The organism is Bifidobacterium sp. LH_449, assembly GCF_056356755.1.
This window is the reverse complement of sequence record NZ_JBKEUV010000009.1, coordinates 1-57,671: the sequence shown is the minus strand read 5'-3', so window position 1 is coordinate 57,671 and position 57,671 is coordinate 1. Positions and strand designations below refer to the sequence as shown.

Annotated in this window: 43 protein-coding genes, 1 tRNA gene and 1 rRNA gene (1 of these 45 running past the window's edge); 19 read left to right on the top strand and 26 right to left on the bottom strand. The window is 60.8% G+C overall.

Translation table 11 applies throughout. From position 1 onward, the window contains the following. The 5 genes from AC1AX7_RS07580 to AC1AX7_RS07560 all read right to left on the bottom strand — a co-directional run. Nucleotides 1-1,318, bottom strand: partial view of an alpha-L-fucosidase gene (locus AC1AX7_RS07580; RefSeq protein ID WP_476509481.1) — the 5' portion only. It extends 8 nt beyond the left edge of the window; the window shows 1,318 of its 1,326 coding nt (coding positions 1-1,318); the start codon lies at nt 1,316-1,318; its stop codon lies off the left edge, out of view. Between the two features lie 132 nt (nt 1,319-1,450). Beyond that, nucleotides 1,451-2,128 (bottom strand): SGNH/GDSL hydrolase family protein, encoded by a 678-nt coding sequence (locus tag AC1AX7_RS07575; protein WP_476509480.1) that lies wholly within the window; start codon nt 2,126-2,128, stop codon nt 1,451-1,453. A gap of 194 nt (nt 2,129-2,322) precedes the next feature. Then, complete coding sequence (locus AC1AX7_RS07570) at nt 2,323-4,101, bottom strand: ABC transporter substrate-binding protein (RefSeq protein WP_476509479.1); 1,779 nt, start codon at nt 4,099-4,101, stop codon at nt 2,323-2,325. Between the two features lie 112 nt (nt 4,102-4,213). Then, the gene (locus AC1AX7_RS07565) at nt 4,214-5,146 is read right to left on the bottom strand and encodes a carbohydrate ABC transporter permease (RefSeq protein ID WP_476509478.1); all 933 of its coding nucleotides are present in this window, start codon (nt 5,144-5,146) and stop codon (nt 4,214-4,216) included. 22 nt (nt 5,147-5,168) lie between these two features. Further along, a complete protein-coding gene (locus tag AC1AX7_RS07560) occupies nt 5,169-6,182 on the bottom strand; it encodes an ABC transporter permease (RefSeq protein WP_476509477.1) in 1,014 nt (337 codons plus the stop codon). A gap of 198 nt (nt 6,183-6,380) precedes the next feature. On the opposite strand from AC1AX7_RS07560, the gene AC1AX7_RS07555 reads away from it, so the two are divergent. Next, complete coding sequence (locus tag AC1AX7_RS07555; RefSeq protein ID WP_476509476.1) at nt 6,381-7,043, top strand: YesL family protein; 663 nt, start codon at nt 6,381-6,383, stop codon at nt 7,041-7,043. 118 nt (nt 7,044-7,161) lie between these two features. Here AC1AX7_RS07555 and AC1AX7_RS07550 read toward each other — a convergent pair whose 3' ends face one another. Beyond that, the gene (locus tag AC1AX7_RS07550) at nt 7,162-10,482 is read right to left on the bottom strand and encodes a glycoside hydrolase family 3 protein (RefSeq protein ID WP_476509475.1); all 3,321 of its coding nucleotides are present in this window, start codon (nt 10,480-10,482) and stop codon (nt 7,162-7,164) included. Nucleotides 10,483-11,403: 921 nt separating this feature from the next. On the opposite strand from AC1AX7_RS07550, the gene AC1AX7_RS07545 reads away from it, so the two are divergent. Continuing rightward, on the top strand, nt 11,404-11,592 hold the full coding sequence (locus tag AC1AX7_RS07545) for a hypothetical protein (protein ID WP_476509474.1): 189 nt from the start codon (nt 11,404-11,406) through the stop codon (nt 11,590-11,592). 100 nt (nt 11,593-11,692) lie between these two features. On the opposite strand, the gene AC1AX7_RS07540 is transcribed toward AC1AX7_RS07545, so the two are convergent. The 4 genes from AC1AX7_RS07540 to AC1AX7_RS07525 all read right to left on the bottom strand — a co-directional run bounded on the left by AC1AX7_RS07540 (nt 11,693) and on the right by AC1AX7_RS07525 (nt 17,272). Beyond that, nucleotides 11,693-13,726, bottom strand: a complete 2,034-nt coding sequence (locus AC1AX7_RS07540) for a glycogen debranching N-terminal domain-containing protein (RefSeq protein ID WP_476509473.1) — start codon at nt 13,724-13,726, stop codon at nt 11,693-11,695. Nucleotides 13,727-13,793: 67 nt separating this feature from the next. Further along, on the bottom strand, nt 13,794-14,672 hold the full coding sequence (locus AC1AX7_RS07535) for a carbohydrate ABC transporter permease (RefSeq protein WP_476509472.1): 879 nt from the start codon (nt 14,670-14,672) through the stop codon (nt 13,794-13,796). After that, a complete protein-coding gene (locus AC1AX7_RS07530; RefSeq protein WP_476509471.1) occupies nt 14,669-15,868 on the bottom strand; it encodes a carbohydrate ABC transporter permease in 1,200 nt (399 codons plus the stop codon). The genes AC1AX7_RS07535 and AC1AX7_RS07530 overlap by 4 nt, the downstream gene beginning before the upstream one ends. Nucleotides 15,869-16,021: 153 nt before the next feature. Next, nucleotides 16,022-17,272: a sugar ABC transporter substrate-binding protein gene (locus AC1AX7_RS07525; protein WP_476509470.1), complete on the bottom strand. Its 1,251-nt coding sequence runs from the start codon at nt 17,270-17,272 to the stop codon at nt 16,022-16,024. A gap of 252 nt (nt 17,273-17,524) precedes the next feature. Here AC1AX7_RS07525 and AC1AX7_RS07520 point away from each other — a divergent pair, with 252 nt between their 5' ends. Next, nucleotides 17,525-18,568: a LacI family DNA-binding transcriptional regulator gene (locus AC1AX7_RS07520; protein WP_476509469.1), complete on the top strand. Its 1,044-nt coding sequence runs from the start codon at nt 17,525-17,527 to the stop codon at nt 18,566-18,568. Here AC1AX7_RS07520 and AC1AX7_RS07515 read toward each other — a convergent pair. Next, the gene (locus AC1AX7_RS07515; protein ID WP_476509468.1) at nt 18,518-18,796 is read right to left on the bottom strand and encodes a DMT family transporter; all 279 of its coding nucleotides are present in this window, start codon (nt 18,794-18,796) and stop codon (nt 18,518-18,520) included. The two genes, AC1AX7_RS07520 and AC1AX7_RS07515, sit on opposite strands and share 51 nt — an antisense overlap. A 174-nt stretch (nt 18,797-18,970) precedes the next feature. Here AC1AX7_RS07515 and AC1AX7_RS07510 point away from each other — a divergent pair, with 174 nt between their 5' ends. The 5 genes from AC1AX7_RS07510 (at nt 18,971) to AC1AX7_RS07490 (ending at nt 24,002) form a co-directional block, all read left to right on the top strand. Continuing rightward, complete coding sequence (locus AC1AX7_RS07510) at nt 18,971-19,864, top strand: LysR family transcriptional regulator (protein WP_476509467.1); 894 nt, start codon at nt 18,971-18,973, stop codon at nt 19,862-19,864. A 111-nt stretch (nt 19,865-19,975) separates the two neighbouring features. Further along, nucleotides 19,976-20,605, top strand: coding sequence for a sugar O-acetyltransferase (locus tag AC1AX7_RS07505; RefSeq protein ID WP_476509466.1), 630 nt, complete (start codon nt 19,976-19,978; stop codon nt 20,603-20,605). A 296-nt stretch (nt 20,606-20,901) separates the two neighbouring features. Then, a complete protein-coding gene (locus tag AC1AX7_RS07500) occupies nt 20,902-22,479 on the top strand; it encodes a dicarboxylate/amino acid:cation symporter (RefSeq protein WP_476509465.1) in 1,578 nt (525 codons plus the stop codon). Between the two features lie 719 nt (nt 22,480-23,198). Beyond that, nucleotides 23,199-23,271 (top strand) — tRNA-Ala (locus AC1AX7_RS07495). 428 nt (nt 23,272-23,699) lie between these two features. Continuing rightward, complete coding sequence (locus AC1AX7_RS07490) at nt 23,700-24,002, top strand: DUF6199 family natural product biosynthesis protein (protein WP_476509519.1); 303 nt, start codon at nt 23,700-23,702, stop codon at nt 24,000-24,002. Nucleotides 24,003-24,225: 223 nt separating this feature from the next. Here the strand turns inward: AC1AX7_RS07490 and AC1AX7_RS07485 are convergent, their stop codons facing one another. The 5 genes from AC1AX7_RS07485 to dnaK all read right to left on the bottom strand — a co-directional run bounded on the left by AC1AX7_RS07485 (nt 24,226) and on the right by dnaK (nt 29,224). After that, nucleotides 24,226-24,897: an HAD family hydrolase gene (locus AC1AX7_RS07485; RefSeq protein WP_476509464.1), complete on the bottom strand. Its 672-nt coding sequence runs from the start codon at nt 24,895-24,897 to the stop codon at nt 24,226-24,228. Between the two features lie 99 nt (nt 24,898-24,996). Next, complete coding sequence (locus tag AC1AX7_RS07480; RefSeq protein ID WP_476509463.1) at nt 24,997-25,551, bottom strand: heat shock protein transcriptional repressor HspR; 555 nt, start codon at nt 25,549-25,551, stop codon at nt 24,997-24,999. 5 nt (nt 25,552-25,556) lie between these two features. Continuing rightward, nucleotides 25,557-26,564: a DnaJ C-terminal domain-containing protein gene (locus AC1AX7_RS07475; protein ID WP_476509462.1), complete on the bottom strand. Its 1,008-nt coding sequence runs from the start codon at nt 26,562-26,564 to the stop codon at nt 25,557-25,559. A 135-nt stretch (nt 26,565-26,699) separates the two neighbouring features. Further along, complete coding sequence (gene grpE, locus AC1AX7_RS07470) at nt 26,700-27,362, bottom strand: nucleotide exchange factor GrpE (RefSeq protein ID WP_476509461.1); 663 nt, start codon at nt 27,360-27,362, stop codon at nt 26,700-26,702. Nucleotides 27,363-27,364: 2 nt separating this feature from the next. Continuing rightward, entirely contained in the window at nt 27,365-29,224 is a 1,860-nt protein-coding gene (gene dnaK, locus AC1AX7_RS07465; RefSeq protein ID WP_476509460.1) for a molecular chaperone DnaK, read from the bottom strand. Nucleotides 29,225-29,561: 337 nt separating this feature from the next. Here dnaK and phoA point away from each other — a divergent pair, with 337 nt between their 5' ends. Next, entirely contained in the window at nt 29,562-31,628 is a 2,067-nt protein-coding gene (gene phoA, locus AC1AX7_RS07460) for an alkaline phosphatase (protein ID WP_476509459.1), read from the top strand. 153 nt (nt 31,629-31,781) lie between these two features. Here the strand turns inward: phoA and AC1AX7_RS07455 are convergent, their stop codons facing one another. From AC1AX7_RS07455 to AC1AX7_RS07435, 5 genes are all read right to left on the bottom strand, one after another. Further along, nucleotides 31,782-32,579 carry an AIM24 family protein gene (locus AC1AX7_RS07455; RefSeq protein WP_476509458.1) on the bottom strand — a complete coding sequence of 266 codons (798 nt, stop codon included), beginning with the start codon at nt 32,577-32,579 and terminating at the stop codon, nt 31,782-31,784. Between the two features lie 120 nt (nt 32,580-32,699). Further along, the gene (locus tag AC1AX7_RS07450) at nt 32,700-35,195 is read right to left on the bottom strand and encodes a glycoside hydrolase family 31 protein (protein ID WP_476509457.1); all 2,496 of its coding nucleotides are present in this window, start codon (nt 35,193-35,195) and stop codon (nt 32,700-32,702) included. A 149-nt stretch (nt 35,196-35,344) separates the two neighbouring features. Beyond that, nucleotides 35,345-36,169, bottom strand: a complete 825-nt coding sequence (locus AC1AX7_RS07445) for a carbohydrate ABC transporter permease (protein WP_476509456.1) — start codon at nt 36,167-36,169, stop codon at nt 35,345-35,347. Continuing rightward, nucleotides 36,169-37,050, bottom strand: coding sequence for a carbohydrate ABC transporter permease (locus AC1AX7_RS07440; RefSeq protein ID WP_476509455.1), 882 nt, complete (start codon nt 37,048-37,050; stop codon nt 36,169-36,171). The genes AC1AX7_RS07445 and AC1AX7_RS07440 overlap by 1 nt, the downstream gene beginning before the upstream one ends. 82 nt (nt 37,051-37,132) lie before the next feature. After that, a complete protein-coding gene (locus AC1AX7_RS07435) occupies nt 37,133-38,521 on the bottom strand; it encodes an extracellular solute-binding protein (protein WP_476509454.1) in 1,389 nt (462 codons plus the stop codon). Nucleotides 38,522-38,822: 301 nt separating this feature from the next. On the opposite strand from AC1AX7_RS07435, the gene AC1AX7_RS07430 reads away from it, so the two are divergent. Then, nucleotides 38,823-39,857 carry a LacI family DNA-binding transcriptional regulator gene (locus AC1AX7_RS07430; protein ID WP_476509453.1) on the top strand — a complete coding sequence of 345 codons (1,035 nt, stop codon included), beginning with the start codon at nt 38,823-38,825 and terminating at the stop codon, nt 39,855-39,857. 188 nt (nt 39,858-40,045) lie between these two features. Next, nucleotides 40,046-41,077, top strand: a complete 1,032-nt coding sequence (locus AC1AX7_RS07425; protein WP_476509452.1) for a LacI family DNA-binding transcriptional regulator — start codon at nt 40,046-40,048, stop codon at nt 41,075-41,077. A 76-nt stretch (nt 41,078-41,153) separates the two neighbouring features. Here AC1AX7_RS07425 and AC1AX7_RS07420 read toward each other — a convergent pair whose 3' ends face one another. Together AC1AX7_RS07420 and AC1AX7_RS07415 are read right to left on the bottom strand one after the other, a co-directional pair. Continuing rightward, the gene (locus tag AC1AX7_RS07420; RefSeq protein ID WP_476509451.1) at nt 41,154-41,915 is read right to left on the bottom strand and encodes an HAD family hydrolase; all 762 of its coding nucleotides are present in this window, start codon (nt 41,913-41,915) and stop codon (nt 41,154-41,156) included. Further along, nucleotides 41,908-43,554: an alpha-amylase family glycosyl hydrolase gene (locus AC1AX7_RS07415; RefSeq protein ID WP_476509450.1), complete on the bottom strand. Its 1,647-nt coding sequence runs from the start codon at nt 43,552-43,554 to the stop codon at nt 41,908-41,910. Before AC1AX7_RS07415 ends, AC1AX7_RS07420 begins: the two co-directional genes overlap by 8 nt. A gap of 324 nt (nt 43,555-43,878) precedes the next feature. Between AC1AX7_RS07415 and AC1AX7_RS07410 the strand changes: the two genes are divergently transcribed. From AC1AX7_RS07410 to AC1AX7_RS07380, 7 genes are all read left to right on the top strand, one after another. Further along, nucleotides 43,879-45,123: an extracellular solute-binding protein gene (locus AC1AX7_RS07410; protein WP_476509449.1), complete on the top strand. Its 1,245-nt coding sequence runs from the start codon at nt 43,879-43,881 to the stop codon at nt 45,121-45,123. A 19-nt stretch (nt 45,124-45,142) separates the two neighbouring features. Beyond that, nucleotides 45,143-46,540: a carbohydrate ABC transporter permease gene (locus tag AC1AX7_RS07405; RefSeq protein WP_476509448.1), complete on the top strand. Its 1,398-nt coding sequence runs from the start codon at nt 45,143-45,145 to the stop codon at nt 46,538-46,540. Further along, on the top strand, nt 46,537-47,436 hold the full coding sequence (locus AC1AX7_RS07400) for a sugar ABC transporter permease (RefSeq protein ID WP_476509447.1): 900 nt from the start codon (nt 46,537-46,539) through the stop codon (nt 47,434-47,436). Before AC1AX7_RS07405 ends, AC1AX7_RS07400 begins: the two co-directional genes overlap by 4 nt. A gap of 149 nt (nt 47,437-47,585) precedes the next feature. Next, a complete protein-coding gene (pulA, locus tag AC1AX7_RS07395; protein ID WP_476509446.1) occupies nt 47,586-49,592 on the top strand; it encodes a type I pullulanase in 2,007 nt (668 codons plus the stop codon). A gap of 99 nt (nt 49,593-49,691) precedes the next feature. Continuing rightward, nucleotides 49,692-50,438 carry a TraX family protein gene (locus tag AC1AX7_RS07390; RefSeq protein ID WP_476509445.1) on the top strand — a complete coding sequence of 249 codons (747 nt, stop codon included), beginning with the start codon at nt 49,692-49,694 and terminating at the stop codon, nt 50,436-50,438. A gap of 197 nt (nt 50,439-50,635) precedes the next feature. Then, nucleotides 50,636-52,855, top strand: a complete 2,220-nt coding sequence (gene malQ / locus AC1AX7_RS07385) for a 4-alpha-glucanotransferase (RefSeq protein WP_476509444.1) — start codon at nt 50,636-50,638, stop codon at nt 52,853-52,855. Between the two features lie 91 nt (nt 52,856-52,946). Beyond that, nucleotides 52,947-54,695, top strand: a complete 1,749-nt coding sequence (locus AC1AX7_RS07380) for a glycoside hydrolase family 13 protein (RefSeq protein WP_476509443.1) — start codon at nt 52,947-52,949, stop codon at nt 54,693-54,695. Between the two features lie 229 nt (nt 54,696-54,924). Here the strand turns inward: AC1AX7_RS07380 and AC1AX7_RS07375 are convergent, their stop codons facing one another. Beyond that, a complete protein-coding gene (locus AC1AX7_RS07375) occupies nt 54,925-55,635 on the bottom strand; it encodes a histidine phosphatase family protein (RefSeq protein ID WP_476509442.1) in 711 nt (236 codons plus the stop codon). A gap of 368 nt (nt 55,636-56,003) precedes the next feature. On the opposite strand from AC1AX7_RS07375, the gene AC1AX7_RS07370 reads away from it, so the two are divergent. Next, the gene (locus AC1AX7_RS07370) at nt 56,004-56,387 is read left to right on the top strand and encodes a DUF4235 domain-containing protein (protein WP_476509518.1); all 384 of its coding nucleotides are present in this window, start codon (nt 56,004-56,006) and stop codon (nt 56,385-56,387) included. A gap of 277 nt (nt 56,388-56,664) precedes the next feature. On the opposite strand, the gene AC1AX7_RS07365 is transcribed toward AC1AX7_RS07370, so the two are convergent. Continuing rightward, nucleotides 56,665-56,916 carry a hypothetical protein gene (locus AC1AX7_RS07365; protein WP_476509441.1) on the bottom strand — a complete coding sequence of 84 codons (252 nt, stop codon included), beginning with the start codon at nt 56,914-56,916 and terminating at the stop codon, nt 56,665-56,667. Nucleotides 56,917-57,491: 575 nt separating this feature from the next. Beyond that, nucleotides 57,492-57,608, bottom strand: a 5S ribosomal RNA gene (gene rrf, locus AC1AX7_RS07360). Between the last annotated feature and the right edge of the window lie 63 nt (nt 57,609-57,671).

The following is a 57,671-nucleotide window of genomic DNA, read 5'->3' as shown; positions in this document are numbered from 1 at the left end:
TGGTGATCTTGAAGCCCAACGGCAGGCTTTGGTCGCCGCCGCGTTCGGCGGTCGTGACCACCAGGGCATCGTTGGTCCGTTCGTATTGCACGGGGCCTGCGCCCATCTGCTCCACATTCCTGATGATGCCGTGGAACGGTGCGTGCTTGCCGTCGTGATAGGCGAAGAAGCTGGTCAGGGACAACGTCGAAGCGCCTTGCGGATTCAGACAGAATGCGTAGATTGCGCCGTTCTTGGCGGTGAAGCGGAAATCCGCCGACGTCCACTGCGTTTCCTGCTGGTCGGAGAATGCGCCTTCCGCGGCATGCGTCGGGCCTTCTTCCGCGAGTTTCCACGGACGGGTGCCGTAGATGCCTTCGCCGTTGGCTTCCAGCCATGCGCCGATGCCTTCAAGCAGTTCGCGGTCGTGTTCGGCGATGGAACCGTCCGCCTTCGGGCCGACGTTGAGCAGCAGGTTGCCGTTCTTGCTTACCGTGTCGACCAAGGTGATGATCAGTTCGGCGAGGCTCTTGTATTCGAGGCCGTTCGTGTAGCACCACGAATTGCGCGCGATCGCCGTATCGGTCTGCCAGACGAACGGCTTGGCCTGCGCGAAGCCGCCGCGTTCGACGTCCTTCAGGCCGGCGCCCCACGCCATGCCGTCATCCTTATAGCAGATGATGACCGGCATCGACCATTCGGCGCCGCGGTTGTAGTAGTAGGCGGCCAGCTTCTTGATGTACGGCTTGAACGCCTCGTGCTGGATCCACCAGTCGAAGTACAGCATCTCCGGACGGTAGTCGTCGATGAGCTCGCACACGCGCAGCAGCCAGTCGTCGAGGTATTCCTCGGTCGGACGCGGCACGCTGAACAGGTCGTAGTTGTCCGGTTCGGGCTGGGCCGGCCAGTAGAAGTCGCCGCGCCGCATCGGCTCGCGCACATCGGAATCGAAGTCGCGGCCGTGTCCCATGAACCACCAGTGTTCGGCGCGATGGTTCGATGTGGCGAAATGCAGGCCGTGCTTCAGCGTGGCTTCACGCAGCTCGCCCAGGATGTCGCGGTGCGGGCCCATGTCGACGGTGTTCCATTTCGACAGTTCGCTGGCGTACATCTGGAAGCCGTCATGATGCTCGGAAACGGGGAAATAGTATTTCGCGCCGGCCTTGCGGAACAGTTCGAGCCATTCGTCGGCGTCGAACTTTTCGGCCGTGAACATCGGGATGAAGTCCTTGTAGCCGAATTCGTTCTGCGGGCCATACGTGGCACGATGATGCTCGTATTCCGGATAACCTTCGATATACATGTTGCGCGAATACCACTCGTTGCGGAATTCCGGCACGGTATACAGACCCCAATGGGTGAAGATGCCGAATTCGCTTCGGGGAACCAGTCGGGCACCTGCACCTTCGCCAGGGATTCCCAGGTATCCGTGTATGGGCCGGCTGCGATGACGGCCTCGATGTCCTTCATATCAATCATCGAATGTGCTCCTGTTCCAGTCGAAGCCCACGGCCTGGCACCACGCCCGCGCAATGATCATAGCGCCCCGCTCGTAGGGGTGCACGCGGTCCGGGCTGGCCAGGCAGCCGTGAAGCTGTGTCATCCAATGGTCCACTGCGGCCTGCGTATCGACGTAGATCGCGTTGTGACGCTGGGCCACACGGTGTGCGGCCGCGGCGAATTCCTCGACCTTGGCGCGCATCTGGTCCTCGGGATTCGGTTCGAACATGAACGGACGCATGATGATGAAGCCTTTGAGCGTCGGAACGTCGCGCAGCGTCCGCTCGATCAGGCCGTCGTAGATGGCCTCATATTCTTCGGCGGTGTGCAGATCCGCCTGCCATAGCGGACCGTCATAGTATCGCCAAGCGTCGTTGACTCCGATCATCACGGACACGTAGTCCGGCCTGAGTTCAATGACGTCACGCTGCCAGCGGTCGGCCATCTGGACGATGTCATCTCCATTGATGCCCGAATTGATGGTGCACAGGGCCCGATCCGGGTACACGGCGGTCAGCAGGTTGTGCAGCGTGTTGACGTAGCCGTGTCCGTAGCCCCACCCTCCCGGAGTGGCTGTCCGGTCACGGTCGGCGTCGGTGACGGAGTCTCCGACGAATACGATGCGGGAATGCTTGGCAAAAGGCAACATTACGATTCCTCCGAGGAATGGACGTATGGGGCTCGGCCGTCGGCTCGACGAGGCCGTGCGCCCGCACATATGAGACGAGGGGCGCCGGATTCCGGTCCGCGCATCCGGCGCCCCTCGTTCGAGGTATTTATTCAGTTATGCATGTTCGGTTATGTCGGGTCGCCGCCGGCGGGCTGACGGCGACCATCCTTGAATCACTCAGCGGCTTCCTCATCGCCTGCGGTGGCCTCGTAATCCTTGACGATCTGCTTACGGGCGGCGTCCTGATCCTTGGCGTTCTGCATGTCGACGTCGATGACCTGCTGTGCGCCAAGGCCTTCGACTGTTTCGCGCATATCCTTGAGGATCTTGTCGCATTCGGATTCGGAGGAAGCGAATACGGCTTTCCAAGAGGAGTTCACGATTTCGGTCTTGACGGAGCCACGCAGAGTGGAGACCTGGGAATCCTCATCAGGCTGCACGTAGGTAGCGCCCGGAGCAACGGTGATCATATCGTTGGCTTCCAGATACTCCATCGTGGTGCTATAGCCGCCCATATGCGCGGACCAATCCTGGCTCAGCGGGTTGTTGTTGGCCTTCTCCAGCTCGCTCGGCCACATCATAGCGTTGTAGGAGTAGCCGGTTTCCTCGTCGATGTCGTTGACGTTGACGGTCCCGAAATTCAGGGCGGAGATGCCGTCTGAGTAGGAGCCACCGCCCCATTCCTCAGGAACGTTAGCTGAGCCGCCGTTGAGCACTGTGCTGCCAAATTCAGTCAGCACCGGCTCGCCGTCCTGGATCTCCCAGTTCAGACCCTGCGGGCCGGCAGCGCCACCGGTCTGAGCGCCAGAGTCATACACGCCTTCTGGAGAGTACAGCCAGTCGATGAACTCCACCAGACGCTGCTTGTTCTTGGCCTTGGAACCGACACCAATCATCGTGGTGCCGCCATAGGTGGAAGCACCGTAGGAGAAGATCTTCTGATCCTTGAGCGGCGCGATCATGAAGCCCTTGCCGGCTTCCTTGTTCTCAACGGTGTTGTAGGCAGCCTGTCCCAGCCAAGGCCAGAAGGAGAACAGGACTTTGCCTTCCTTGTACTTGGAGTTCATCGTGTCGTAGTTCTGCGTGGTGGATTCCGGATCCACGATGCCGGCACGGTACGCCGCGTTGAAGAACTTGATGACACGCTCGTAGATGCCGCCTTCATCGGTAACGGACTCGTAGTCGGAACCGTCAGCCTGAGCCAGCACGAAGCCCATTTCATCATAACCATAGAAGCAGGTCGGCTGCTTGGCGTTGTTCATCATGTTGCCGTCCCAATCCTTGAACAGCGACATGGCGTAGATGTCGTCACGACCTTCGGTTTCACGGGCCTTGTCCTGCATCTGCTTCAGAACCGGAACCAGATCCTCGAGGGTGTCGATCTCCGGATAGCCGACGGCTTTGTAGTAATCCCAACGCAGGTATGGGCCGAAGGTCGGTTCCAAACCTTCGCTGGCTTCGGTCGGAGCCTTGGAGGACACGCTGCCCGGGATGCCCCAGATGCCGGATTCCTGGCCGATGGTGGCGGTGAGGTTGTCGATGGCGTCCTGATACTTCTTCAAGTTATCCATGCCATCCATATACGGGGTCAGATCGGCGATCAGGTCGGCCTTCACCATCTTCTCGCCACGGCCGGAACCGTAACCGACGATGACGATATCGCCAAGGTTGCCGGAAGCGGAACGGGTGTCGAACAGGGTGCTGCCGCCGCCAGCGACGTTCGGAGCGACAATGTTCAGTTCGATGTTGAACTTGTCCTTGACCAGTTTGGCGAACCAACCCTTTTGTTCACCTTGGTAGTTGGCCAACTCATCGAACACCTCAACGGTCATCAGTGAGCCGTCGTCCTTTTCCGAAGCGGTGGTGTCACCACTGCCGCCGCACGCAGAGAGCGACAGCATTGCGGCCAGCGACACTGCCACCGCGGTGATTGCCTTCTTGTTGATGGACATATCTGCCCTTTCCTTTCTTGTGTATTTCTTTTGTTAAGAAAAACTTCGAAAAATCTTGGTTGTTATCCCGCCGCGCCGAACCGCTCAGGATCCGGCGCGGCGTGGGCAGGGATCAGCCCTTGACAGCGCCGAGCATCATGCCCTTGACGAAGAAGCGCTGGAAGAACGGATACACGAACAGAATCGGGAGCACGACGATGACGGAAACCGTCATGCGGATCGAGGTCGGGGTCTGCTGGGTGGCCAGTGCCGCGACGTTCATCGCGGTGCCGGCACTTGCCTTCACCGATGCAGCCAGGGCGTTGGCCTGATTGATGTAGGTGTACAGCAGGTACTGCAAAGACCACAGTTTTGAATCGGTCATGTACATAAGGGTGTCCTGGAAGGAGTTCCACTGGCCGACGGCGGAGAAGATGCCGACGGTCGCCAGAATCGGGGCCATCATCGGCAGCACGATCTTCCAGAAGACCGTCAGGGTGCCGGCGCCGTCCATTTCTGCGGCCTCCTGCAGCGAGGCCGGAATCGACTCGACGAAGGTCTTGACCAGGATGATGTTGAACGGCTGCACGATGAGCGGCAGGATATACGCCCAGAAGTTGTTGGTAAGCCCATAGTTCTGCATCGTGATGAACATCGGGATAAGACCCGCGTTGAAGTACATCGTGATGATGATGAAACGGTACCAGAACTTGCGCTTCCACATCTTGGCCTGGGTGAACATGAAGCCGAGGAACGCGCTGGCGCCCACGGTGAGCACCGTGCCGACCACGGTACGGGCGACCGAGATGAAGGCCGCGCTGCTCAGGCCGTCAAGCGCGAGCACCTGCTTGTAGTTTTCCAGGTGGAAGCCCTGCAGCCACCAATTCACTTCGCCTGCCGCAGAAGCATCATTGTTGGACAGGGAGTTGATGATCAGATAGTAGAACGGATAGACGCAGATGAATGCGAACAGGGTGAAGAAAATAATGTTGCAGACGTTGAACACCTTTTCGCCCTTGGTGCGGCGCATTGCCGGCGAGACGCTTTCCTTGACCTTTTTTGCCATGATTGTTTGCTCCCTTTTCTTGTCAGACGATCGCCACGCCACGGGTGCGTTTGGACAGCGCGTTCACTGCAATCAGTAGCGCCACGCTCACCAGGGACTTCAACATCGAGATCGCGGTTGCGAGGGACAGCGAGTTCTGCCCCATACCGATGTTGTACACGTACAGATCCAGCACCTGGATGTGTTCGGAATTGAATGCGTTCTGGAATACGTAGTACTGGTCCATACCGTTGTTCAGGAAGTTGGAGATCGAGAGCATCAGCAGCACGAAGTAGGTCGGCAGCAGCTGCGGGATGGTCACGTGGATGATCTGCTGGAAGCGGTTGGCGCCATCGACCTGGGCGGCTTCATACAGTTCCGGATCGATGCCGGCGATGCCCGCGAGGTACATGATGGAGCCCCAGCCGAGGCCCTTCCACAGATTCCAGAGCAGCATCTTGAGCCAGGTGTGCGAATCGGAATCAAGGAACTTGATCGGCTCGCTGATCAGGTGCAGGTCTTGCAGCAGCTCGTTGATCATACCGGTGGAAGAGAACATGGCAAAGGCCACTGCGTAGACCAGAACCCAAGAGATGAAGTTCGGCAGCGTGGTCAGCGTCTGGATCAGGTTGCGGAACCACTTGGCGCGGATTTCGTTCAGACCGATGGCGATGAGCAGCGGGAAGAATGAGGTGAGGATATTCAAACCGCTCATTGCGAAGGTGTTGATCAGAACCTGACCAATGGCCTTGAGCTGAGCCGGATTCTGCACCATCATCTCGAACCACTGCAGACCAACGAATTCGCTTTCCGACAGCGGGATCGGCGGCTCGTAATCGAAGAAGGCGTAAATCCAGCCGAACAACGGGACGTAGCTGAACATCACCGACAAGATCAGGAAAGGCGCAATCATCAGCCACAGCTTGAAGCCATGACGCTTGTTATCGTCAGACTTCTTGCCTGCCTTGCGAGATGCTCGCCCCGCCTTCACACTCGGAAGCGCCGCAGTGCTGCCCGCGCTCACCGCACTTCTGCCTCTCTCCGACGTCTGCATCATTCCTCCTTTGGCTCATCTGATGCATACAACCCGCTTTTGTCTGTTACATACTTCCTTGTGCTGCTTGCAGCAGGCAAAAGCTTATTGATTAAGTTATAGATAAGGATAGTGCACCCATTTTATTTTCTTGTCAATAAACCTATAAATAAGCGTTGCGCGCGGTATATACTGAGGAGACAAGAACATGGAGGTCCTCTTATGCGATTCAACCTTGACAGCCCGTTGTGGCAGTTCGCCAACTTGCTCCTGCGTTACGTTCTGCTCAATATCCTTTTTGTGATCACATGCGTTCCCGTAATCACCATAGGGCCTGCGCGCGCAGCGCTGTACAGCACGGCATTCGCATTCGACGAACACGATGACATCAACCTGTGCCGCGAATATCTGAAACGCTTCAAGAGGGAATTCCTCCAAGCCCTCGGATCATCGCTGATTTTCGTCGCGCTCTTCGCATCCGTGCTCTTCACGCTGGTGTTCTGGGGTTCCCTTGACACCGACCTCGCCTATGTGGTGCTGCCGATCATCATCCTCGTCGGCGCGATAACAGGACTGACTTTCGAATACTATTATCCGCTTCAGGCCCGCTACCACAACACGTTCATGGGCACCCTGGTCAATGCCATGCGCGTCCCATGGGCGGTGTTCGGCCATACGCTCGGACTGCTGGCGATCGACATCGCCGCGGTCGCACTGTTCGTCTTCGGCGGCTGGTTCCGAATCCTCTTCCTCATCTTCGGGTTCGCATGGCTGGCCTACGCCAAATCACTGATTTTCCTGCGTGCCTTCAAACGCGTCAGCGGCGACCCCGACAAGCCGCACGAGCAGCCGGACTTCACCATGCCGTCCGCGTCGATCCAGTGAACACGACCATCCATACACAGTTGCATATATCATATATAAAGAATCGGCGGGCATTCCAAGCGAATGCCCGCCGATTCTTTATTGGATCCCACATGACGGCGACGCCACGTCCGCCTCGTCATCGCTCATAGCAGAGGCCACGTACGGCGGAACCGTCAGGAATCATCAATGTGATTTCATGCATCGATAACGGCAACGCAAACACCGCCTCCGTATCGGCGCCCTGACGCATCGCAATGTCTCCGCCATCCGCCTGCGCCCGCACATGATCGCATCCGGTGCCGGCGATCCGCAGCAGTCCGGCAGCGGCATCATCAGCGGGGAAACCGGCGAATCGAACAATCGCAAGGTTTGCGGCATCCGCAGGGACGGCGGCGCATGCCTCACTGCGACGCTGCCCCGGCACAGCGGCCGCGGCGATCAATGTCGTGTTCTCGCAGGAATCCCAATGATCAACGGGAATCCAATGATTCAGAGGACGCCCGGCAGGGCCGTCGCCCGGCACTGCGACCGGCGCGCCCACGCGAACGTCGCCGCTCGAAGCGCCGACCTCAACCGTATAATCACCGCCGGGCACACGGAAATCACCAAGACGAACATCGAAAATGCGCAGGTCCTCAACCAGAATGCGCATGCGCAGCGTGCGAGTCTCCCCCGGAACGACGGCCTTTTCACGACGGAACGCCACCAAGCGGCGCTTCGGCATCGGCACGTCGAAGGCGGCCTGCGGGTGGCGGATATACACCTGCGCCACTTCATCGGACGGCATCGTGCCCTCATTGGTTACGTTCACTTCGACCAGCAGGCAGGGCCGGCCGGTTTTGTCGCAATGGCCATCGGTCGCAGCGGACTTGCCGGCGTTTGCCGCATCGGCGGGAGCGGCGGCAGGCTCATAAGAAACGCGCAGACCGTCATAGCGGAACGGCGCATAGGTCAGGCCGTGACCGAACGGATACAGCACATCGCCGTCATGCCACTGGTAGGTGCGGCCACCGGCGATGATGTCGTAATCATTCTTATCGGGCAAAACCGTGTTCTCGCCGTACCAGGTCATCGGCAGACGCCCGGCCGGAGACGCCAGACCGAACAGCACGCGCGCAATCGCCTCGCCCATCGATTGGTCGCCCGAAGCGGATTGTACGATGGCGGGCACATGGTCGCGTTCCCAATCAATATCGTACGGATAGTTGGAAATCAGCACCATCGCAGTACGCGGATTGGCCGCACACAAGGCCTGCATCAAAGCGCGCTGCGCCGGCGGGAACGCCGTCGAGGGACGGTCCGCGTCCTCCTTGCCGTTGATCACCGGGCAGCATCCGACCACGGCGATCACCGTATGGGCGGCGCCTGCGAGCGCAGAGGCCCGTTCGACGCCGGATTCGACGGTTTCGAAGGCGAAGCCTGCGGCGGCGTTGATGATTGCAGTCGCGCTTGCTGAAGCTGCGCCGGACTCGGACGATTCGGAAACCGCAAGGTCTTCCTGCGTCACCGTATCGAATGCTTCCGTTTGCGGTACGCCGATGCGCTGGGAGCTCAGGTCGGTCTGCGCCACTGCGCGAATCGGCAAAACCGTTGCGACGTGGCGGTTTTCGTCAACTTGGCCGTCGCCGTTCCGTTCCTCTGCGTCTCGTCCGTCTTCATCACGGCTTTCGGCATTGTCGGCAGGATGCTGCGCGACGCACACCGGCACACCATTCCATGTGTACAGACCGCCGTCATCGCCAAGGCGGAACACTTCCTTGACGAACCAGCCGAATGGGATGCGTTTTGAGGCGCGAATCACGCCATCATCTTCCGCCGTCAGATACAGGCCGTTCTGCGCGCGCAGCGTCAGTGACCCGTCGCCCCAATCCTGCAGACGGAATCGTTCCGCGCGATCCTTGCTCGAGGTCGCAATCAGCGCATCGTCGGCGTCCAATGCGGCGTAATACCGGCCGAATCGCAGCAGCACGACATCCAATCCGTCATCATGCCGCATTGATTCGGAGCCGACGACGCCTCGTACGCCGTCAAGCACCGTCGAGCGGAAGGGCGGCTCACCGCCGTACCAATCCTGGAACCATTGGTCGGCGAGCGGGCCGATAACGGCAACGTTCACATTCTGCGCCTTGCCAAAGGCCGGCGCATTACCGTCGGCCGATGCCGCGCTGCCGGACGGCGCATCGGCATCCGTCGCTTCATCGGCTATGGCGTCGACTGCGGCATCGCCGACTGCCGTGCCACCGGCTGCTGCACCACCGGCTGCTGCACCACCGGCTGCCGGAATTTCAAGCGGCAGCAATCCGTCATTGTCCAGCAATACCACCGATTCCTCAGCCACCTGCAATGCGATGGCGCGGTGTTCCTTGGAATCGATATCGTCATCGTTCACATCGTCGAAAGGACCGGCCCAAGTGCCGTCGGCGTTCCTGTCGTACAGGCCAAGCCGCAATTTGGTCGTGAACGACCTTCGCAATGCGCGGTTCACGTCCTCTTCGTCGATCCAGCCGCGATTCCAGGCTTCGATGGCGGCCTCATGCACCATTTCGGCGTCATCGGTCATGCAGGAAACACCGGCTTTCAGCGAGCGCGCCACCGTTTGCGTATGGGAGATGGTGTCGTGACGGGCGTCATGCACCAACGACACCGCGCCGCCGTCGCTGACGATATGGCCGTACAGTCCGTATTCGCCGTGCAGCAGCTCTTCGGCGCGGGCGTCAAGCATTTCGACGGTGCCGTTGACCGCATTGTACGCGGTCATGACGGAGCTGGCTCCAGCGTCTTCGATGCAGCGGCGGAACGGCTCGTAATAGTATTCACGCCGATTGCGCGCATCGATGGTGGACGAGGTGATGCAACGTCCTTCTTCGACATTGTTGGCGAAGAAATGCTTCAACGCCGACGAAATACGCAGATGTTCGCGGGTTTCCTCAGCGGTGCCGCCTTGCAGGCCTTGAATGTACGCGCCTGCCGTTTCGCCGGTGAGCAGCGGGTCTTCGCCGTAGCTTTCCTCGTTACGGCCCCAACGCGGATCGCGCTCCATGTCGACTGTCGGGGCCCAACGGCATAGTCCGCCGACGGGATCGCGGTGGAAAAGGGCGCGCGCCTCCACGCCTACCGCTTCGCCCGCTTGTTCGAGCAATGCGGGATCCCATGTGGCGCTCATGCCGATCGGCTGCGGCAACGAGGTCGTAATGTCGGGATTTCGGGGATTATCGCCTTGATCATGGCGCGCTTCGACGCCATGCGCCGCTTCACTGCCGATAAAGAAGCGGGTGATGCCGAGACGCGGCAGATCCGGTGTGCTGGTGGCGAGAAACGACAGCTTTTCCTCGATGGTCATCTCCCCCAGCAGCCATTCGACGCGGTCGGCGATCGGCAAGGAACGATCCCAGAGCGGGTTGTCGTGCGCGGGCGCATCCTGCGATTCCATATTCGGCATAAGGTGTGCGTTCTGCATATTTTGTGCATTCTGCATATTCTGCGTACTCTGCATATCTTGTGCGGACTGCATATTCTGCATGCGCTGCATATTCTTCATATTCGGCATATTCTGCGCAGCCTGTGCGGACTGCCCATTCTGTATAGACGTATCGCGCATTCATAACTCCCTTGTCGCATACAGCACGCGCTTCAGCGTCATCGTCCCGCTTCTTCGCAGCGGACAGCGATTTCGTTCAGCAACATAGTAAAAAGTCCGCCCGACTTATTTATAAGTCTATAAATTAATTGCAGCACACATTATGCGCCTTCAAACACCAATCACAGGCAAAAGGACATCCCATGTTGACTGGCCTCCGTAAAAGGACGTCCAAGCTGACAGGCCTTCACAAAACGGCACAGCAAATCAACCGGCCTCCACAAAAGGACATCCCATCATTGACGCTTTTGACCGCAACACGCCGGCGACAGCAGTCAAAAGCGTCAACACACGGCTGCAATCAAAGGAAGACACCTCACCCCTTGACACTTTTGACCGGGACACGCCGCAGACAGCGACCAAAAGCGTCAGAACACATCATCCACCCATGAAGAGGCCGCATCATGATTGACGCTTTTGACCGCCAACCTCGGCGTGTTGCAACCAAAAGCGTCAGCAAAGACCGCCGTCAAAGGAAACGGCATCTTCCTGCTGACACTTTTGACCGGGACACGCCGACGACAGCAGTCAAAAGCGTCAACACACGGCTGCAATCAAAGGAAGACACCTCACCCCTTGACACTTTTGACCGCAACACGCCGCAGACAGCGACCAAAAGCGTCAGAACACATCACCCTCCCATGAAGAGGCCACTTGTAATTGACAGTTTTGACCGCAACACGCCGACAACAGCAGTCAAAAATGTCAGCAGGAGGGAGCCATCCACAGTAAGGCCGCCTTATGATTGACGCTTTTGACCGGGACATGCCGCGGATGGCGACCAAAAGCGTCAAGATGAAAACCCGGATAAGGATGGACGGGCCCGACAACGACAAAATTGGACGCCAGAAAAGTTGGATGCCAGCAGAGGCAGACGTCGGCAAAGACGAGGGATCAACAGATAAATGGGACTGGCACGCGCAAGGATAACGTCCGTACTCGCCTATGACAGAAGAAGCCTGCCGCCTCCCCGCGATTTTGCGATCGGGGAAGCAGCAGGCTTCTGCAGGCGCCGTATGTCGTCGCGGGCTTACGAACGGCGCTCGATATGCAGATCGCGCGCCAGCGGGCAATCAGCCGGAGCGGCAACGCCGTCGGGCCGCAATCCCAGAAGCACCGCCAAAACAGCCACCGACGAGGCGGCCGACCACGCCTGCGGATGGCAGGCCGCCGGATAAGCCACCGGCACGCCCGCCGCGGAATCGATGCTGTCGCCGGAATACAATTCCGGGATCTGGAAATCGAATGCGGCGGCGGCGTTCACCAATCCTTCGGCAATACGCAGCGCCTCATCCACATATCCTTCCTCATACAGGCCCAGCATCACGATTGCGCTGTCATGCGCCCACACGGAACCGCAATGATAGCTTTGCGGCCAATAGCCGCCGGCCTTGCCGCTCATCGTGCGCACGCCGTAACCGCTCAGCATGTCGTCGCCCATAAGACGGGCGACCACATCGCGGACGCCATCGTGATCGAGAATGCCGGTGCCCAGCAGATGTCCGATGTTGCTCGTCAGAGAATCGACAGGCTTCTTATCGGCGTCCAAGGCGATGGCAGGGTAACGGCCGTTACCGTCATCCACCCAGAACGCCTCGTTGAAGCGAGACTTCAGCGACGCGGCCCATTCGCGCCACGTGTCGGCTCCGGGGCGCCCGAAATGCTCCAACAGGTCGGCGCCGGCGACGGCGGCCTGATATGCGTATCCCTGCACCTCGCACAACGCGATCGGCCCCTGCGCGATCTCACCGTTATTCCAACGCACGGAATCGCCGGAATCCTTCCAGCCCTGGTTGCTCAGACCGCGACCGGTGCGGTCGATATATTCCAGGAATCCGTCGCCGTCGCAATCGCCGTAGTCGCGAAGCCAGGCCAAGGCCGCTTCCAGATTCGGCAGCAGCGCTTCGACTTCGGTCTCGTCGGCGCCCCAGCGCAACGCCTCCGCAAGCAGGATGATCCACAGCGGGGTGGCGTCGATCGTGCCGTAGTACAACGGCGGCAACGCCATGTGGTCCTCGGCGAAGGCGCCGGTGGAGACAAGCGGTTCGGCACGCAGTTCGTGCATGATCTTGCCGGGATCAGCGTTGGTTTCCGGATCGCTTTCAGTGGCCTGGAAATGCGCCAATGTTCGCAACGTGCCCATGGCGGTACGCGTGGTCAGCGGCAGCATGAATCGCGCGGCCCACAACGAATCGCGGCCGAACAACGTGAAGAACCACGGCGCGCCGGCGGCGAGGAACTCATCGTCCGGCAGAGCGGGAACGGCCATGCGCAAACCATCAAGATCGCGCAGAGACGCATTCGCCCACGTTTTGACACGATAATCGGCGGCCTGCACGGACACGTCATTCCAGGCGCTTCGCGCAGAGGCGGCCTGCACCGCCATACGCGGCGTTGCGACGGTTATGCGCATACCCGTTTCGACGCTGCCTCGGACCGGCACCTGCAAGCGCCAGATCAGCGTGGCCTCCGCACCGTCGATCCGCAGCTCCGCCGCCGGCGCATCGCCTGCCGATGCGTCAACCTGCACTTGGATGTCGTTATAGGAAACGCTGACTCCGTTCTCGCAAGCAGCCAGCATAATCGCATTGCCCTGCACCGCCGCCGATTCGGCGCCGCCTTTCACCTCCTGCATGGTGGCCATGTCGAATCGCAGCGTTGCAGCCAGTTCAACGTCACAGGAATCCGTCAGCGCGCTGGTCACGACGAATCGTTCCGACAATCCGTCAACGCTCAGTTCGCGACGCTCCTCAAGCCGTACCTGCGGATCGACCACGGGGCCTTCGATATTGCGAATGCTCAGCGCCGTGACGCTGACGCCTTTGTCCGGCGTGCACCACGATAGCGCAGTCGGCGTCTCGCCGTTGACCGTCACGGTCAAAGCGGACAGAATGCGGGTGTCCCCGACGTAAAAGCCGCCGATGGAAGGCGCGCCCGCGTGCGGCGCGGTGCCGTCCACAGTGCCGTCGGCGTTGCACCATAGCTGAGCCGGCGCCAGGACCAACGCCTTCATGTCGTGCATCCACGGCTGACGGTTACGCCAGAAAGTTGTATTGGTGGTCATAACTATTACTCCATTAGATCAGTAGGTCATGCGCATATCACGTATGCCGCGTCGGACAGTGCCGCCGTCACTCTTTGACGGAGCCTTCGGAACTGTTCATGATTCGCTTTTGGAAGATGAAGAACAACACCGCGACCGGTATGGTCATCACCACTGCCGCAGCAAGCTTGACCGGGTATTGGTTGCCCTGCGACAGCTGGCCCGACGCCAGTGACGCGACGCCCTTGGTCAGTGTGGTCAGTTCCGTGGATTGGGTGGAGACGATGAAGTGGCTCAGTTCGTTCCAGGAGCCTTGGAACGACAGGATGGAAATCGTCACGATCGCGGGACGGGCCATCGGCAGCACGATGGACCAGAAGATACGGAACGTACCCGCACGGTCGATCATCGCCTGCTCTTCCACGGAACGCGGGATGGATTCGAAGAAGTTCTTCATGATGAACACGCCGGATGCGTCGATGAGCAGCGGCAGGATCATGCCCGCGTAGCTATCGTAGATGCCCAGGGTCTTGATGATGAGGAACTTGGGAATCAGCAATACGACGCCCGGCACGCTCATCACCGCGACCAGCATGGCGAACACGAAATTGCGTCCGCGGAAATTCAGACGGGACAACGCGTAACCGGCCAACGAATCGAAGAACACTCGTCCGACCGTGACGACGACGGTGACGATAACGGAATTCTTGAACCAGACGGGGAAGTCCGAATTCAGGAACAGCTTCTCGTACGCGGCCGTGGTCCATGTTTCCGGAATCAACGAAACCGGGTTGGACGTCGCGTCGGCATCCGTCTTGAACGATGTCGCGATCTGAATGACGAACGGCATGATATAGATCATCGCCAGAGCGATCAGCAGAATGTAGAAAATGATGCCGCTATGGATGAGACGCTGATACCACGGCTCACTGCTGCGGCGGATACGCATTCCCGTTGTCGCGCTCATGCGATCGCCTCCTTTGAAGTCGCGTCGCCGTTCTTCGCGCGACGGCTGCCCAGCGACATGATTTCATCGTGCGTCATCGCTCGAGCCTCCGCCTTCATGGCGTCATATTCGGCCCGACGGCGACGGGACATCTTCTTGTCCGCCATGATGCGACGCTGCGCCCACGTCATGACGATGATGATGAAGAACAGTACGAATGAGATGGCTGCGCCACGTCCCCACTCCTGGCTGTTGAACGCCGAGCTGTACGACAGGTAGGCCGGAGTAAGCGTTGTTTTTGCAGGAGCGCCCTGTGTGCCGGTATAGATCTGGTCGAAGACCTGCCATGTGCCGATGATGCCCAATGTGATGACGGTGAAAATCGTCGGCTTGAGCTGCGGCACGGTGACCTTCCACAGACGCTGCCAGGATGAAGCGCCGTCCATGATCGCGGCTTCTTCCGTGGCCTCGCCGATGCTTTGCAGCGCGGCGATGAACATCAGCATATACGTGCCGGATGTGGTGAACACGACCATCAGAATGATCGCGAACATGGCGACGGACGGACCGGAAAGCCAATCCCACCAGCTTACGCCGAGGAAACCGTTGTCGGTCAGTGCGGCAGGACCGTTCTCGCTGCCGAACTGCGCGAGCAGAAGATGAACCAAGCCGCGCGGATCGTTAAACCAGTTGGGCCCGTTGATGCCGAACCAGCCGAGCACTGCATTGATGGTGCCGGATGCATTGAACAGGAACAGCCACAGCACGGTGATGGCTACGGAGCTGGTGACGGAGGGGAAGTAGAAGGCCGTGCGGAAGAATCCGCGGGCCTTGAGGATCCTGCGATTCAGCAACACCGCCAGCAGAAGGCTGATGATGGTCTGCAGCGGAATCACCAGAATCGTGTACCAAGCGTTATTGCGCAGCGCGGTGCCGAAATCGCTTTGGGCAAGTCCTGGGGTGGTCAGGACTTCCTGATAATTCTGCAATCCTATGAAGTTCACGCCGCTGCCGAACGGAGTGCCGCGGCCGCTCCAATCCGAAAAGCTCACCCACAGGGCCATTACGACGGGAATGAACAGGAATACGCCAAGGATGACGATCATCGGCAGGCAGAACAGCCAGCCGGAGACTTCTTCACCGCGGCGATTGATGTGCTGCGCCGCGTGATCCCGCTTCGCTTTATCCTTTTTCTTGTCAGAGGATATATGCTTCATTGCTTTGTATCCGTTCCTCGAATAATTCAATATGGCGATATGCCGCGCTTATATGCAAGGCCTGCGTTGCAGAGGAATCGGGCATATCGTCAGGGGTGCCCGAATATTTCACGGAGGAATCCTGCGGGCACCCGTTCGATATCATTCGGCTATTTACAAAATAGCTTCCAGATTGGTCTGGGTCTTGTCGAGGATCGACTTCGCGTCGGAGCTCTTCAGGCTTTCAAGCTGTGCGTTGAAGTCGGAGATGACGTCGGCGGCGCCCTTGGCCGTCGGCACGGTTACGGAGTATTCCAAGCCGTCCATGAAAGCGCCCAATTCCGGGAATTCGCCCTTCCAGGCGTCCGCAAGGGTCGTCGTTGCAGGCATGATGCCGAAGGCTCGGGCGAAGTCCATCACCACATCGTCGCTGGTCAGGTATTCGACCAGGTCGACTGCGCCCTGCTGATTCGGGCTATCGGCCGCGATGCCCCAGCCATTCGTGAAGTGCATCGTGCCCTTGCCCGCCGGGCCTTCCGGCAGTTCGACGACCTTATAGTTGATATCCGGGTAGTCGGCGGCCAGACCGCCGGTGATCCAGTTGCCTTCGACGGCCATCGCGGCCTTGCCGGATCCGAAGGCTTCGCCGCCCCAGCCGGTGCCGAGATCGGCGGCATACGCCACGTTGCCCGTTTCCAGCAGAGTCTTGACCTCTTCGAGGCCGGTCACCGACGCCTCGTCGTTGGCGATCGCCTTGGCGCCGTCGTCGCTGACCAGACCGCCGCCAGCCTGCTTCAGGAACACGCCGATACGCGCGTATTCACCGCTGAACGCCAGGCCGACATGGTCGTCGGTCGTCAGTTTTGCCGCGACATCGGCCAGTTCGTCCCAAGTGGTCGGATAGTCGGCATCGGTCAGGCCGGCCGCCGTCCACATGTCGGTATTGATGATGAGCTGCAGAGTGGATACGTCCTTCGGCGCGGCGTACAGCTTGCCGTCATAGGTGAAGGTCTGCAGCAGGTTGTCATAAAAATCGTCCTTGTTTTCCAGCTCATCGCCGTATGCCAGCAGCGAGCCGTTCGAAGCGAAGCCTGCCAGCAATTCCGGCGCAAGGTAGAACACGTCCGCCGGGTCGCCGCCGGCGAAGCCCTGGGACAGCTGCTGGGTCAGATCGCTGGCGACCTGCACGGTGGCCTTCTGTCCGGACTGTTCGCACCAATCGGCCACGGCTTTCTTGACCGCTTCCGTTTCCGTATCGCCGGAGGAACCGATCAGAACGGTGAGTTCCTGGGAGCTGTCGTTGGTCAGCCCGCCTTCAGCGGAGGCACTGGCGTCATCATCGAATCCGCTTCCACCGCCGCATCCCGCCAAAGCGGTCAGCACCGCCACGGACGCCGCTGCTCCCGCAAACAACTTATTCCTCATCGTCGAGTCCTTTCCTGATATATGTCTCCACCTTTTTGAACGTTCTAATTCCTTGGCGCAAAAAGAGCCCTATTGCTCTTCCCTGTTGCAGAGAAGCGGTTATTTTTTAATAAAAACCGACTTCTATTGTCGCATCTAAGAAATTGTTACGTTCTAAAAGTGGTTATATAATAAAGCAAAACACGTATTCATGTCAAACGCAACATCGTCTATCGTTGCAACTGCAAAGAACACGCCGAGACGGGGGAAAATATGGTCAGTATCAAAGACGTCGCCAAGGACGCGAAAGTCTCGCCCCAAACCGTCTCGAACTGCATCAACAATCCCGGCATCGTCAAACCCGGAACCCGCGCCATCGTCGCCGAATCGATACGACGTCTTGGATATACGCCGAACGCATCCGCCAGGCGCCTGCGCACACAGCGCAGCGACATCATCGCGATCGGCATCGCCCCGGTCACGACCTCCATGGTGTACGACAGGCTGCTGCACGCACTGGCTTCCGAAGCCGACGTGCAAGGCATGCGGGTCATGCTGTATAAGACCAACACATATGAAGATGAGATCCGCCAATTCGCGGCGCTTTCAGACAGCGGCGACGTCGACGCCTTCGTGCTCACCGACACCGCGCACGACGACCCCCGACTCGAATGGCTCACCGAACACCACCAGTCATTCGTGCTCTTCGGACGCCCATGGGGTCTTCCAGACATGTACGCCCCCGAAATCCCCTGGGTCGACGTGGACGGCCGACAAGGCATTGTCGACATGACACAATTCCTCATCCTGCAGGGCAACAAGCGCATCGGATTCATCGGATGGCCCGGCATCTCCGGCACAGGCAACGACCGCTACGAAGGCTGGCGCGAAGTCATGCTCAACGCGAAAATGGCCACTGAATCCGAACTGCCGTATCTATGTGCCCAATCCGAAGAGACATTCGGCGGAGGCCAGCAGGCGTGCCTCGAACTCATGCATCGCGTTCCCGACCTCGACGCAATCGTCTGCGTCAGCGACACCATCGCCGTCGGCGCGCAATTCGCGCTTACCGCCGACACCGGCATCACCATAACGGGCTTCGACAATTCCGCAGCCGCACAATCCATGGGATTAATCACCGTCGAACAGCCACTGGCGGCATCGGCACGCGAAATCATCCGCATCATCCAGGAGCGGCTCTCCGCCAGAGACACACACGGGAGCACGTATGAGGCCGACTGCAATGCACGTCGTGGCGCGATCGCATCAAACGATCACGACCACGTACTGCTCGCACCGACTCTGGTATTGGAATGATCCGAAACGTGCCGGGACGAAACGCCCCGCGCCGACGCCGACCCACACCGCATACGACGTGCCAATGGAAATATGCTTCATCGAACATACCAAGCCACCTATGCTGGACAGCAGTCCGACGACGAACACGACCGAAGACACCAGTCTGGTAAAGCCCGCGGAGCGATCGAGCGCGATCGCCCGGACGGATTCGAAAACGCCAGAGACAATGAGAGCCGACCACGGCATGACTACCGATCCGTCCTTAAAGGTTGCGATGCGGCAAGTCTTGTCGATACCGGGTACGTGACCATCATCCGGAAGCCGGACGCCCCTGGCTCCGAACCTAGCGCATGATGCTGGCAGACGAACGGTCCCGACGCCGCCGAAGACGCGGCATAATGGGAACACAAGGAGGATGCGGTGGAGCTTCGCACATTACGATATTTCCTGGCCGTCGCCGAAGAAAGCAACATCACATGGGCGGCACAGCTGCTGCGCATATCGCAGCCCACGCTGTCACGCCAGCTCAAGCAGCTGGAGGATGAGCTGGGCGTCACACTGTTCGAACGCGGCAGCCGCACAATCACACTCACGCCCGAAGGACGGTTGCTGCGCGAACGGGCCCAGACCATCCTGTCACTGACCAGCAAAACCGAGGCGGAGCTTCACCGATCATCCGGCGGATTAAGCGGCCTGATCACACTCGGATGCGGTGAATTGCGCGGAATGACGCCGTTATCGCAACGTATGGCGGAATTCCGACGGCTGTATCCAAAGGTGCAGTTCCGGGTGCTGAGCATGACCGCGGATTCCATCCGGGACCGCGTCGAACAAGGGCTGGTCGATTTCGCGCTGTTCTCCGAACCTGTGGACATCGACCAATATTCATATATCCGCCAGCCGTGCACGGAACAGTGGGCCGCCATGGTATCGACCGCGCATCCGCTGTCCCGGCGCGAATGGGTGGGGCCACGCGACCTGCGCGATCAGCCATTGCTGCTGCCCACACGGCAGACCGTCGTCAACGCGCTCCTCAACTGGCTCGGACGGGACGCCGACGCGCTTGACATCGCCGGATACTGCATGCTGCCGAACAACGGCATGAACATGGTGGCCAACGGCATGGGCATCTTCCTGTCGCTCGATTTGGACATCCGACACCCTGATGTGGTTCCGGTGCCGATGAGGCCAACGCCGATGTCTCCCGGTTCCGTGATCGCCTGGAAAAAACAAGGCGCCACATCCTTGGCCTCAGCGGAGTTCGCCCGGTTCCTCCTCGACCATGCGACACCGGAACGTTCATGCGATGCATGACGCCCTGATGCCGTGCCATGCCGCAGACGCATGGCACGGCATCGCACCACGCTATTGGACATTTCCCGACTCCGGCCCTGTAATGATGATGACAGACACAGGGGGATCCACATGAACGACAACACATACGACACGGACGCGCCGACGGAACAGCAGACGGACACCGCGGCACGGCACACGGACGCAGCCGACATCCTGCAACGCGACCGTTCCGGGCGGCCCGTATCGCCATCGGACCCGGAATACGCCGTCATCGACGACATCATCCAAGCGACGAAGCGGGCCTGTGCCGAGCTCAATGCGGGGCCTCACGACCCCGAACGCATCCATACGCTGTTCGAACACATCGTCGGCCGCCCCGTCGACCCGTCATTCCGGCTGAATCCGCCGTTCTATACGGATTTCGGACACAACATCGACATAGGGCACAACGTTTTCATCAATTGGGGCTGCTCGCTCATGGACCGCGGCGGCATCACCATCGGAGACGGCAGCTTCCTCGGCCCGAATGTCAGTCTCATCACCATCAACCATGTACGCGACCCATACCAACGCGCCACCACAATATCCCGGCCAATCACCATCGGGCGGCGCGTATGGATCGGAGCGGGCGCCATCGTCCTGCAAGGCGTCACCGTAGGCGACAACGCCATCATCGGCGCAGGCTCCGTAGTCACGCACGACGTTCCCGCAGACACCGTCGTAGCCGGCAGCCCGGCACGCGTCATCGGACGGGTCTGAACGGATTCCACCCTGTGTGAACACGTCCCCGGCAGGTCACATTTTCTGCTACGCTGACCCCATGCTTGATATGTTCTGTTGTCGCCGCTGAAACGCCGCACCCATACGGGTGTCCGGCCGCGCCCTCGGACGCACTCGGCGAACACCGGCAGAACATGACTTCCCTGTTTCCCATTGCCCCATACGCACCCAATGCGTCCGCAGCCCGGCGGATTCCCTCTTCCCACGGCATATGAGCCGTTCCATCCCACTTCATCTGTTCGAAGCCCAATCGTCGCCAGCCAGCAAGGAAAACAATGGATCCCCAAATCTTCGACTGGGCGGCCCTTGCCGCCGCATTGCTCATCTTCGCCGCCCTATGGCAGCTCAAACGCACACGCCGCGCCGGATTCGGCGTGCGTGTCATCATCGCCACCATCCTCGGCATCATGCTCGGTGCCATCGCACAAGGACATACCATATACGTCGCACTGGTCGGCACGGTCTGGTCCCAAGCCATCTCGGCCATCGTCGTGCCGCTCCTGCTCTTCAGCGTCATCGCAAGCGTCACCAATCTCGGCGAATCCGTTCGACTGCGCGGCATCGCCGCAAAAACAGTCGCCCTACTGCTGCTCAATACACTGACCGCGGCATTGGTCGCATTAGCCTTGGCCACAGCCTTCCAGGTCGGACATGGATTCCAATACGAGCTGCCCGACGATTACGCAAAGGCTGAAACGCCCGGCATCATCGACACAATCACCAGCCTGTTCCCCTCAAATCTCATCGGCAACTGGGCGTCGAACCAGGTCGTACCGGTCGTGCTGTTCGCACTGCTCATCGCAATCGCATACAACTCCATCGCCGCAGGCAAAACCGGACAGGACGCCATCAGACCGTTCAAGGCGTTCATCGACGCCGGCAACGCCGTACTGTCAAAAGCCACGCAGATCATCGTCGGATTCACGCCATACGCCGTCGTCTCTCTGATCGCCGCAGCCGTATCCGCCAGCGACGTCACCGCCCTGCTGCCGCTGCTGCTCGTGCTCGTCGTCGCCTATATCGCGATGTCGCTGCAGCTGTTCGTCGTACAGCCCCTGCTCCTCGCCGCCCTGACACGACTGAATCCGATCCCGTTCTTCAAAGCATATTGGCCCGCCGGCGTGGTCGCCTTCACTTCGGAAAGCAGCATCGGCACGATTCCCGTCACCGTCAGGCAGCTGCGCAATGCCGGCGTTAAGGAAGACGTCGCATCCTTTGTCGCCAGCCTTGGCGCCAACCTGGGCATGCCCGGCTGCGCCGGCGTCTGGCCGATGCTGCTCGCCGTCTTCGCGATCAACGCGCAAGGTCTGAACTATACGCCATGGCAGTATGCGTTTCTGGTCGCGTTGACGCTGCTGGTCTCCATCGGCACTGTGGGCGTTCCCGGCACCGCCACCATCACCGCGACTTCGCTGTTCGCGGCCACCGGACTGCCGATTCCGTTCATCGCACTGACGCAGCCGATCTCGCAGATCGTCGACATGGGGCGTACCGCATTGAACGTGGCTGGCGCCGCCAATACCGCGGTTATCGTCGCCGCCACCGAAAAGCAGCTTGATATGGATATGTACCAAGCGGCCCATGCGGTCACGGAAGAGGAGGAAGGTCCCGGCTCGGCCGCCGAGTCCCCCACCATGACAGCGCCGACCGGCATTCCGATTCCCCTGACGCCCGCCGCAGTGAATCCGGATACGTCTTCGCGTGCATCGGGGAACGAAACAGCCTCTTCGACATCCATGTCCGTCTTCGCCGCTCCTTCCGAAACCGGGTCTTCTTCCACAAGCGCAATCAATCTATTGGGATTCGCTCCCGCAACGGCGTTGGCCGATGATGACACCTGCGGAATGAAGTAGCCGTATCTGCGCACATTCCCGGCCATGACGCCGGAATCATGCTCCATGGCCGGAACCACCCGGGAAGGGAACGGACAGACAACAATCACCGGCTTCGCGAATCGCATGTTCCAACAGGGTCCCGACCCAAGTGAAGGTGCGTTTCGCATGTTTGAAAAGCCATCTGACGATAGCGTGTGCCCACCCAGCGTATCGCGCACTTCATGGATACCGATTTCCTTGAAATTCCAACAACCGACGGTCTGATTGCGGCAACCCATGTACACGCAATCGTAAAACCTCTTCAGAATATCGCCGTTGCCCAAACCTCCATTGCTCTCAATGCCCTAGCGACACCAAACCACATGAACGTCCTACGCCGAAAAGACGAACGAAAGTTATCGCCACACGACGCCATGGCTATAGACGATTCCGACACGGGAGCTAGGGCACCTATCATCGAATAGCGACACCATACATGGACAGTGTACGTGAATATGGGTTTATCGAACCCGGCAGGGTCAAGGCATCGGCCCGAACGCCTCGCCAAACCGAAACGATGATTGGTAACGAGGCCACTGGCCATGTTTCTTGGATGGTTCTTCCATTCATCCGCATGTTCACGAACCATCATCCCGAATACGAAGGTGACGGCACACGCGAACCACGCCGATTTGCGTTTGGGCACGGGTCGCACTATAGTGACCGATGTTGTCCTGCGAAGCAAGACAACATCCCAAGGGGCTGTAGCTCAGTTGGTAGAGCGCTTCGTTCGCATCGAAGAGGTCGTGGTTTCGATTACCATCAGCTCCACTGAAGGCCTCCCGCTCACATTCCACCGCGGGAGGCCTTCTTCTATTGTCCGCCACCAACGCAGTCAGGCCGTCGGCCTCCATTCTCCTCCATTCTCGGCCTCACACATCCAAATTCAGGTTTCGAGCGACCAAAAGTGCGATATTTGACGAAGCAATACCGCAAAAAAGGACGTTCAGGACGTCTGAAACGTCCAATCTTGCGCAGTGGCTTCGTTGAATATTGCATATTTGGACGAAATTGGATCACACGACGGCCAAGCATCGGCCTTGACCGGGCTTCTATTGATCTGATCTTCTGAAAGGCGGCGACCAGCATTGCCTGCGAAGCCGTCTTCCGCGATCCCCGCCGACACCCGAACCCGTCGATCCGCGTAAGATCAACCCGCCTTGACTTGTCAAACCATAAAAGCAGCACCAGTGTTGAGCATGCCGGTATGTGGGAGCATCGATTCGAAGATATCATTGAAACGGCACTCGATGATGAGACCGCTCCGACCATCCGATAGGGAGGTTCATGATGGTCGAGATGATATTGCTCGTGCTTGCGTCGCTCGCGTTGGGGATCTGCATGCTGTTTTCCCCGAGATACTGTGGAAAATCGAGAATTTCCTACGGGTGAAGAATGGGGAGCCCAGTGATTTGTATGTGGGGATAACACGCGTTATCGGGGTGTTGCTGATCATAGCCGGTTTTATCGGCGCATTGGCATGGCTTATCAATGCGGTGTGACGCAAGGAGGCCGCATGGCCGGACCCGAAAGCGGCGACCGTTTCAGGTGTTGCCGACAAACATCACGAATCTGAAAACATCATGAATCCGACGGAAGCGGCAGCTTACATGACAGATGGCAGCCTGCGCGAAAGCGTGCGGCATGTACATCGCAGGCCGACCGATTGCGCACCTGATTACGCCCCGATTACGTCCCGATTACGTCCCGATTGCACGCCCCAGCTCACGCGCCGACGCGCTGGCGTACGAAATCCTCCAGGACGGCGGCGGTGATGCCGTCGTAGCCGTGGATCGACGCGAACTGCGGTCCGCCGGAATTGTCGGTCTGGATGTACGCGGTTTGCGCAAGCGTGGTCGCCCCGGACGCGGCGGCCGAAGTCAGTCCGCTGATCGAATCTTCAAGGGCGACGCAGTATTGCATGTCCTCCGGCGAGATGTCGAGCATGCGTGCGGCGGCCAGATACGGTTCCGGAGACGGTTTCTTTTCCACGTCGTCGTCGCCGCAGATGAATCCGGCGAACGCGCCTTCCGGGGCCTGGTCGATAAGGCCCTGCGCCAAATGGCGAGGCGATGTGGTGACCAGCACGGACGGGATGCCGGCGGCCGTCAGCGAATGCAGCACGTCGATGACGCCGTCGACCCACGGCATATGCGCGGCTTCGGCCTGCGCCACATAGTCGATCATGCCTTGGCCGATCTCCTCGACGGACAGCTGGCATCCATGTTCGATCATGCGCCGGGCCACATCCGGCACGGGCGTGCCGGAGCCCTGCCATGCCAGGTCGAGATCCCAATAGCCGCCATGCGCCTTGGCGATGCGCATTTCGGATTCATGCCAATACGGCTCGGAGTCGATGAGGGTGCCGTCCATGTCCCAAAAAACGGCTTTCAGCATGCCGGTTCCTTCCACGCGTCGCCTTATGCGCTGTTATTGTCGCTCAGTACAGGTTCGCCGGCGGCCGCTCATCGCGACCTCACGCAAACCTCAAAAAGCCTACCAGCGCCACAATACGACGGATTTGGAATCATCCGGCTCATCGTAGGCACCGGTCGAACCGGACGGCAGCTCACGCGCCTGCGAGCGCAGCTGCCGCCGCCACATGCGGGCGCGCCGCGACTGTTCGATTTCCACGATGCCGCCGTCCGTGTCGGCGGCGAAGATGCTTGCGCCTTCCGGCTTGCGCAGCCGCTCGTTTTGCCGCCGCAGTTCGCGGTTTTCCTCTTCCAATTGCAGGATGCGCGTGATGCCGGCCAGATTGATGCCTTCCTGGCTGAGCTGCTGCGCCTGTGCGAGGCGGTCGATATCGCGCAATGAGTATCGGCGGGCACCGCCTTCGGTGCGCTGCGGCACGACCAGGCCGAGCCTGTCGTATTGCCGCAGCGTCTGCGGGTGGATGTCGGCCAATTCGGCGGCGCGCCCGACGGTGAAGACGGGCATGGCGATGTCGAATCCGACTTCGTCCGCCCCGTCGAGATCGGCTCGGCCGGCCACGATCGCCATGGCGCACATTTCATACAGTTGCCGGATCTGCTGTGCTACACGCGCCATCGCAGTCAGCGCTCCTGTGCGATCTGTTCGGCGAAGTCGCCGCTGGCCTTATCGAATTCCTTGGCGGCGTGCTTGAGGCCGAGGCTGGGTTTGCCGGGCACGCGGATGGCGATGCGTCCGACCAGATCGCCGGTGTGGCCGCCGACGGTGACGCCTTTGCCGCTTACGCGCACTTCGTCGCCGCTGGATGTGCCGGCGGTGACCTTGAACGTGACGGGCTGCCCGTCGAAATCATGTGCTTCGATTTTCGCGCCGTTCACGGCTTCGCCGACGGTGATCGGCAGCGTCATGACGAGATCGTGATCGCGCATCGTGAACTTCGGGTCGTCGACGACGCTGATATGCAGGTACAGGTCGCCGGTTTTGCCGCCGTTGCTTCCGGGTTTGCCTTTGCCGGCAAGACGGATTTTCTGCCCGTCCTTCACGCCGGCCGGAATATGCGTTTTGAATTTTCTGCCGTCGGCGCTCAGCGAGACGGTTGCGCCTTTGATGGCCTGTCGGAAGGTCAGCCTGATGTTGGAGTTGCGGTCTTCGCCGTCCTCCGGTTGCGGCGCCGACGAATAGCCGCCGCCATATGGCTGGCCTGCGCCGTATGCTGCGCCGCCGGCGCGACCGGCCGCGCCGCCGCCGAACATCGAGAAGATGTCGTTGAGATTGGTCGGCCCGCCGCCTGTCGTGTAGTGCATGCCGGGGCCGCCGCCGAACATGGATCCGAAGATGTCGGAGAATCCGCCGGCGTCGAATCCGCCGCCGGCGCCGCCCGCGAAGCGTGCCCCGCCTGCGCCGAACTGTCGGATGGCGTCATATTTCTGACGCGTCTCCTTGTTGCTCAGCACATCGTATGCTTCGGAGATGTCCTTGAATTTCTCTTCCGCTTCCTTGGTCTTGTTCAGATCGGGATGGTATTTGCGGGCGAGCTTGCGGTAGGCCTTGGTGATATCCGCTTCCGAGGCATCCTTGGAGACACCGAGGACCTTGTAGAAATCCTTGCTCAGCCATTCGTTTTCAGCCATGTTGTGCCTCCTTTCGAGGTGTGGCGAAAATCATTTGCATGAATTGCATTATCAATGATGCCGGGCCGCGCTATGGCGCATTGCGAATGCGTCATATTGGCTGCGCCGACCCGGCATTGGTTCAGTTTGGGGTATTCAGTTCTGCGGGGATGCGACGACGACGCGGGCGGCGCGGATCACGCGGTCGCCGATGCGGTAGCCTGCTTCCACGACGGTGTCGACCGTCTCCTTTTCGGCTTCCGGATCCGGCTTGTGCAGGATCGCGTCATGCTTGGTCGGGTCGAAATCCTCGCCTTTTTCGCCGAACTTTTCGACGCCGAACTTTTCGAAGGCCTTGTCGATCTTCGCGGCGACGGCCTTGAAGGAGTCATCCATTTCGGAATGTTCGCGGATGCGATCGATGTCGTCGAGCGCGGGCAGCAGCGCGGTCAGCACGTCGATGATGCCGTGCTGGCGGAAGCGGTCCTGCTCTTTGGCGGCACGATTGCGGAAGTTGATGAATTCGGCGCGTTCACGCTGGAGGGCCTCCAGATATTCGGCGGCCTCCTTTTTGGCTTGGCCAAGCGGGGTGAGCGTGTTGTCGTCGGATTCAGCGGCTTGACCGTTGGCGGCGGCGCCGGCCGTGTCGGCCGCTGCGGTGTTCGCGGATGCGCTTTCCGTGGGATTCGCGTCCGTGGCCGGCGCGTCATTGGCGGCGTTGCCGTCGGATGCCGCGTCGGCGGGGGCGGCCTGCCCGGCGACGAAGTCGTTGATGTCGGGCAGGTCGTTGAGATACTCGTCCTTGTTGAATTCGGACATGATTACTTGTTGTCCTTGTCGTCGTCCACGACTTCGGCGTCGACGACGTCGTCGTCGGCCGGAGCGGAGGATGCGCCCGCGGCGCCGGCCGCAGCGTCGGCTGCGCCCTGCTGCGCGTAGAGGGCCTGGCCGATCTTCTGGGCGGAGGTCATCAGTTCGCTTTGGGCGGTCTTGATCTTTTCGATGTCTTCGCCCTTGAGCGCTTCCTTCAGCTCGTTGACCTTGTCGGTGACTTCCTTGGCCACGTCGTCGGACAGCTTGTCCTTATTGTCGTTCACCAGCTTTTCGGTCTGATAGGCGAAGGATTCGGCCTGGTTGCGGGTTTCGGCGTCCTCCTTGCGCTTCTTGTCTTCGGCTTCGTGGGCTTCGGCCTCCTTGACCATGCGGTCGATCTCATCCTTGCCCAGGCCGGAACCGCCGGTGATGGTCATCGACTGTTCCTTGCCGGTGCCCTTGTCCTTGGCGGACACGTGCACGATGCCGTTGGCGTCGATGTCGAAGGTGACTTCGATCTGCGGGATGCCGCGCGGGGCCGGGGCGATGCCGGTCAGTTCGAAGGTGCCCAGCGGCTTGTTGTCGCGGGCGAATTCACGCTCGCCCTGGTAGACCTGGATGAGCACGGACGGCTGGTTGTCTTCGGCGGTGGAGAAGACTTCGCTGCGCTTGGTCGGGATCGCGGTGTTGCGGTCGATCAGCTTGGTCATGATGCCGCCCTTGGTCTCGATGCCGAGGCTCAGCGGGGTGACGTCGATCAGCAGCACGTCCTTACGGTCGCCCTTGATGACGCCGGACTGCACGGCCGCGCCGACGGCCACGACCTCATCCGGGTTCACGGACTGGTTCGGCTCCTTGCCGCCGGTCAGCTCCTTGGCCAGTTCCTTGACGGCCGGCATACGGGTGGAGCCGCCGACGAGCACGACATGGTCGATGTTGGACACGGAGATGCCCGCGTCGGACAGCACGTTGTTGAACGGGGTGCGGCAGCGGCCCAGCAGGTCGGAGGTCATTTCCTCGAAGCGTGCACGGGTCAGGGTTTCGTCCAGATGCACCGGGGTGCCGTCCGGGGTCATGGCCAGGTACTGCATCGAGATGGAGGTGGACGTGGAGGAGCTCAGTTCCTTCTTGGCCTGTTCGGCGGCTTCCTTCAGACGCTGCAGGGCGATCTTGTCCTTGGACAGGTCGACGCCGTACTTGTTCTTGACTTCGCCGACCAGCCAGTCGATGATCTTCTGATCCCAGTCGTCGCCGCCCAGGCGGTTGTCGCCGTTGGTGGCCTGCACCTGGATGGTGGAGAAGCCGTCCTCATCCTTGCCGATTTCCAGCAGGGAGACGTCGAAGGTGCCGCCGCCCAGATCGAAGACCAGGATGCGTTCGTCTTCCTTGCCCTTTTCCAGACCGTAGGCCAACGCGGCCGCGGTCGGCTCGTTGATGATGCGCAGGACGTTCAGGCCTGCGATGGTGCCGGCGTCCTTGGTGGCCTGACGCTGTGCGTCGTTGAAGTATGCCGGGCAGGTGATGACGGCGTCGGTGACCGGTTCGCCCAGATAGGCTTCGGCGTCGCGCTTGAGCTTCATCAGGATCTGCGCGGAGATCTCCTGCGGGGTCCACTTCTTGCCGTCGATTTCCACGGTCCAGTCGGTGCCCATGTGGCGCTTGACCGAGCTGATGGTGCGGTCGACGTTGGTGACGGCCTGACGCTTGGCGACTTCGCCGACGAGGATTTCGCCGGACTTGCTGAAGGCCACGACGGACGGGGTGGTGCGAGCGCCTTCGGCGTTCACGATGACGGTGGGCTGGCCACCTTCCAGCGTTGCGATGCAGGAATTCGTAGTACCAAGATCAATACCGACTGCACGTCCCATGACGTATCTCCTTTGTAGATGGTTCTTCGTTACGTTCTTCGCTCAAGTTCCTTTGCGGTCCTTTCGCTTCCAAACTTGAGCCTACACCACTCAACTTCCAAAAGCAAATTTTTATTCCCTGAAACTTGATAAATCTTCACTCAAGTTTCCCGATGTTCATCTTTGATTCCGTGAATTCACCTCCATATCACCTGTTTTCCATTGCGGCGACACGTTCCGGCGATACCCTCAACGCCGGAACACGGTTCCGCAGCCGAACGCCGAGGGTTGCGCACGGCTGTCTGACAAGGCGATTGCGGTATGGCCGTACCGCAATGCTTGAAGGAGGGAAAACCCTATGGTCCCAAAGAAACTCACAAGGCTCGCGGTTTGCGCGATCGCATCCATGGCAGCATTGGGCATGACCGCAGCTCCGGCATTCGCACAGGACGGCAAGGGGGTCGCCGAACTGGCGCAGCATGGCGGCGCTCAGCGCATCGCGACGATCGGAAGCAAAACCGCCAAGAACGTCATCCTGTTCATCGGCGACGGCATGGGCGATTCCGAAATCACCGCAGCCCGCAATTACCTGCATGGCGTGAACGGTTCTTTCGACGGACTTGACCGCATCGGACAGCCGAGCGCCCTCGACGACGTCGAAACCGGCACCGGCCAGTACACCACCTTCTCGCTGGGCAACAGCTCCGACGACAGCGCGATGGCCAAGGACAAGAACGGCAATCTGACCGGCAACAAGAACGCAGGAAAGATCACGCCGGTCACCGACTCCTCCGCTTCCGGCTCCGGATGGGCCACCGGCACCAAGACGTACAACAACGCCGTGGATGTCGACATCTACGGCAACGCACAGTTGAACCTGACCGAACTGGCCAAGGCGAAGGGCATGGCCACCGGCAACGTGACCACTTCCGAAATCCAGGACGCCACCCCGGCCGTGCAGGCCTCCCATTCCACCGAGCGTGCCTGCTATGGCCCGCAGGGCAAGACCGACGGCAGCAGCAACAACGCGCTGTCGAACTGCCTGGCCGACCAGCTGAAGGAGAACGGCGGCATCGGCTCCATTTCCGAGCAGATCCTCGACACCCGCGCCGATGTCACCATCGGCGGCGGCGCCAAGTACTTCCACCAGACCGCCCAGGCCGGAGAATATGAAGGCAAGACGCTGTGGGATCAGGCCACGGCCCGAGGCTATGCCACCGTCGAAAAGGACGTGGACGCACTGAACGCACTCAAGTACGACGGCAAGCCGGTGCTGGCCCTCATGGCCGACGGCAATCTGGAAACCCAGTTCGCCGCCACTCCGGCCCTGACGAAGGAAGAGACCGAGACGCGCGGCGCCATCCAGTGCGAGACCAACGCGAATTGGCTGGGCAACAAGAACGCCAACGGCAATTCCGCATCCCTGGCCGACATGACGTCCAAGGCCTTGGAACTGCTGCAGGCGAACCCGAAGTCCGAGGAGAACGGGTTCTTCCTGCAAGTCGAAGGCGCCTCCATCGATAAGCAGGATCACGCCGCCAACGCCTGCGGCCAGATCGGTGAAACCGACGACCTCGACAAGGCCATCTCCGCCGCCCTCGACAAGGTCGACCTGTCCGACACGCTGATCATCGTGACCGCCGACCACGCCCACACCTCGCAGATCGTCGGCGCCGCGCCGGCCTACGCGCTGAGCACGATCCTGAAGTCCCCCGTCGACGGCAACGAGATGATCGTCTCCTACGGCACCGCCACGGACCAGGATCCGGACGCCTCCGATCCGACGGTCGGCTATAACGACGGCGGCATGGAGCACACCGGCACGCAGCTGCGCATCGCGGCTTCCGGCCCCGGCGCGCAGCGCGTCAACGGCCTGACCGACCAGACCGACAACTTCTACACCATCGCCTACGCCTTGGGCCTGGCGGCCAACACCGACGAGCAGAAGGCCCTGTCGAATAACGCCACAGCCAAGCTGGTGAACGAGGACGGCAAGGTGCAGATCAAACTGTCCGGCTTCAACGGCGATGCAGTGGTGTCCTATTCCATCGAGGACGCCCGCACCAAGAAGGTCATCGAAGCCTCCGCCAACCCGGGCGTCTCCGGCGTCCGCGTCACTCCGGGCGAAACCGCCACCATCGACCTGACGGGCAAGGTCCAGGAAGGCAACACCTACACGATCACCGTCACCGGCCGCCAATCGAGCCAGTCCGTCAAGTTCGATTCCGTGCAGATTCCCGCCGGCAATGCTTCCGCTGAGATTCCGTCCAAGCCGGTCGTCGACGACGGACAGCAGGCCAATGCCGCCGACACCGTACGCGACGCGCTCGGCAGCACCGGTTCAACGGTTCTGGGTGTCGTGCTGCTGGCCGCCCTGATGGGCGCCATCGCCATGGGCATCAAGAGCCTCAAGGCCCGCCAGTAAGCCTCATACGACAAAATATATAAGCCGGTCTCCTTCCGACATGCATGATTCGCGCGCCGGAGGGAGACCGGCTTATATTCAACAGGTTCAATATGCGTGAGGCCTGTCATCGCCATGGAAGACACGGCGGTGACGGGCCTCACGCATCCGCCGTCACACGGTGCCGCTGCCGGCGTTCACGTTGAACGTGGGCGCGGCGACCGGAGACATCAGCACACGGCCCGTACCGCGATACACGTTGACCAGGCCTTCGCCCCCGGCCGCGGAGCCGATCAGCGTCTTGCCGGAACGCTCCACGGTGAATTGCAGCCCCGAAGTCCAGGCGATGGCGAAATTGCCGTCGATCTTCAGCTCCTCATCCGCCAGGTCGACGGTCACGACTTCGCTGACCGGCACCGGCGACTCGAGCGCGACCGTGCCCTGCCCTTGCAGGGACAGGTTGAACAGGCCTTCTCCTCCGGCGACCATCGCGCTCGGACGGGACACCATCACGGCCTTCTGCCGCACGGTGGCCTCACAGGCGTAGAACAGACCGTCGTTCACGGTCATCGCCCCGCCCATCTGCGCGGGATCGATCAGCAGCACATGGCGATAGGTCGGTTCCAGCACCAGCACGCCGGAGCCGACGTATTCCGGCTTGATCGCCGATTCGTTGGTCACCGCGCCGCGGGCCAGCTTGCCGATGAAATCGCCGACGCCCTTGACGCCGGTCGTGGATTCGACATGCCCGGCCATCCACTGCATCGCCCCTGCCTGCACGACCACGCCGGTACGCCCGTCGAGGTTGCACACCAGCTGGCGGCGGCGCACATCCATCTGGGCGGCGAAATAGGCGGCCATCGCGCCGCCGTAGTTCACGGAGAAGTCGCGCTGCCATTCAAGCACCTGGAACATGCCCTGCTGTGCGACGATCTTGGCGTCATCATTGTCTGCGAAATTGTAGATCTGCATCCTTGCTTTCCTCCCGACCCCGCCCGACGCCATCCGACGTCGGGCACACGAATCGGGTTCCATTGTCGCATAGGAACGGCGCCGATCCCGGCATCCGCACGGCAGCGCCCCGGCCGTGTCTCAGCAGCGCAACAGGATCTCCGCCAACGCTCCGGCCACGGATTGCGGCATGGATCCGCAGAACATGCCGCTCACCTCCGCCGGACGCTCCATCGTGCGGAACGCTCCGATGGCGCCCGCGCCCAATTCACGGACGGCCGCCAGCGCGGCCTCCTTGGTCGAATAGCGCATTTCCGCATGCAGCAGCAGGTCGGCCGCGTCCTGCAATGCCGGGTTGCCCGCGATCACAAGGCCGGCGGGCACGGTGACCGTCACATCGGACGTCGTTGCGACATCATGCAGGGCGATCGACAGCGACATCGTGCTCTCATCGTAGGAGACGCCGCATTCCACGGCCCGCCCGTCAGCAAACGCCTGTACCGCGTCGACGGCGGCCACACCGCGGAACGTCACCGTCCAATCGCGGCGTTCCGGCACGGCGGCGACGTCTCCGCGCACGGCGGCGATTTCGAATGTCGTCGCACCGGCGGCATCACGCCAGGCCAGCGCCATCGCGGTATCGGCGGCGGCCGCGCCCGGCGTGCCGTCATCCTCACGCAGCGTGAAAGCGCCGTCGGCGCCGGGGAAAGCCAGCACGCACAGCGAGCGCGGGTTGGCGATATCGTTCACCGCTTGGCCGTCGGCCAATTCCTGCATCGGCACGATGGAGCCGGCCTTCGCGAACACCGGCAGCGTGTCGAGCGAGCGCCACGCTTCGAGGCGGCGGCCCGCGGCGGTGGGCGACGTGTAGCGGCGGCCGTCGAAGAAATCGAACCATTCGCCTTGCGGCAGCCACACGTCGGCGCGGCCGCGCTGTACGGCCTTGTCGTTTGCGGATACGATCGGGGAGACGATGAGCTCCGTGCCGAAGCGGAATTCGTTCGGCATATCGTAGGCGTCGCCGTTGTCCGGGGACTGCCAATACATCGGCTCGACCATCGGGCGGCCTTCTTCGGCGGCGCGATGGTTCATCGTATACAGGTACGGCAGCATCATGTGGCGCAGTCGCAGGGAACGCACCATCGATTCCCGTGCGGCGGGCCCGAAATTCCACGGCTCCTTGCCGGAGAACGGCGAACAGCTGGAATGCAGGCGGTTGATCGGGCTGAACGCGCCCAGCTGGTACCAGCGCGCTTCGAGCTCTTCGTCGCGGTAGCCGAACATGTGGCCGCCGATGTCGTGGCTCCACCAGCCGTAGCCGATATTCGACGCGGTTGCGGTGAAGTACGGCTGGAATGCCAGCGATTCCCACGTGACCACGGTGTCGCCGGAGAAGCCGACCGGGTAGCGGTGCGAGCCGGGGCCGGCGTAACGCGAGAAGGTGAGCGGCCAGCGGCCGTCGCGCCCGGAGTCGAGGTAGTGCATGTGGTTGAGCGCCCACAGCGGGTCGAGGCCGGGCTGGCGGGTTACGCCGCCCTGCTGCCAGTCGAGCCACCAGAAATCGACGCCTTCGTCTTCCAGCGTGTGGTGCATGTCGAAGTATGCGTCGACGAAATCAGGATTGGTCAGGTCGAATTCCACGGCCTCTTCGGTCTTCGGATCGATGCCGACGCGTTCGGCCACCTTCGGATAGGCGTCTTCGAATGCGCGCACGCCGTCACGCGGATGCACGTTCAGCGTGGTCTTCAGCCCGCGCTTATGCAGATCGGCGAGGAACCGCACATGGTCGGGGAACAGTTCGCGATTCCAGGAATAGCCGGTCCAGCCGGAGCCGTATTTCGGATCGACGTCGTCGACGCGATGCCAATCCATGTCGATGACCGCCGTGCTGAAAGGAATGCCTTCTTTCTTGAATCGGTCCATCAACTCCAGATATTCGGCCTGGTCATACCGGTAATAGCGGCTCCACCAATTGCCGAGCGCGTAACGCGGCAGCAGCGGCGTCGGCCCTGCCAGCTTGTAGAAATCCTGTACGGCTTCGATATAGCGATGCGCGTATCCGAAGAAATACAGGTCGGTTTCCTTGTGGTCACGCGCACTGATCCAGGCGCCGAAAGGATTCCGCTTGCCGTCGACGACGTCTTTTGCGACGATCACATTGGAGGCGGAGTCGTCGATGACGGCCCAGCCGTCGCGGGAGATGACGCCGTCGTCCAGCGGGATCGCGCCGTCCGCTTCGTCGAGCGTGCGGGCGGTGCCTTTCAGGTTGCCCCGCGATTCGTCGCCGTAATGCCAGGTGTTGAATTGGGAGGAGCCGATGCCTTTGACGACGATGCTCAGGCCTTCCTTGCTGAAGGGCTTGCGGTCATAGGTCAGATATAGGCATGGCGTGTCCACGACGAGCATGCCGTCGCGCTCGGTCACCGTATACTGCGGCGCGGTCGCGGCCTGGAAGTCGCGATTGACGACGATCTGGGTCGGGTTGTCTTCGAATTCGCCGCTGTCGGACCATTCCAGGCGGACCAGCGATTCGGTGATGATGCCGATTCGCCAGCGGTCGCCTTGAAGCGTCGTTTTCGGGGACATCGTCGGGTGCGCGTCGCGCACGTACTGCGCCAGCGGGGATTCTTTGGTCATAGCGTCCTCCATTGGGAACCTCTTGTACTGATAGTGCAGTGCACCGCGTGCGGATTGCCTGCGGTCCACCGGCTGATTACGACGCCCCGCCGACCGGCATATGATGTCGATGCCGTCGACGGGGCGAAATCGCAGGCCATCCTGAAACGTCACTTCCCGCTTCCGGAGGCGATGCCTGCGATGAACTGCTTCTGGAAGATCATGTAAACGATGATAACCGGGACGATCGCAAGCGAGGTCGCGGCGAACAATCCGCCGTAATCCGTGCCGTACTGGCCGTTGAACGCCTTCAGGCCGACGGCGAGCAGCTGCTTGTTTTCATCGGTGATCATCAGGAATGGCCACAGGTAGTCCTCCCAGTTCCACAGGAAGGTGAAGATTGCAAGCGCCGCAATCGTGTTGTGGCTCATCGGCAGGATGATGGAATGGAAGATTCTCGCTTCCGATGCGCCGTCCAGTTTTGCGGCTTCGATGAGCTCATCGGAAATGCCGCTGATGGACTGACGGAACAGGAAGATGCCGAATGCGCTGATGATGCCTGGGACGACCAAGGACGCATACGTATCCTGCAATCCCCAGTTGGTGAACATTTCGTACTGCGGGATGATGGTCACGGCCCATGGAATCATCATGGTGCTCATGACGATGCCGAACAGCAGGTTGCGTCCGCGGAAACGCATTTTGGAGAACACGTATCCCAACAGTGCGCTGGTGTAGATCGCGATGACCGTTTTGACCGCGGCCACACCAAGCGAATTGGCGAACAGACGCAGGAAGTTGAATTTCTCTTGGATGCTCACGTAATTGTCAAACGTGGAAGGCGTCGGGAACAGGCCTCCGGTGACTTTTACGATCTCGCTGTTCGGCGCGAAGGACGAAATCAGCATCCAGATGAATGGGATGACGGTGACAAAGGCCACTACGAACAGCAGTGCCGTGAGCAGAACGCTTCCGATTTTACGCTTGGTGGTCATCACTGCTCCGAATCTCCAGAAACCTTGAACATGATCACGGTCAGCACGCCGGTAAGCACGAACAGCACTACGGCTTGGGCGGAAGCCACACCGAAGTTATAGTTCTGGAACGCCTGATCGAAGATGAGATAGCTGATGGTGTAGGTCGAAGTGCCCGGACCGCCTTCCGTCATCACAAGAATCTGCACGTACGCCTGCAGATAGGAGATGAGCGAGGTGATCACGACGAACAATGTCGTGGACTTCAACAGAGGCAAGGTGATGCGGAAGAAAATCTGGAAGGTGTTGGCTCCATCGATTTCCGCCGCTTCATATACGTCACGGGGCAGGCTCATCAATCCGGCGAGATACAGCACGGTCGCATATCCGAAATCCTTCCAGATCGTCATGATGATGACCGCGGGCATCGCCCACTTGGGATCGTGAAGCCAGTTGATATCCAGGCCCGTGGCCTTGTCGATCATACCGAATTGCGGATCATACATCCACATCCACACAAAGGAGACCGCGACCAGAGGCGTAATGGTCGGCATATAGAACAGGCCGCGCAGGGTGTCCTTGAATTTCACCAGTTTGGAACTCAGCAGCAGGGCCAACCCCAGGCCAAGCACCACTCGGAAGAATGTCGAGAACGCCGCGAACACCGCGGTATTGAACATGGACCGCCAGAACAGCCCGTCGGTAAGGACCTGGACGAAATTCGAAAATCCCACCCAATCATAGGTGCCGACCAACGGATTCCAGTCGTGCAGACTGCCCGCGAACGCCTTGAAAATCGGATACGCCAGGAAAACCGCGAAATATACCACCAGGAAAACCACTGCGACGTTGCGCAGGCTGAATATTCTCGATAAGACCGCAGCACCTTTGCTGTTTTTCATCGATCTCCACCCCCATCATGCATATAAGTGCCGTATTCGTCGGCGGGCGTTCCGTCGGACGCCCACCGACACCCGGATGTGTTTACTTGTGTTCGTCGTAATAGGCGTATTTGCTTTCCATCGACTGGAAATCGGAGTTCTTCATATCGGAGTCCATCTGGTCCTGTGCCGTTTTCAGCGCTTCGGAGATGGCGACACCGTTCTGCAGCACGTTCTCGCAGGCGGTCTTGCCGCTTGTCTCCACGGTCGCCGGTGCCGGGCCGGGCCAAATCAGACGATCGATGCGCGGAGCGATGGCGGCCATGACCGGCTTGGCTAGGATGTCCTCATCGTCCTGCAGACCCACCTTGGCGGGGAAGGAGTTCAACTGGTCGACAGCGGCACGGATGTAGTCGTCGTCGGCGAGAATGAACTTGATGAAGTCCTGCGCGACAGCCTGCTGCTCCTCGCTCTGGTTGCCGTTGACCCCAGGCGTCGCTTCGCCGTTGTAACGGTCATAGGCGAACGGGATGTCTTCGGAGAACGTCGGTGTGGCGAAGACACCGTAGTCGATGTCCGGATACTTTTCCTTCAGGGTACCTTCCATATGCCCCCATGCATAGATCATCGCACTCTGTCCGTTGCCGAAGCTTTGCGTGTAGTCGTTGCCGAAATCGGCGGAGCCGATGCCGTACTTTTCGTACATGTCCTTAAGGAACTGCATGTTTTCCGCAGTGACGTCGTTATCGTAGTTGGCCTTGGTGCCGTCTTCGCTGAACAGCAGTTCGCCCTTCTGATAGTTCAGCCCCTGATAGATGGCGCTGTAGGCGTCGCCGTTGAAGTTGAAGCCCGCCTGTATCATCTTGCCGTCCTCGGTCTTGGTCAGCTTCTGGGCGACCTCGATGAATTCGTCCCAGGTGGCGGGGATGTCGGCGTCCGTAAGCCCGGCTTCCTTCCACAGCGTCTTGTTGTAGTAGATGTTTCCGGTGTTGATCACGGAATCGATGTACTTGACCTTGCCGTTCTCATCCTCATGGACGGCCGCGCTGGAATAGTCGGCCTCCAGATCCCCGGTGGGGATGTCATAGTCCGCCGCATACGGACGGATCAGGGAATCATACGAGTTATGGATGTTGAACAGCGCAGGGCCGTTCTTGCCCTTCAATGCGAGCGGCAGCTTGGTCCAGTAGTCGTCCCAAGCGACGTTCACGGTTTTGATGGTGACGTTCGGATAAATCTCCTGATATTTTTCGATCATCGAATAAACCGGGTCCGTCGAGGAATCTCCCCAGCTCCAGTATTCCAACTGGATCGGTTTGCCTTCGTTCACCAGATGATTGGGGTCGTACTGGATGGCCTGCCCCATGACGTCCAACCCTTTGTCCGCTTCGGTGTCGGTGGTTCCGGCAGTCGAATTGCCGCCACCGCAGGCGGCGAGAGAGAAAATGCTTACGGTTGCAATGGCAGCTGCAACACTTTTCCTAACGTTCATGCTCTTCCTTCACTTCCTTGTATGTCAACACTGACAAACAACAAGATAAGGGCGGTTAGCTCACTTTGCAAGCGCACCTTTTTCGTCATGTAAACCTTTACATATGCAACCCTTTACATTCCAAGATTGTTAGCGCAAACAAAAAATTATTTCTTCGGCGTGTCGCAATGTAAACCATTTCATACAACCGCGTTTATACTGTAGTCAGGCAAGCTTCCTGCATCCCCGATAGAGGCAAAGGAATCTCCTATTCTGGATGTCAGAAGACGTCAACGCACGAATCTGGACAGAGGTATTCCGCATGAGAGCAAACATCAATGATGTCGCGAAGCAGGCCGGGGTTTCGACCGCCACGGTCTCGCGAACCTTCTCCAGCCCGGAACGCGTCGCCCCCGCAACGCGGGACAAGGTTTTGAAAGCTGCAGAACGTTTGAACTTCAACGTCTCCCGTTCCGCCGGAGTGCTGAAGTCAGGCCGGTCGCACCGCATCGCACTGCTCATGGGCAAAGGTCCGATCGAATGGTTCACCGCAGGCGTCATCAGAGGGCTGGATGACGTATTCCGCCCCGCCGGTTACGACCTGGCACTGTACCCCATCGACACCGCAGAGACGAGAACCCGTTTCTTCGAGGAACTGCCGATTCGGAACAACGTCGACGCCGTGATGATCTCCTCGTTCAGCATCACACCCCAGGAATCCGCACGGCTCGTCTCCACGGGAATCCCCATCATCGGCATCAATACCGCAGCCGACGGATTCACCGCCACCGTCGGCATCGACGACAAAACCGGCATACGGCTTATCGTCCGACACCTCGCGGCCTTGGGACATCGCAACTTCATGTACATATACGAAGGTTTTGACCATGACGTTCCGGAGTATTCCCTCGGATACAGCTCGCAAAACCGTATCACCGGCTTCACCGAAGCCTGTCGGGAGATACCGGGCGCGGCCAGCAGCACCATCAAAATCGAATCAAGCACCAGCATGATCGACACGGTGATCACCAATATCCTCTCCTTGGACGACCAACCGACCGCATTGTGCTTCCACCAGGATTCCCAAGCCATTCCGTTCCTGTTCCACCTGTACCAATGCGGCATCGATGTGCCGCAGAGTCTTTCCGTCACAGGATTCGACGACATCGATCTCGCACAGGCAGTCGGACTGACCACCGTCCATCAGGATCCATGCGCGATGGCCTTTCTCGCCGCGCAAAAAGCCTTGACGCTTATCGAAGGCGGCAAACTTGAAACGCCTTACGAAACCGCGCCGATCCAGCTGGTCATCCGAGATACGACGGCCAAGCCACGAAAAACATCGTTGTTGCAGTAGATGCCGCAACAATGATCCGCATGATGCAAATTTGCAATAATCGTGCGCTTGGGAAAACTTTCCGACTTATTTTTGCTGCATTACAATGGTTTCGTTATAGTGCAAACGTTCGCGCGCAATAGTACGCCGAATTACCATATGCGGCGCAAGAGCCCCGCTGCTCTACGCATCATCCGAGGAGGTGTCTAATGGGCAAACCAGGTATTCACGACGTCGCCGAGGCGGCAGGCGTTTCGATTTCCACCGTTTCGCGCGCATTCACGCGTCCGGAACTGGTCTCAGAAAAGACACGCCAAAAGGTGATGGAGGCCGCCGACAAGCTTGATTTCAACATCTCGCGTTCCGCCACCGCGCTGAAATCCGGCCAGACCTACCGCGTGGCGCTGCTGATGAACGAAGACATCACCAGCTGGTTCAACAATCAGGTGATGGCCGGCCTGGATTCCATCCTGCACCCCGCCGGATACGATATTTCGCTGTTCCAGCACATCGACACCGCCGCCAACCGCAAGGCGTTCTTCACCGATCTGCCGGTGCGCCGCAATGTGGACGCCGTCGTCGTGTGCTCCTTCGCCATCGAACCGCAGGAAGTGGAGCAGCTCAGGCGCGTGCACGTCCCGATCATCGGCATCAATACGCCGTTCGGGGAATCGCTGGACGCCTCCATCAGCATCGACGACGAGGACGGCATGTATCGTGCGGCGCAGCATCTGATCAATCTGAAGCACCGCAATATGGTCTATGTGTGTTCGGAACCGGCGGAGACGATGAACGCCAGCATCGACGCCCGCACGCAGGGCTTTACGCGCGCATGCGAAAACGCGCATCCGCAATGGGACGATTTCACCTGGCAGATCCTTACCGTCGGGCGTGGCCGTGAATTCATCGACACCGCCCTCGCCGGCCTGCTGGCGCTGGAAGAGTTCCCGGACGCCATCTGCTGCCAGATGGACATGCTGGCGATTCCGCTGATGTTGCGACTGTCCCGATACGGATACCACACGCCGCAGGACTATTCGATCATCGGCTTCGACGACAGCCCCTACGCCGATACCGTCGGCTTGACCACCATGCGGCAGAATCCTTATGCGATGGGCGCGGCGGCCGCCCAGAAGGCACTGTCCCTGATCGATGGACAGCAACTGGAGCAGCCGCACGAAATCGTCAAAACACAATTGGTATTGCGCGATTCGGATGCGCCGTATACGCCGGGGCGATAGCCTTCCGACGATACGGCGTCGCCCGACGCGAAGATCACACGCGGCCAAAGCGACGAACGCGATCGCGATGAAGTCGCTACGTCGCGCCGCCAACCAGATATCGCAGCATGCCGTCGTAATCGGCGCCGTCAAAGGACCGCAGGGCCTGCCCACAGGCAGCCGCATCCGATGCCGGCGATATCTCGGTATGCATATACAGCGCTTTGATGCCGGCCTTGGTGGCGCCGCCGACGTCGGATCGCGAATCGTTGCCGATCATCACCACCTGATCCGGGCGAAGATCGCAGCGTTCCAATGCGATGTTGAAGATGCGGGGCGACGGCTTGCGCACTGCGACTTCGCTGGATATGACGATGTCGTCGAACAGCGGCGTCAATCCCAGCATGTCCAATTCCGGACGCGTATACGCGGATTGCGCATTGCTGACCAATACGACGCGCAGGCCCGCCGCCTTGAGGCTACGCAGGAAGGCATCCGCGCCCGGATACAGACGGATCATCGACGTGGTCGCCTTGCGGAACGTCCACGCCAGACTCCTCGCCTGCTCCTCGCGCGCCTCTCCCCCGCCGTCGGACAGCAACGCACGATATACCGGCAGCACATCGGGGTCGGCGTACGGCCCGTCAGCCGGCAAGGCGCCCGCCAACATGTCGAAGCGGGCGCGCAACCGGCTGGAATCGGCGTAGGGAACGCCCACATCCTGCAATGTTTCACGTAAAACATTCCAGGCCTCGTCGGATTCCTCATCCGTGCGGATGTCGATCAGCGTTCCATACAAATCGAAGAACACCGCCCGATACCGCAGCGGCCTTCCACAGGCATGGGCGATGTCACTCATGGCGGGCGCCATTCAACGCGTACATCACAAAGCTTTGGGCTCCAAGCACGATGCGCCCGTCCTGCGCCTGGGCGGCGCCGTATCGTACGACCGGCTCCGCGCCGGCCGGCACACCGTCGCGCAGCACATCGGTCGACGCCGCCAAGGATTCCCCGTCGCGTCCAGGATTCATCGCGATCAGCATACGGCTTCCGTCGACGCCGGTGCGCAGGTAAGCGAAGGCGCGGCCTTCCGCGGAGGCTGCGACCACGTCGAATCGCGCGCCGGAATGCAGCGCCGCGGATTCGGCGCGAAGGGCCAGCAGCTGACGCACCCACTGATACAGCGAATCCTCGCGAGCGCGTTCGCTTTCCACGGTCGGCGCGTCCGCGGCGTCGTCCACCGGCAGATACAGTGCGGCCGGATCGGCTTCGGAGAAGCCCAGGTTCCTGCCGGCGCCCCACTGCATGGGCGTGCGGCTGCCGGTACGTGTGTATCCGCCTTCTTTGGTGGGCAGTTCGATGTATCGCATGCCGATTTCGTCGCCGTAGTAGATGAACGGCACGCCCGGCATCGTCAGCAGCATGCCGTAGGCGATCTTGCGTTCACGTTCGTCCAGGCGCGGCGTCGTGCGCACGGTGTCGTGATTGCAGGTGATGAGGTTGAAGTAGCCGCGGCCTTCGCATTCGCGCAGCTGCGACAGGTATTCGTCGAGGAACGGCATGATGGAGACGCCGGAATCCGCGTTGAAATAGCTGGCGTCGCCGTCATGCCGCAGCGGCGTATCCGTGTTGCGCAGCAGTCTGTTGTAGCCGTTCGGGTTGCCGTCCCAACGCCAATCGAGGTAGAAGTCCATATCGAAGCCGGCTTCGATCGATTCGTGCGGGCGCCCCCATTCCGAGACGAAGGCGGCCTCCGGGAATTCGGGGCGGATCTTCGAGAACATGTACTGCCAGGTGCGGATCGTGTACGGCTTGCCTTCGTCGTCCTGCTTGACCAGACTGTCGGCCATGTCGACGCGGAAGCCGTCCGCGCCGCATGAGAGCCAGAAGCGCATGACGTCGACCATCGCGTCGCATGTGGCGATGGCTTCGGGGCCGAGCGCCTCCTTCTTCCACGACCGGTCGGGATGCGCGAAGCCGTAGTTGAGCGCGGGCTGGCATTTGAAGAAGTTCAGGATATAGGTGGCGTTGCGAGGCGTTTCGCCGCCGATGAACGGCAGGCCGTCGCCGCCGCTGATCCAGGAATCCGTCCAGATGAAACGGTCGGTGCAGTCGTTGGGTTCGACGAGGGAGCTTTTACGGAACCACTCGTGCTCTTCGCTGGTGTGGCCGGGCACAAGGTCCAGCAGTACGTGCATGTCTCGCTCGTGGGCCTGCGCGAACAGTTCCTCCAGGTCGGCGTTGGTGCCGTAGCGTTCCGCGACCTTGCAGTAGTCGCGCACGTCGTAACCCGCATCCTTGAACGGCGAATCGAAGCACGGATTGATCCACAGGGCGTTGCATCCCAGATCGCTGATGTAGTCGAGCCTGTCGATGATGCCGCGGATGTCGCCGATGCCGTCCGCGTCGGAATCCATGAAGCTCTGCGGGTAGATTTCGTAGAACCGGGCCGTTTCAAGCCACTGCGGCCTGCCGTTCTTCACTGTCGTGGCTGCCATAGTCATCTCCTTGGATTCGTGGGCCGTCCCTTATCACCACGCAAGCCCGCCGCCGGCCTCCCCGCCGGGCGGGACCGCCGCCATCATGAACGGCCTTCGATTGCAAACGATATCAATATCATTGTAACCGACACCGGACTAATTGTCGTTTTCATTTGAAGCAAAACGTTAGCACGTCAATTTGCATACGTTTGCAGAAACGACTATCATTTTTGCAGCGACAAAGAGGCTTCGACGTCGCCGCACATCGAGGTCGGCGAACGCCTCGCCGCATCCGATGCGGCGTCATGCCGCACCGCGAAGCAAAAGGAAAGGACATCAAGGATGATCGCACGATGGAAGAAGGCCCTGGCGGCCGTCTCAGCGTGCATGCTGTCGGCGGGCATACTGTCCGCCTGCGGCGGCAACGCTGCAGATGGCGAAGGGGAACGCATCACGCTTGTCGTCTGGGCCTCCCAGGAGGATCAGGCCGATAAGGACTCGTGGCTGCAGACCATGGAACAGGAATTCCAGAAGCAGCATCCCGAATACGACATCAACTGGAGCAACCAGGTCGTGGCGTCCGCCGACGCGGCGGGCATCGCGAAGCAGGACCCGACCGTCGCCGCGGACGTGTTCACCTTCGCATCCGACCAGCTGGGCACCCTGCTCGACGCCGGCGCGATCGGCCAGGTGAGCGATCCGACCATGGAACAGCTCAAGGAGCAGACCGAAGGCAGCGCTTCGATGCTGCAGAGCGTCACCGGCGAGGACGGCAACGTCTACGGCGTGCCGCTGGCCGGCAACACCTGGTTCATGTACTACCGCAAGAGCAAGTTCACCGAGCAGGACATCACCTCGCTTGACGCGATGCTCGCCAAGGGCAAGGTCTCCTTCCCGCTGACCAACTCCTGGTACCTGCCCGCCTTCTACATCGGCGCAGGCGGCACGCTGTTCGGCGAGGACGGCACCGACGCCGAAGCCGGCGTGCAGTTCGGCGGAGAGACCGGCGCGGCCGTCACCAACTATCTGGTCGACCTGCGCAACAATCCGAACTTCGTCGTCGACGTCAACGGCTCCGGCCTGGCCGGCCTCAAGGACGGCTCCGTCGACGTGGTCTTCACCGGCAACTGGGATGCGGCCACCGTACGCGAAAACCTCGGCGACGACTGGGGCGTCGCGAAGCTGCCGACCTTCAACCTCAACGGAGAGCCCAAGCAGATGCGCGCCTTCGCCGGCAGCACGGTCTATGCGTGGAATCCGTACAGCAAGCATCCGAAGGCGGCCGACCAGTTCGCCGCGTTCCTGTCCAGCACCTATTCACAGCAGAAGCATTACGAGATGCGCTCGGTGATCCCCTCCGACGTCAAGGTCGCCGAAACCGACGAAGTCAAGGACGATGCCGTGGCCGAAGCTCAGATCGCCACCATCGCGGACACCTCCGTCGTGCAGCCGTCCATCGCGGAGATGAACAATTTCTGGGTGCCCTGCGAGAACTTCGGCAAATCCATCTACAACAACGAAGTCAACCACGACAACGCCGCGAAACTGACTGAACAGTGGATGGAATCCTACAAGAGCATCCTGTGAGAGAAGGAGAGGATTGATTATGGAAACCACGGCATCCGCACGTCCGCGGCGCGGTATCGTCCGTCGCAAAGCCGACTACATCGCGCCTTCCCGCTACACGCTGCGCGCCGCGCTCACGGACGGCGACGCGCTGACCCGCCTGTCCTTCCTGATTCTCGGTGCGGGCAATCTGGCCCGCAAGCAGATCGTCAAGGGCCTGCTGTTCCTCGCCGTCGAAGCGGCGTACATCATCTACATGTGCACGTCCGGCGCCTCCAGCCTGGCCTCGCTCGTCTCGCTCGGCTCGCGCACGCAGACCAAGCATAAAGTGGACGGCTACTGGTACTACGACGCCGGCGACAGCTCCGTGCTGCTGCTGGTCTACGGCGTCGCGGCGGTGTTCGTCACCGTGCTGTTCATCGTGTTCTGGTCCTATGCGGTGCGCAGCGCCTACAAAGCACAGGTGCTCGCCCGTGAAAACGGCGCCGCTCCCGGCTTCGTCGACGACCTTCGCAACGTCACCGACCGCAACGGACAGGTCTCGCTGATGGCGCTGCCGACGCTCGGCATCCTGATCTTCAGCGTGCTGCCGACCCTCATCATGATGTGCATCGCGTTCACGAACTACGATTCCGACCACGTGCTGCTGTTCGACTGGGTGGGCTTCGACAACTTCCGCAACCTGTTCGGCGCCACCGGCGAAGTGACCGCGGACCAGTTCGTCAGCGTGCTCGTCTGGACCCTCGTCTGGGCCGTGCTGGCGACGTTCCTCAACTTCTTCCTCGGCCTGTTCCTCGCGATGATCATCAACCGCAAGACCACGCGTCTGAAGAACTTCTGGCGTGCGATCTTCTCGCTGTCCATCGCCATCCCGCAGTTCGTCTCGCTGCTGGCCATCAACCAGATGCTGCAGCCCGAAGGCGCAATCAACCGCCTGCTGCAGTCCTGGGGCTGGATCGATGCGCCGCTGCCGTTCTTCACCGACACGACCTGGGCCCGCGCCACCGTCATCATCGTCAACCTGTGGATCGGCATCCCCTTCACGATCATGCAGATCACCGGCATCCTGCAGAACATCCCGGCCGAGCAGTACGAGGCCGCGAAGCTCGACGGCGCGAACTGGTGGCAGACCTTCACGAAGATCACGATGCCGTATCTGGTGTTCGTGCTCACCCCGTACCTGATCACCACGTTCACCGGCAACGTGAACAACTTCAACGTCATCTACCTGCTCTCCGGAGGCAATCCGACCGAAGTCGGCGACACCGCCGGCAAGACCGACCTGCTGATCACCTGGCTGTACAAGCTCACGGTCGATCGCGGCGACTACAACCTGGGTGCCGTCATCGGCATCTTCACATTCGTCACGCTTGCGGTGGTCTCGTTGATCACCTACCGCAACAGCGCTTCCTACAAGAATGAAGGAGGATTCCGATGAGCAACACCACCGCGACGGCAAAGGCCGCCGGCAATCCGTTCTGGCATGACCAGCGTAAGCGCCGCATCGTCGGGGACATCCTGAGCCATCTGCTGCTCACCGTGCTCGCCGTGATCTGGATCATCCCGATCGCATGGGTCGTGATGGAAAGCTTCAACAAGAACCCGGGCCCGTACAACGAGACGTTCTTCCCGACCGAATACACGCTCGACAACTACACGAAGCTGTTCACAGACACGCATATCCTCGATTTCCCGCGCATGTTCATGAACACCTTGGGCATCGCCATCGCCGTGTGCCTGATCAGCGTGTTCTTCGTGCTGTGCGTCGCGTTCTGCATGAGCCGCATGCGTTTCCGCTTCCGTAAGTCCTTCATGAACGTCGTCCTGATCCTGGGCATGTTCCCCGGCATCATGTCCGTCGTCGTGATCTACTTCATCATGAAGTCCCTCGGACTGACCCAGGGCATCGGCGTCACCATCGGCCTGATCCTCGTCTATGCGGCCGGTTCGGGCGCGGGCTTCTACGTCATGAAGGGATACATGGACACCATTCCGATGGAGCTGGACGAGGCCGCCTACCTGGACGGCTGCACCCGCTGGCAGGTATTCACGAAGATCATCATCCCGATCTGCAAGCCGATGCTGGTCTATCAGGCGCTGACCTCCTTCCTCGGCCCGTGGCTCGACTTCGTCATGGCGAGGGCGATCGCCCGCACGCAGGACAACTACACGGTCGCGTTGGGCCTGTACCAGATGCTGAGCCGCGAATACCTCAACGACTGGTTCGCCCGCTTCGCCGCCGCCGCAGTCATCATCTCGATTCCGATCGCGGTGCTGTTCATCGTCATGCAGCGCTTCTACCAGGAGTCGATGGGCGGCGCCGTCAAGGGCTGAGCATCCCCCAGGCGCCACATCCGCAGGGCCGCTTCGGGCACGCATTCCGGGGCGGCCCTCAACATCGCGGCATACCGGCATCCCGGTCGACGGCCCCGATCGGCCGCACCCCAAGCCCACAAACCCCACTTGAGCCAAAGGACGACATCATGAACGAGAACAAGCCCGCACTGGAGCTTGCAGAATGGACGACCGCGAATCCGGCCGCCCCCTGCCCCGATTACCCCGTATATCACGACGACGATTTGGGCGCTTTCCCGAACGACAAAGGCGCCACCTTCCGCATCTGGGCCCCCAGCGCCGACGCGGTGACGCTGCGTCTGTTCGAAGCGGGTTCGCCCGAAGAGGCGGCCGAACCGACGGAAACGCATGAGCTGACGCCCGGTGCGGACGGCACCTGGCTGGTCCGCTGCGACGGCATCGGCCACGGCGTCTACTACGACTATCTGGTCCATTTCCCGGACGGCAGCGTGAACCGCTGCGCCGACCCGTGGGCGCGCGCCGCCGGCGTCAACGGCCGCCGCAGCATGGTGGTCGACCTGAGCGCCACCGATCCCGAAGGCTGGGCGGACGACCGCCGCCCGCGCGTCCCCAGCAACGAGCTGGTGATTTGGGAGACGCATATCGGCGATTTCAGCAACGACGAGCATTCCGGCGTCCCCGCAGAGCATCGCGGCACCTATCTGGCGTTCACCGACGAGAACACCAGCGTCGACGGTCAGGGCGAATTCCCGACCTGCATGGCGTATCTCAAGCGTCTGGGCGTCACAGCCGTGCAGCTGCTGCCGTTCTACGACTACGGCTCGATCGACGAGTCCCTGCCGCGCGACGACCCGAAGCACGGCTTCAACTGGGGCTACGATCCGCTGAACTACAACGTGCCGGAAGGCTCGTACAGCACCGACCCGTTCAACGGCGCCACGCGCATCACCGAATGCAAGCGCATGATCCAGGCGCTGCACAAGGCCGGAATCAAGGTCATCATGGACGTGGTCTACAACCACATGTTCTCCACCGACAACTGGTTCGAACGCATGATCCCGGGCTACGCGCTGCGCCGCCGCGCCGACGGCTCCTTCGCCAACGGATCCGCCTGCTCCAACGACGTCGCCTCCGAGCATCCGATGATGCGCAAATACATCGTCGATTCGGTCACCTATTGGGCGCGCGAATACCATATCGACGGCTTCCGCTTCGACCTGATGGGCCTCATCGACGTCGACACGATGAACGAGGTCCGCGCCTCGCTCGACGCCCTGCCCGACGGCGCGTCCATCCTGATGCACGGAGAGCCGTGGGCGGCCGACAAGACCGCGTTGGAGCCGGGCGTCGTCCTGGCGGACAAGCGCGGGTTGTCCCGTCTGGATCCGCGCATCGGCGCGTTCTGCGACGCGACCCGCGACGCGGTGCGCGGCCATATCTTCTACCATTGGGTGCCCGGCTACCTGACCGGCGCCTCCGCCGACTACGCCGACGACATCCGCCACGCCGTCGACGCGTGGCGTGGCACATCGTTCGAAGGCGCCAGCGTCGAGCAGGTCATCCAATATGTTTCCGCCCATGACGATCTGACGCTGTGGGACAAGATGTGCGCGGCGACCCGCCCGATGCCGACGACCGCCGACTACGACGTCGAAGGCGAGGACGCGGACGACCTGCTCGCCGCGAACCGTCTGGCGGGCGGCATCGTGTTCTCCTCCGCCGGCGTGCCGTTCATGCTGGCCGGCGAGGAATTCGCACGCACCAAGCAGGGCTGCTCCGATTCCTTCTCCAGCCCGGCAGAGCTCAACAAGCTGGACTGGCGCCGTGCGCAGCGTTTCTCGTCGCTGGTCGACCACTACGCGCGGCTGATCCGCCTGCGCCGCGACAATCCCGCCTATTTCGGCGGCGCCCGCATCACGGTGCCCCGCGAGGACGACGTCGTCGTCTTCCGTCTGGGAGACGATTGCATCGCCATCAATCCGAGCCATGACGAGCGCACGCAGCCGACGATGGACCTGGAGGTCAACGGCCCCTACCATGAGGTGTCGCGCATCGCGCCGGATGTGTGGGATTGCGTGTACTGCTCCGTCGACGGCGGGATTCCGCAGTCGGAGAATCGACAGCTGCCGTTGCCGCCGATGAGCTTGACCGTGTGGCGCCGCCAGCGCAAGTGATATCGGCCTGATGGCCCGCCAGTGACATCGCGACTGGCGGGCCATCGTCGTTTTCGGGACTATAGTCGGTCCAAACATGAAAAATACGAAGGAGTTTCCATGAAACAGCCGTCTGCCCGCGGATTGTCCGATTTCCGCCTGAAGATCATCGGCGCAGCGCTGATACTGGTCGCTTTGGCCGGAAGTCTTGCGATTCCCGCCGACGCAAATGTCGCCGCGCTGGCGCAATCCGATATGACCAGTCTGACGATCGCGGTGCTCTCCGAGATCGTGTCGTGGGTGGCCGTGCCGATATACGCGTGGGTGACCGTGGAAGGGTATACGCATACGCGCAACGTCTGGATGTACGCGCTGCGGCTGCTGGCGCTGGCCGTGATATGCGAGGTGCCGTACGATCTGGCCACGTTCGGCATGCCGTTGGATTGGTCGTCGCAGAATCCCGTGTTCGCGTTGGCCGCTTCCGTCGTGGTGCTTGGGCTTGTCGATTCGTGCCGCGCGCTGGCGTCCCGCGGCGCGCGTGTGGCGATCAGCATCGTCGTGGTGCTGTGCGGCGTGCTGTGGATGACCGTGGGCTGCGTCGGCGTGCGCCAGCAGTTGATGAACATCGGCGTTCTGACGCTTGCGCTGACGCTGATCTTCCGTCTGATGGCGGATCGCGAGAACACGATGATGTTTACGGCCGCGCTGCTGTGCGCCTGCTTCTTCATCATTCCTTCGTTCGGCGTGGCCGTCCTGCATTTCCGCAACGGCGAGCTCGGGTATTCGCGGCCTTGGGTGAAGTGGGCGATGTATGCGGTGTATCCGGCGATGCTGCTGATCTTCGCCGTGGCGCCTGCCCTTCCGTAGCGCCCCGCGATTTTTCGGATACGGCGTGCGCGCCATGCTCCGCACGCCGTATTGCAAACGTTTGCAATACGATATATCATAAAAGCACTGATGCGATTGCCACGGCTACGCCAACGATGGCAGACCTGAGACACAGCGCATCATCGGCAACGCGTTCTTCCAGAATCGCACCACAACACCGGATATAAGGAGACCCCATGGCAACGACCGACGTTCCAGACTCCACCACCGTCATGCAGGAAAGCCCCGAAAGGCTGGCCCGACCGCTGATTCGCCTTGCCAAGGCGAACGGCATCGCGACGTCATATATCGACCAGGTCGGCACCTACGTCGAGATCGAAGACGATGTGCTCGTCTCCGTGCTCGCCGCGCTCGGCGTGGACGCTTCCGACGACGACGCCATCGAACGTTCCTACGCCGCCACGCTGCAGGCGCATGACGATACGCTTGTGCCGCCGACCATCGTCAAGTTCATCGGCGTTCCCGGAGAAACGCCCATCCGCTCGCACGGCGCGGCGGTCACCGCGACCATCACGCTGGAGGACGGCGGCGAATACGCCGGCGACCTCGACGGCTGCATCACCATGCCGGACGAGGACGACGCCCGCGGCGCGGCCACGCTTGCACTGCCCGACGATCTGCCCATGGGCTACCATGTCCTGCACGTCGTCACCGTCGGAGAGGCCGGCGAACCCCGCACCGCCGACGCGACCATCCTGTGCGCCCCGGCTCGCATCGAGCTGCCGCCGGCGGTCGCCGAACGCCAGCGCTGGGGTTGGATGACGCAGATGTATTCCGTGCGCTCCCGCGAATCCTGGGGCGTGGGCGACTACGGCGACCTGCGCCGCCTCGCCGCGGACGCCGGCCGCGAATCCGGCGCCGATTTCATGCTGATCAACCCGATTCACGCCTGCGCGCCGATTCCGCCGCTGGAACCGTCCCCGTATCTGCCGGAATCCCGTCGTTTCCTCAACGCCACATACATTCGGCCGCAGGACATCGCCGAATACGCCGAACTCACCCCCGAACTGCGCGAAGAGGTCGAAGCGCTGCACGACAGCGTCGCCGCAAGGAACGACGACCCCGATCCGCTCGACATCAACGCTTCATGGACCGCGAAACGTCAGGCGCTGCGCATCATCTTCGACCAGCCGCGCAGTGCGGAGCGCGAAGCCTCATTCACCACGTTCAAGCAGCAGGCCGGCCCCGATCTCGATGCGTTCGCCGCATGGTCGGTGGCCTTCGAGGTATGGGGCGCGCCGTGGGAGCCGGAGCATCCATGGATCTCCACCACGAATCGAGAATCCCCGGAAGTCGCGCAGCTGCTGCAGGACCATGCCGACCTGGCCGAATTCACGCGCTGGCTGCAGTGGATCGCCGACGAGCAGGTGGTCGCGGCGCAGCAGGCCGCCAGGGATTCCGGCATGACGCTCGGCCTGATGCAGGACATGGCGGTGGGCGTGCACGCACTCGGCGTGGACGCCTGGTGGAATCCGGAACGTTTCGCCGTCGGTTCGGTCACCGTCGGATGCCCGCCGGACTTCTACAACCAGCAGGGCCAGGATTGGGGGCAGCCGCCGTTCAATCCGAACTATCTGGAAGCGACCGGCTACGCCGTCTACCGCGATATGGTGCACACCATGTTCTCGCATGCCGGCGCGATCCGCATCGACCATATTCTGGGCCTGTTCCGCCTGTGGTGGATCCCGCAGGGCAAGGGCGCGCGCGGCGGCGCATACGTGGCGTACAACCATGACGCGATGCTTGCGGTGCTCACCATCGAAGCGACGCGTGCCGGCGGCCTGGTCATCGGCGAGGATCTGGGCACCGTTCCGGAATACGTGTCGAAGGTGCTGGCCGAGCATGGCGTGCTGGGCACGGTGGTGGAATGGTTCGCCCGCGTGGACGACTCCCCCAACGCCGGCGACCCGTACGCGGCCCCGTCCACATACCGCAAGTACGCGATGGCTTCCGTCACCACGCATGACCTGCCGCCGACCGCGGGATACCTGCAGTTCGAGCATGTGAAGCTGCGCGAACAGCTGCATCTGCTGACCGGCCCGGTGGAGGAGTTCCAGGCGTCCGCGAGCGCGGAACGCCAGGCGATGATCGACCGTCTGGCCGAAGGCGGCTATATCAGCGCCGAAATCGCGGCCGACGTCGACCATCATGTGCAGGAGGTCGTCGAAGCGATGCATGCGATGCTGCTGGATGCGCCGTCCGTTTTGGCGCAGGCCGCACTGGTGGATGGCGTCGGCGAATCCCGTTCGCAGAACCAGCCGGGCACCAGCTGGGCATACCCGAACTGGCGCATTCCGCTGGCCGACGAGCACGGCCATGTCGTGCACACCGACGAAGTGTTCAAACTGCCTCGCGTCAAGTCGCTGGCGGCCGTCATGAACGGTCAGAGCGACTGAGATTCAAGGCGGCGCCCGCCGACGACGTCGGCTGCCGGCAGGCGCCGCCGCAACGATACTGCAAGCAATGCCGCAACAGGAAAGGACAACGATGACGGCCAACAATCTTCATGATGATTGGTGGAAGCAGGCGGTGGTCTACCAGATCTATCCGCGCAGCTTCAAGGATGTGAATGGCGACGGTCTGGGCGATATCGCCGGCGTCACCGAGAAAATGGATTACCTGCATGATCTGGGCGTGGACGCGATCTGGCTGTCGCCGTTCTATCCGTCTGATTTGGCCGACGGCGGCTATGACGTCATCGACTATCGCAATGTCGACCCGCGCTTGGGCACGATGGATGATTTCGACCGTATGGCCGAAGCCGCGCATGAGGCCGGCATCAAGGTCATCGTCGACATCGTGCCGAACCATACGGCCGACCGCCATGAGATGTTCCTGCAGGCGCTGCGCGACGGCCGCGGCTCCGCCGCACGCGACCGCTATATTTTCCGCGAGGGCCGCGGCGAGCACGGCGAGTTGCCGCCGAACGACTGGCAATCGCTGTTCGGCGGCCCCGCATGGGAGCGTGTGGAGGACGGCCAGTGGTATCTGCACATGTTCGCCAAGGAACAGCCGGACCTGAATTGGAAGAATCCTGACGTGCATGAGGAGTTCAAGCGCACGCTGCGTTTCTGGAGCGATCACGGCACGGACGGGTTCCGCATCGACGTGGCGCATGGCCTGGCCAAGGACCTCGACAGCACGCCGCTTGACCGGATGGATCCGTTCGCAGTGCAGAACGGATTGTGCCACGACGGTTCCAGCCCGCTGTGGGACCGTCCGGAGGTCCACGACATCTACAAGGAATGGCGTGAGATCTTCAACGAGTATGATCCGCCGCGTTTCGCCGTGGGCGAGGCCTGGGTCGTGCCGGAGCATCAGCATTTGTACGCGTCCACTTCGGAGTTGGGCCAGGTCTTCAATTTCGAGTTCGCCAAGGCGAACTGGGCCGCCGACGAGTTCCGCACGGCCATCGCCGAAGGCTTGGAATCCGCCGAACAGACCGGCGATTCGACGACGACGTGGGTGATGAACAATCATGATGTCCCGCGTAGCCCTTCACGGTACGGCCTGCCGCAGGTCAAGACGCCGGGCACCCATCAGCTCGTGCATGATTGGCTGCTGCGCGACGGCGGCAGCTACATCGAGGACCGCGAGTTGGGAACACGCCGCGCCCGCGCCGCCGTTGTGATGGAGCTGGGCCTGCCGGGCTCCGTGTACATCTATCAGGGCGAGGAATTGGGCCTGTTTGAGGTCGCCGATATTCCGTGGGATCGTTTGGAGGATCCGACGCCGTTCAATACGCTGCGCAATTTCACGGATAAGGGCCGTGACGGCTGCCGCGTGCCGATGCCGTGGGTGGCCGGCGATGAGCCGAAGCCCGCTTCGTGGAACGCGCGTTTCGGCGAAGGCGCTTCGTTCGGATTCTCCCCTGCCGTGCGCACCGATGGCACGCCGTCCGCGGATCCGCATCTGCCGCAGCCGCTGTGGTTCAAGGATTATGCCGCCGACGTGGAGGGGGCCGATCCGCAGTCGATGCTGTCGCTGTATCGTAAGGCCCTGCGCATCCGTCAGAATGATTTGACCGCGACCGGCGCGCACACCTGCACGATGCTGGACGCCGGCGATGACGTCATCGCGTATTCGCGCGTCATGCAGGACGGCCGCACATTCGTGTCATATACGAATTTCGGCGCCTCCGATATGCCGCTGCCGGAAGGCGAAATCCTGCTGTCTTCCGTCGAATTGCATGACGGCATGCTGCCGCAGGACGCCTCCGTCTGGATCGCCCGCTGACAGTCCGCAGCAAATTGTGACGATCCGCAGCAATCCGCCGAACAATCGGATACGTCCGAATAATTGAACACCATCACCATGGGGCGCCGTCAAGTCCGTCAGTCCGCTGATTCGCCGATCCGCAGACGCACTGATTTGACGGCGCCCCATCATGCGGGCCCCGTACTGTTGTTCGTTTTCAGTTATCTCAATTCGGCAGCCCTGTTTTCAATGTCGAAACCGCACGGATTCACATATTCCAATGTTCGATGACATTGTCGCCTTTATACTGCGTCAACACGCAGTAATGCGCGGTGTCAAGTCGGAACAGACGGCCGTACAGCGGATCGACGCCCAGCCACTGCGTCGCCAGTATGCGCAGCACGTGCGCGTGCGCCACGAGCAACACGTCATGCCCTTCGTTGAGCAGCGGCAGCACGTGCTCGATGACGTCACGCGTGCGGTTCGCCACGTCCTGCACGGTTTCTCCCGCACCATTATGCACGGGGACGCGTTCCCCGTTGGGCAGGGTCTCCTCCCAATCGCCTTCCATCACCGGTTCCAGCGCTTGCGGCCCGTACGACCACACATCCCAATCCAAGCCGCTCATCTGCCTGATCCGACCGCGTGTACGGCCTTCTGCGCGGCCGTAATCCCATTCCGCAATGCCGTCGAGGATTTGGTGGGTGCCGTATCCCGCCAATGCCGCGGTCTGGCGCGCACGGCGCAGAGGACTGGCGAATACGCAGCCCGGCGCGAATCCTTCCGGAAATGCTTCGCGCAAGCGTATGCCGGCGTCAATGGCCTGATGCTCGCCCACTTGGGTCAGTGGAATATCCGTTCGACCGGTATACTGCCCGGATTCGCTCCAGACGGTCTGTCCATGGCGCAGCAGGACCAGGCGTCCTTGCTTTCCCGCCGTAGTGGAGGCTTCGTTGCTTCCTGGGTTCGTTTGAATCATATCGTTTACTTTAGTAGACCTCCGTCGGTTTCATGCGACGATTGCCTAAGAATTTGGCGCGTCTGTCGCGTCCGTATCGGCGATTGACGCCGGCTTGCCCTTATTCCGGACTCGTGCTTACTTGGTCTGGCTTATTCCTGCTTATTCCTGACTTTTTCTAGCTTATTTCTGGCTTATCCTGCTTATTCTGACTTATCCCGGCTTATCCTGACTCATCCCGGCCCGTTGCGATCCGTGCGGTCTGTCCGCCACGTTTTGTCCGCCACCTTTTGACCGGTTTCGGCATATTCCATCCCGCCCCGGTTTGCCCCGATTTGCCCCGATTTGCGATGCGCCTGTTCCCGCGGTTTCGATTACTATGGTTTCGTATGAGCAACATTCCTCAAAGTGACACCGGATACGAATATGAATCGTCGGCTGATCGCACCGTCGCCATGTTCCACGATATCGACCGGAAAGTGGACGCCTTGCGGGAGCAGCGCATCAATGATCCGGATTCTTTGGGCGATAAGATCTTCAAATTCGCCGCGCCCTCGCTTATCGGCCTCGCCGCCGGCAAGTTGTTTGAATTGGCGTGGAAGAAGGGCACAGCAGGCCGTCGCACGCGTAATGGCGGACAGGATACCTGGTTGATGGGATTGGCTTTTGCCGCATTGTCGGCAGCGTTCGGCGCAGTCGTATCGCAGCTGTCGGACCAAGCGTCAAAAGCCATCGTCGATTCGCTGCATCGCCGTCGATTGAAGAAAGGCTGACTGGAATCGCAGCCGGACTGAAAAGCCCGGACAGTCAGAAAAGCCTGCTGCATAAAGCCTGGTTGAAGCTGCCTGAAGCCTGCTGAAGGCAGCTGCGGCCGTTTTTGGGGGCGACCGCGTATTGTGATCGCCTGATTGCGTTTGCTGATTTCAGGATATAGGCCTGCAGTCACAGGCCTATCCGATTCAGGTCCGTCGACATATGGCCATCGGCTTGGGGCTATTCGTTTTATGGCCATCGGTTAATGACTATCAGCTGATGCCTATTGGCTTGTGGCTATCGATGGCGGGGCTTGTATCCTTTTTTGCGAGAATGCGGTTTGATCTGCTGATTCAACGGAACATGACGATAGCTGTCGGCCGGATCGCGATGCGTCAGATGCCAGCTGCCGCAATATTCACACCGGTACACCCATAGTTCAACGCCGCGTTCGCGCAGACTCTGATCTGCGCCTCGCAGCGCCTGTGCCTTGTCGTGGTACATGATCTTATTCGACTCGGTGCAGCGTTTAGGCGTGAAATAATGCATACCGCAATCCTACAATCCGTAATCCCCGTACTTTTCTTCCGCTCCCGGGCGACCAAGCCGCCCTCATGCTGACGTTTTTGACCGCGACACGCCGCTGGGAGCGGTCGAAACCGTCAGAGGAGGCGGCCGCGTACCGAACGCAGGCCCGTCCCCTGACGTTTTTGGCCGCTGTCATCGGCGTGTCCCGGTCGGAACCGTCAATCCGACGGGTCGTACGCCGGCTCCCACCCGGCCGGCATCCCCTCCCTGACGCTTTTGACCGCATCCAACGGCGTGTCGCGGGCAAAACCGTCAGAGGAGACAACCGCGTACCGGCACGCAGGCCCGTCCCCTTGACGGTTTCGACCGCGACACGCCGCCGGGTGCGGGCAAAACCGTCAGAGAAGGCAGCCGCGTACCGAGCCCCGACACGTCCCCTGACACATTCGGCCACTGTCATCGGCGTGTCCCGGCCGGAACCGTCAACGGGAAGCCCCCCTCCGGGGAGACCGAACGGGCCGGGAAACCGTCAAAGCCCCCGGGGGAAACAAACAAAAAAGGGCCGGCCCCCAACGGGACCGGCCCCCAAAAGAACAATGCGGCGGCGCGCTACTCTCCCACACCCTCTCGAGTGCAGTACCATCGCCGTGCCAGGGCTTAGCTTCCGGGTTCGGAATGGGACCGGGCGTCTCCCCTGGGCCAAGGCCACCGCAAAACCACACGAACACACCCCACAAAAGGGGTGCGGCATGGACCGTGACGGTCCGGGAACCGGA

Excerpts from the sequence above, each read along its gene's own strand:
- AC1AX7_RS07540 (WP_476509473.1), bottom strand. The coding sequence starts at position 13,726 with ATGACCACCAATACAACTTTCTGGCGTAACCGTCAGCCGTGGATGCAC.
- AC1AX7_RS07455 (WP_476509458.1), bottom strand. The coding sequence starts at position 32,579 with ATGCAGATCTACAATTTCGCAGACAATGATGACGCCAAGATCGTCGCA.
- AC1AX7_RS07565 (WP_476509478.1), bottom strand. The coding sequence starts at position 5,146 with ATGGCAAAAAAGGTCAAGGAAAGCGTCTCGCCGGCAATGCGCCGCACC.
- AC1AX7_RS07485 (WP_476509464.1), bottom strand. The coding sequence starts at position 24,897 with ATGCTGAAAGCCGTTTTTTGGGACATGGACGGCACCCTCATCGACTCC.
- AC1AX7_RS07365 (WP_476509441.1), bottom strand. The coding sequence starts at position 56,916 with ATGCATTATTTCACGCCTAAACGCTGCACCGAGTCGAATAAGATCATG.
- AC1AX7_RS07400 (WP_476509447.1), top strand. The coding sequence starts at position 46,537 with ATGAGCAACACCACCGCGACGGCAAAGGCCGCCGGCAATCCGTTCTGG.
- AC1AX7_RS07475 (WP_476509462.1), bottom strand. The coding sequence starts at position 26,564 with ATGGCTGAAAACGAATGGCTGAGCAAGGATTTCTACAAGGTCCTCGGT.
- AC1AX7_RS07410 (WP_476509449.1), top strand. The coding sequence starts at position 43,879 with ATGATCGCACGATGGAAGAAGGCCCTGGCGGCCGTCTCAGCGTGCATG.
- AC1AX7_RS07445 (WP_476509456.1), bottom strand. The coding sequence starts at position 36,169 with ATGACCACCAAGCGTAAAATCGGAAGCGTTCTGCTCACGGCACTGCTG.
- AC1AX7_RS07435 (WP_476509454.1), bottom strand. The coding sequence starts at position 38,521 with ATGAACGTTAGGAAAAGTGTTGCAGCTGCCATTGCAACCGTAAGCATT.
- dnaK (WP_476509460.1), bottom strand. The coding sequence starts at position 29,224 with ATGGGACGTGCAGTCGGTATTGATCTTGGTACTACGAATTCCTGCATC.
- malQ (WP_476509444.1), top strand. The coding sequence starts at position 50,636 with ATGGCAACGACCGACGTTCCAGACTCCACCACCGTCATGCAGGAAAGC.
- AC1AX7_RS07550 (WP_476509475.1), bottom strand. The coding sequence starts at position 10,482 with ATGCAGAACGCACACCTTATGCCGAATATGGAATCGCAGGATGCGCCC.
- AC1AX7_RS07570 (WP_476509479.1), bottom strand. The coding sequence starts at position 4,101 with ATGTCCATCAACAAGAAGGCAATCACCGCGGTGGCAGTGTCGCTGGCC.
- AC1AX7_RS07370 (WP_476509518.1), top strand. The coding sequence starts at position 56,004 with ATGAGCAACATTCCTCAAAGTGACACCGGATACGAATATGAATCGTCG.
- AC1AX7_RS07390 (WP_476509445.1), top strand. The coding sequence starts at position 49,692 with ATGAAACAGCCGTCTGCCCGCGGATTGTCCGATTTCCGCCTGAAGATC.
- AC1AX7_RS07420 (WP_476509451.1), bottom strand. The coding sequence starts at position 41,915 with ATGAGTGACATCGCCCATGCCTGTGGAAGGCCGCTGCGGTATCGGGCG.
- AC1AX7_RS07405 (WP_476509448.1), top strand. The coding sequence starts at position 45,143 with ATGGAAACCACGGCATCCGCACGTCCGCGGCGCGGTATCGTCCGTCGC.
- grpE (WP_476509461.1), bottom strand. The coding sequence starts at position 27,362 with ATGTCCGAATTCAACAAGGACGAGTATCTCAACGACCTGCCCGACATC.
- AC1AX7_RS07490 (WP_476509519.1), top strand. The coding sequence starts at position 23,700 with ATGCCGGTATGTGGGAGCATCGATTCGAAGATATCATTGAAACGGCAC.
- AC1AX7_RS07545 (WP_476509474.1), top strand. The coding sequence starts at position 11,404 with ATGATTGACGCTTTTGACCGGGACATGCCGCGGATGGCGACCAAAAGC.
- AC1AX7_RS07375 (WP_476509442.1), bottom strand. The coding sequence starts at position 55,635 with ATGATTCAAACGAACCCAGGAAGCAACGAAGCCTCCACTACGGCGGGA.
- AC1AX7_RS07480 (WP_476509463.1), bottom strand. The coding sequence starts at position 25,551 with ATGGCGCGTGTAGCACAGCAGATCCGGCAACTGTATGAAATGTGCGCC.
- AC1AX7_RS07430 (WP_476509453.1), top strand. The coding sequence starts at position 38,823 with ATGAGAGCAAACATCAATGATGTCGCGAAGCAGGCCGGGGTTTCGACC.
- AC1AX7_RS07525 (WP_476509470.1), bottom strand. The coding sequence starts at position 17,272 with ATGAGGAATAAGTTGTTTGCGGGAGCAGCGGCGTCCGTGGCGGTGCTG.
- AC1AX7_RS07415 (WP_476509450.1), bottom strand. The coding sequence starts at position 43,554 with ATGGCAGCCACGACAGTGAAGAACGGCAGGCCGCAGTGGCTTGAAACG.
- AC1AX7_RS07500 (WP_476509465.1), top strand. The coding sequence starts at position 20,902 with ATGGATCCCCAAATCTTCGACTGGGCGGCCCTTGCCGCCGCATTGCTC.
- phoA (WP_476509459.1), top strand. The coding sequence starts at position 29,562 with ATGGTCCCAAAGAAACTCACAAGGCTCGCGGTTTGCGCGATCGCATCC.
- AC1AX7_RS07530 (WP_476509471.1), bottom strand. The coding sequence starts at position 15,868 with ATGAAGCATATATCCTCTGACAAGAAAAAGGATAAAGCGAAGCGGGAT.
- AC1AX7_RS07380 (WP_476509443.1), top strand. The coding sequence starts at position 52,947 with ATGACGGCCAACAATCTTCATGATGATTGGTGGAAGCAGGCGGTGGTC.
- AC1AX7_RS07505 (WP_476509466.1), top strand. The coding sequence starts at position 19,976 with ATGAACGACAACACATACGACACGGACGCGCCGACGGAACAGCAGACG.
- AC1AX7_RS07520 (WP_476509469.1), top strand. The coding sequence starts at position 17,525 with ATGGTCAGTATCAAAGACGTCGCCAAGGACGCGAAAGTCTCGCCCCAA.
- AC1AX7_RS07575 (WP_476509480.1), bottom strand. The coding sequence starts at position 2,128 with ATGTTGCCTTTTGCCAAGCATTCCCGCATCGTATTCGTCGGAGACTCC.
- AC1AX7_RS07535 (WP_476509472.1), bottom strand. The coding sequence starts at position 14,672 with ATGAGCGCGACAACGGGAATGCGTATCCGCCGCAGCAGTGAGCCGTGG.
- AC1AX7_RS07560 (WP_476509477.1), bottom strand. The coding sequence starts at position 6,182 with ATGATGCAGACGTCGGAGAGAGGCAGAAGTGCGGTGAGCGCGGGCAGC.
- AC1AX7_RS07425 (WP_476509452.1), top strand. The coding sequence starts at position 40,046 with ATGGGCAAACCAGGTATTCACGACGTCGCCGAGGCGGCAGGCGTTTCG.
- AC1AX7_RS07515 (WP_476509468.1), bottom strand. The coding sequence starts at position 18,796 with ATGCCGTGGTCGGCTCTCATTGTCTCTGGCGTTTTCGAATCCGTCCGG.
- pulA (WP_476509446.1), top strand. The coding sequence starts at position 47,586 with ATGAACGAGAACAAGCCCGCACTGGAGCTTGCAGAATGGACGACCGCG.
- AC1AX7_RS07440 (WP_476509455.1), bottom strand. The coding sequence starts at position 37,050 with ATGAAAAACAGCAAAGGTGCTGCGGTCTTATCGAGAATATTCAGCCTG.
- AC1AX7_RS07450 (WP_476509457.1), bottom strand. The coding sequence starts at position 35,195 with ATGACCAAAGAATCCCCGCTGGCGCAGTACGTGCGCGACGCGCACCCG.
- AC1AX7_RS07555 (WP_476509476.1), top strand. The coding sequence starts at position 6,381 with ATGCGATTCAACCTTGACAGCCCGTTGTGGCAGTTCGCCAACTTGCTC.